Below are 49,802 nucleotides of genomic sequence, written 5' to 3' on the forward strand. Positions count from 1 at the left end.
CTCCGACTTCCGCGCCCGACGGCGCCGCCGCGCCGCACGGCGCCGCCGCGCACCACGACGGCGCCTCGCGCGGCGACGGTTCGCCGCCTCCAGACGCGCTGTCCGCGCGCGAGCGGGAGGTGCTCGCGCTCGTCGGCGACGGGCTCAGCGACGACGAGATCGCCGCGCGGCTCGTGCTCAGCCCGCACACCGTGCACCGGCACGTCGCGAACATCCGGGCCAAGCTGCGGCAGCCCTCGCGGGCCGCGGCCGCCGCCTACGCCGCGCGGCGCGGGCTGATCTGAGCGGCCCGCGCGTAACCGGCGGCGACGGCCAGCGGGGCGCTCGCGCCGCTCATCGGGTCCGGGCCCATCGCCGCGACGTCTGCGGGGCCGGCGTCGATCACGAGCCCTTCGCGGACCTCGGTCCGCAGCGCTTCGAGCCAGAGCGCCTCGACGGCGTTGGTCGCGCGCGGCGGGAGCGGCACGATCACGATCGCGTACTCGTCCACCAGGTCCGCGTTGGTCGCGGAGCCGAGCGCGCCGTCGACGAAGCGGCGGTCGCCGATCGTCACCGGTGGCAGCAGCCCCGGGATCGCGCGCGAGGCGGCGACGGCACGGGCGAGCGGGACGCCTGAGCGCCGGTCGAAGGCCACGCGCTCGCCGGACTCGGCGTCGATCGCGACGATCCGCAGCGCGCGCGGCCAGCGGCCCGCGGGCAGCAGCGCCGCGGTCCGGGCGACGAACTCGTCCTCGCCGCCCGGCGAGTGCTTGACGGCGAACGCGCCGAGCGCCTGCCGCCGCTCGGTCACCGAGCCGCCGAACGTCTCCCATGCCTCGCCGAGCTTCGCGAAGAACGAGGACGGATGCTGCGCGGCGCCCGGTCGGCGGGCGGCGTGCGTCGCGGCGTCCGTCCGTGGGTCGATGCCCGTCGCGAGCCGGGCCGCGACGAGCGCGCCCGCCGACGTGCCGAGGATCGTCTTGGCCTTGCGCAGGTCCAGGCACTCGTCCGCCAGCCCGGCGAGCACGCCGACCTCCCACGCGACCACGCGCTCGCCGCCCGCGCCCAGGACGACGCTGGTCATGCGCGCGCCTCGCCGACGACGAGCGGCCGGACCAGCGCCGGCATCCCGCGCCACGCCGCGTCCCGCGCGGTCACGGTCAGGCCCGCGGCCCGCAGCAGCTCGAGCGTCGGCTGGTTGCAGCGACAGCCGGCCGCGACCCGGCTCCACGGCCGCACGAGCCGGTCCTGCCAGCGCGCGAGCCGGCCCGCCGAAGCGCGGACGTGCTCGATGAACACGAGCCGCCCGCCCGGCCGCAGCACGCGCCGCAGCTCCGCGACGGCGGCCTCCGGATCACCGACCGTGCACAGCACCATCGTCGACACGACGGCGTCGAAGGACCCGTCCGCGAACGGCAGGGCCTCGGCGGGCGCCGGGATCACGGCGCGCTGGTGCCGGCGCCGCAGCCGGGCGGCCATCGCCGGGTCCGGCTCGGTCAACTCGAGGTCGACGCCGGCGGGGTAGTGCCGGAGGTTCAGCCCGGTGCCGGCGCCCACCTCGAGCACGCGGCCGTGGAGCTGGGCCAGCAGCGCGCGCCGGTGCGCCGCCATCCCGCGGCGCTCACCGAGCGCCAGGGCAGTGTCGTAGAGCAGAGCGGAGAGCATGCGCCACCTTCACGCACACCTCCGGCCCGCGTCATCACCGGAATCGGCCATCTCGCATCAAGATGGCCCGCAACCTAAAGCCCCTGGGGCTTTATCTACGCGCCCACCCGGACCAGAGGCCGGGCGGCGGGTCGTCCTCGTCGTCGTGGCCGCGGTAGCGGTCGTCGTCGTCCCAGCGGGCGCGCGGGGCGTCCGACGAGGGCGGCGTCCACAACGGACGGGGCGGGAGCGGCTCGGTGCGCTCCTCCGACAGCGGCGTCCATGCGGGGCGCTCGGCGGTCGGGGGCGTCCACACCGGGCGCGGCGGCTCGGGCGCGGGCTGGCCGTACGGCGTCCAGATCGGCGTGGTCGTCTGCGGCTCGGCGGCCGGCGCGGTCACGGTCGCGGCCTGTGTGGCGTGCTTGCGCTGCCACAGGTCCAGCAGCATGAAGGCGACGCCGCCGACGACGGCGGCCAGGACGATTGCCTGCCAGATCTCCAACTCCACGTCCCCTAGCGTAGTTACCCTGCGCCGATGGACGACGCCGACCTGCTCGCCCGCCTGCGCGCCGGCGACGAGGCCGCGTTCGCCGAGCTGGTGGATCGCTACGGTCCGCTGATGCTCCGGATCGCGCGCAGCCACGTCCAGAGCCAGGCCGTCGCCGAGGACGTCGTGCAGGAGGCATGGCTCGGCGTCCTTCAAGGGCTGGAGCGCTTCGAGGGTCGTTCCAGCCTGAAGACCTGGATCGCCACGATCGTCGCCAACCGCGCGCGGACCCGCGGGGAGCGTGAGCGGCGCAGCGTCCCGCTGTCGGCGTTCGAGACCGACGAGGGCGGGCCGACCGTCGACCCGTCCCGCTTCACGAGCGACGGCGCGTGGGGCGTCCCGCCCGCCAGCTGGCCGGAGGAGCGCCTGCTCGCCGCCGAGACGCTCGAGCGCGTCGAGGCCGCGATCGCCACGCTCCCCCCGCGCCAGCAGGAGGTGATCGTGCTCCGCGACGTGCAGGGCTGGGCGCCTGAGGACGTCAACACCGCGCTCGGCCTCACCGACGGCAACCAGCGCGTGCTGCTGCATCGCGCGCGGGCCAAGGTGCGCGACCAGCTGGAGCGCTACCTGAGCGAGGAGGCCGCATGATCCGCTGCCGGGAGCTGGTGGAGCTCGTGACTGTGTACCTCGACGGCGTCCTTCCCGCGCACGAGCGCGAGCACGTGGACGCGCATCTGAAGCAGTGCGAGGGCTGCACGGCGTACCTCGCGCAGGTCGACGCGACGCTCGTCGTGCTCCGCCGGGTGGCTGAACGCTGACAAAAGCGCGGCTCAAGTCGGCGGACGGACGTCCGATGAACGGGTCAACATGCCCGGACCGAACAAGAAGCCGACCCTCGCCCAGATCGCCGCGCTCGCTGGCGCCGGCGCCACGGCCGCAGCGGCGGCCTCAGTCGCCCGTGCACATCGTCGCGTCATCTCCGCGCCGGTTCCCGCCGCGCCCGCCGCTCCGGCGTCGACGGGTCAGTTCGCCACCGACAGCGCGTTCGTCGCGCTGATCGAGGCCGTCGCCGCCGCGACGGCCAAGGTCGACAACGTCGACGACACCCTCCTCGCCTGCATCGAGCACGTCTGCCGCTGGACCGGCTGGCCCGTCGGCCACGTGTACATCGCCGGCAAGGACGACCACGACCCGCTGAAGCCGTCGCACCTCTGGCACCTCGGCCACCCGACCCGGTTCGAGGCCTTCCGCGCGCTCACCGAGACGATGACCCTGCCGAGCGGCATCGGCCTCCCGGGCCGCGTCGCCGCCACCGGCCGTCCCGCCTGGGTCGTCGACGTCCAGTGCGATCCGAACTTCCCGCGCGCGGAGGTCGCCACCGAGGTGGGCCTCAAGGGCGCGTTCTGCTTCCCGATCCCGATCGGCGACCGCACCTTCGCCGTCATCGAGTGCTTCTCGGTCAACGCCGTCACGCCGGACGACCGCCTGCTCGAGGTCACCGCGCACATCGGCCGCCAGCTCGGCCGCGTGATCGCCGCCGCGCAGCTCGCCGAGGCGCTCAAGGAGTCCGAGCAGCGCTTCCGCTCGGTCGCCGAGTCCGCCACCGACGCGATCGTCGCCGCCGACCAGAACGGCGACATCATCTCCTGGAACCGCGGCGCCGAGCTGATGTTCGGCTACAGCGAGGAAGAGGTCCACGGCGAGCCGCTGTCGGTCCTCATGCCCGAGCGCTTCCGCCCGATGCACGACGCCGGCATCAAGCGCGTCGCCGAGGGTGGCCGCGCGGCCGCGCGCCTGATCGGCCAGACCGTCGAGGTCGTCGGCCTGCGCAAGGACGGCCGCGAGTTCCCGCTCGAGCTCTCGCTCGCGATGTGGGAGAACGGCGAGGCCCGCTTCTTCAGCGGCATCATCCGCGACATCTCCGAGCGCAAGAAGGCCGAGGAGAAGCTCAAGGCCGTGCTCGAGACCGCGCCGGACCCGATCGTCGAGGTCGGCCCCGACGGCACGATCCAGATGGCCAACGCGCGGACCGACAAGCTCTTCGGCTACGACCGCGAGCAGATCGAGGGCCGCCCCGTCGAGGAGCTCTTCGCCGAGCGCACCCGCACGGTGGTCGGCGAGCGCTTCCGCGCCGTGCTGTGCAGCAAGGCCAAGGACGCGCAGGTCGCCCTGGGCATGGGCCTCGAGCTGTGGGGCCAGCGCAAGGACGGCACCGAGTTCCCGGTCGACGTCACGGTCTCCCCGCTGCAGACCGACGAGGGCACCGTCCTCACCGCGATCATCCGCGACATCACCGAGCGCAAGCGCTTCGAGAACCAGCTCCAGCACCTCGCCGACCACGATGCGCTGACCGAGCTCTTCAACCGCCGCCGCTTCGACCAGGAGCTCGCCGAGTTCGTCTCCTACGCCGCCCGCTACGGCGGCCAGGGCGCGCTCTACCTGCTCGACCTGGATCGCTTCAAGTACGTCAACGACACCCGCGGCCACAAGGCCGGCGACGAGGTCATCCGCGCGGTCGGCCGCGCGCTGCACGACTCGGTCCGCAAGACGGACGTCGTGGCCCGCCTCGGCGGCGACGAGTTCGCCGTGCTGCTGCGCGACGCCGACCAGGACACCGCGGAGCGCATCGCCGAGGGCATGCTCGAGACGATCCGCGAGCGGCGCCTGCCGCTCGAGGGCAAGGCGATCTCGATGACGACCTCGATCGGCATCGTCTGCTTCGGCGACGAGGAGCCGCGCGGCGAGGACCTGATGGTCAGCGCCGACCTCGCGATGTACGCGGCCAAGGAGGCCGGCGGCAACCGCTACCACGTCGCCCAGAGCGACGGCGGCGAGTACGTCTCCGGCATGCAGCTGCGCCTGAACTGGGCCGACCAGATCCGCCGCGCGCTCGACGAGGACCGCTTCGTCCTGTACTGCCAGCCGATCCTGGAGCTCGCGAGCGACACGGTCACCCAGTACGAGCTGCTGCTGCGCATGATCGGCGACGACGGCGAGATCGTCATGCCCGCCGCCTTCATCGACACGGCCGAGCGCTTCGGGCTCATCCAGGAGATCGACCAGTGGGTCGCCACCAAGGCCATCCACCTGCTCGCCGAGCACGACGTCCGCCTCGAGGTCAACGTCTCGGGCAAGTCGATGGGCGACCTGGCCATCCCGGAGCTGGTGGAGCGCGAGATCGCCGCCACCGGCATCGACCCCAGCCGCCTCGTGTTCGAGATCACCGAGACCGCCGCGATCGCCAACATGGAGCAGGCGCGCGCGTTCGCCGAGCGCCTTACCCGCCTCGGCTGCCGCTTCGCGCTCGACGACTTCGGCGCCGGCTTCTCCAGCTTCTACTACCTGAAGTACCTCCCGCTCGACTACCTGAAGATCGACGGCGACTTCATCCGCTCGCTGACCTCGTCGGTGACCGACCAGCTCGTCGTGAAGTCGATGGTCGACATCGCGCGCGGGATGGGCATGAAGACGATCGCCGAGTTCGTGGAGGCGCCGGAGACGGTCGCGATGCTCCGCGAGAAGGGCGTCGACTACTCCCAGGGCTACTACCACGGTGCGCCGCGTCCGGTCGTCACCGAGTTCGCTGCCCTGGAGGAGGTCAACCGATGAGTGGCAGCAACCGGCCCGGGTCGGCCGGCGAGCACGTCCTCCAGGACCAGCTCGGGACGACCAAGCGGGCGAACGCCTTCTACGACAACCAGGTGCTCGATCACCTGACGCCGTTGATGCGCGAGTTCATCGAGCGGATGACGATGGCGTTCATCGCCACGTCGGACGCGCACGGCGAGTGCGACTCCTCGTTCCGCGCCGGCCCTCCGGGCTTCGTGCGCGTGATCGACGAGAAGACCGTCATGTGGCCCGAGTACAAGGGCAACGGCGTGATGGCCTCGATGGGGAACATCTCCGAGAACGGCTACGTCGGCCTGCTCTTCGTCGACTTCTTCGAGACGCAGGTCGGCCTGCACGTCAACGGCACGGCGACCGTGGTCGAGAACGCGGCGGTCGAGGCCTTCTCGGGCCTGTTCGACCGGCTGCCGTTCGCGACGGCGCTCGTGTCCAGCGAGGACGTCAAGAAGACGCCGGAGCGCTGGGTCGTGGTCGCGATCGACGAGGCCTACATCCACTGCTCCAAGCACATCCCGGCCCTGCAGGAGAAGCCCGAGGGCGAGGACAACGGTCGTCGCGCGGGTGATGTCTTCAAGGCCAAGCACCACGAGCGAGCGTGGCTGCAGCCGACGTGCGAGATCGAGCCGCCGGTCGAGGAGCCCGTCATCGGCGAGGTCATCCTCACCGAGGCCGGCAGCGAGCCGGCGCCGACGCATTCCGCGTCGGGCCGACCCTTGCCGCTGCCGATCAGGAAGTAGCTAGGCCCGCAGGAGGGGCGCGGTGAGGCAGGTCGGCCCGCCGTCGCCCTTGAGGGAGAGGTCCGTGCCGTCGTAGGCGTGGACCTCGACGCCCTTGGCCTCGAGCGCGCTGCGGACCTTCGGCGCGCCGTCCACGACGATCACCACGCCCGGCCGCACCGGGAGGATGTTGCAGCCCATCGCGTGGTAGCTCTCGTCGTCGATCGCGATCCAGTCGATGCCGCGCTCCTTGAGGTCCTGCAGCAGGCGGACCGGGGCGAGCGGCTCGTAGACGACGAACAGGTTCTCGGTCGCGCCGCTCAGGAACGACTGCAGGTGCAGGACGTAGTCCGGGCCCTGGTCGTGCGGCATGTCGTAGGCCTCGACGTGGATGCCCTCGGGGTCGAGGAGGCGCTGAAGGGCCTGCGCGCCCTTCTGGTTGGTCCGGTAGCCGAGGCCGACCGCGACCGTGCTGTCGTCGAGGTAGAAGTGATCGCCGCCGTCGAGGTAGGCGTCGCCCTCGAGCGTCCCGAGGATCGGGATGCCGAGCCGCTCGAACTCCTGCTGCGCGTGGGCGGGCTCGCCCTTGCGCACGGCCTTGGCCATGTTGAGCGGGATCGCGCCCTGGCCGCTCACGATCGACGAGTCGTGCATGTAGACCGCGTCGACCTGCTGGTCGAGCGCCTCGGCGACCACGACCTCGACGCCGAGGGAGTCGAGCAGCTCGACGAGCTGCTCGTGCTGGCGCTCGAGCGCGGTCGCGTCCGGCGTGCGCCAGCCGGCACCGTCCCAGTCGCCGCTCGTCGCGGGCTTGCGGACGAGGACGCGCTGGAGCGGCGCGACCATGGACGTGACGCCGAAGGGAGCGGAGGACATCCCGCTATTTCAGCGGATCACGCCCAGGTTCAGCGTGTAGGTCGCGCCCGGCAGCTCCGGGCCCTTGTTCGGGGCGCCCTGGGAGATGCCGACGCCGAGCTCGCGGAACGCGCCGTTGAGCATGTTCTTCTTGTGCGCGGCGCTGTTGAGCCACTCGTCCACGAGCGCGTTGGGCGTGGCGCGCTGGCCCGTGCCCCAGCCGAGGTTCTCGCCGACCTTCCAGCCGTCGCCCGGCTTGCCGTAGCCGGCGTCCCGGACGCGGTCGCCGACGGTCTCGCCGCCCGGGCTGGTGTGGTCGAAGTAGTTGCGCTTGGTCATGTCGCGCGAGTGCCCGCGCGCGGCCTGGGCCAGGTCGCCGTCGCGCTTGAGGGTCTTCAGGCCGCGGCTCGTGCGCTCGGCGTTGACGAGGCAGGTCACCGCCTCGGTGGCGACGTCGACCTTGGCGGCCGAGTCCGGGATGTCCAGCGCCCCGGGGCACTGGTCAGCGCCGGCCGCAGCGTGCGCGGAGGACGCGAAGAGCGAGAAGAACGCGGTGATCAAAGCGGCAGCGGTCAGCAGCGGCCGTGTGCAAGCGGTCGTGAGCATTGGGACGCCCTCCCGGCGTCAAAGAGGCACCCGAAGTTGTCGGCGGGTGCGGACAGCGGCCCGGTCTCGGGCCTTGTGGTCTGACTTCGCCCTAGCCGGATTCCCCAGTCGGCCGCGGCGTGATGTTCAAATACCCAACAGACTGGACGCAATCACCTAAAGCTCAACAGCGTCCAGTGCTCAAGTTTCTGGGTCCAGCCGTAAGGTTTGTGGGACCGGCACGTTGTTGGCGTAGGGGAGGTCGTGCGCCTTGCGTGGCTCCGGACATCGCTGGGGGGAACACCGTTCAGCGACGGTCCCGCGTGCCCGGAGCCACGCAAGACGCACGGCCCGTGTCGACTACATCAACATTGTTGCGATCCCGCGGCGGTTGCGCCGAGTGCCACCACGGTCCACTCGGAGCCCTCGGCCTCCAGCTGCCACGTCACCCTGAACTGACGCGCGCTGTCACATCCCTTATCGCGCGCCACGAGAATGTGCGTCACCGAGGTGCCCCGCGCGTCGCCCGTGATGGAGAACTCGCGCGGTCGCGACGAGATCGTCGACGCGTAGCCCGCCTTCCACCGCGTGTACGGCCCGAGCGCACCCTGCACGGCGGGTGACAACGAGTCCCACGCCTCGGCGAACCGCTGCGCGTCGAGGTCGCGGTAGTACCCCCGCACGAAGCTCGTCGCGGAGGGCTGCCGCGAGGGGGCGGGCGCGGGCGCGTCGGCTGCGGGCGGCGCGGGCGCGTCGCCGGGAATGGCCACCGCGGGCGAGTCGTCGGGCGCGGGCGCGGCGTTGTCGCCGCGCGCGGCCTCGTCGCTCGCCGTGCGTGCTTCGGCGGCGGCCAGGGGTGGGGTCGGGGCGAGCCGGGCCGGGGAGGTGATCGCGCCGGCGAGCGTCGCGACGAGTGCCATCGCGGTCAGGGCCAGCGCACCGGCGGTGCTCGTGAGGCGGACGCCTCCGGGGGTGCGGTGGTCGCGCTGCACGAGGAGGCCGACGAGCACGATCGCGGCCGGGGCGGCGAGCAAAGGGTGACCCGAGAGTGGCCAGGCGATCGCGGCGACCAGCGTCAGTACGAGCGTGGTCGGGCGCAGCTGCGCCCAGCTGCGGGTCACCAGGAGCAGGGCCGCGGTGTTGGCGAGCGCGAAGCCGGCGGTGAGCGCGACCAGCGACGGGCCGCCGAGCTCGAGGTGCTCGGCGCGGCTCGCGAGCATCCGGACCACGAGCACGAGGAGCACCGCGACGCCGGCGAAGGCCGTGGCGAGCAGCGCGAGAAAGACACCGGCCGCCGCCGTGCGGGCGGCGGCGGCCGGTAGTGGGTGGGGCTCTGCCGGTTCGTCGTGCAGCGACGCCGCGTGGTCAGTCGCGGCGGACTCCTCGGCAGCCGTTGGGCCCTGTGCCGCCTCGCCGATCCGGGGGGGAGGGGCGACGGTGGGCGGCACTGGCCGACTGTTCCAGCCTCGCGCGTGCGCCGCCAGGTGCGGACGCGCAGCCTTGCGCGCGCATCCGCGTGCCCGAAAGGGCAAAAGTGCTGCTCAGGAGCCTCTATACGTGCTGTAGGCCCAGGGCGAGACGAGCAACGGCACGTGGTACTTCGCGTTGGCCTCGGCGATGCGGAAGCGGACCGGGACGCGGTCCAGGAACTCGCGCTCGCCGAAGTAGTCGCCGACGGCGAACACGAGCTCGAACTCGCCCGCGCCGACGTCACCGAAGGCGTGGCGGCCGTCCGCGTCGGTCGTGGCCACGTCGACCACGTCACCGTCGCGGCGCAGCTCCAGCTTCACGCCCGCCGCCGGACGGCCGGCGACCGTGTCCAGCACGTGCGTCGAGAGGCTCACAGCAGATCCTCCAGACGCAGCCGCGCGATCTTCCCGATCTCGCCCAGCGCCATGGCGATCTCGGTCTCCCGCGGGTTCCCGAGCCGCGCCTCGGCGTTCGCGAGGATCGACTCGGGCGAGCCGTGCTCGCGCACGCAGACCACGAACGGGATCTCGAACCGCTTGCGGTAGGCGGCGTTGGTCGCCATGAAGCGCTCGTACAGCTCCGGCTCGAGCCGATCCAGCCCGAGGCCCGCCTGCTCGGCCCTGGAGTGCTCGGTCAACACGCCCACTCGCTCGCCCAGGTCCGGATGCGCGCGGATGAGCGCGAGCTGCTCGTCCGTGGAGGACGCGTACATCGACTCGCGCAGCGCGTCCGCGACCTCCTCGTCGGCGATGCCGGGCCGGTACGCGCGCTCGGCCACCCACGGCGAGTGCTCGTAGAGCGCGCCGAACCGCGCGACGAACGCCTCCCGCTCGGTCAGCTCGAGCGGCACGAGCGCGAACGCGTCCACGTCGACGAGCCCCTGGTCGGTCAGCTTCAGAGACGGGATCACCGACAGCGCCAGGAACGACAGCGTCATGAACGGCGCGTCGATCTCGACGCCCATCCCGCGCAGCACGTCCTGCAGCGCCTCGAGCCCTTCCGCGACCTCCTCGAGCGGCGCGTCCGCAAGCAGCCCAGCGATCGGCAGCGCCAGCTCGCCAACGACCTCCCCGTCCCGCGCGACGACCAGCCCGCCGCCGAGCGCCTGCGCCCGGGCCGCGCACAGCGCCATGTCCTCGTCGGAGACACCCACGACCACGAGGTTGTGCGCGTCGTGCGCAACCGTGGAGGCGAACGCGCCCGCGTGCAGGTCGAACCCGCGCACGAAGCCGAGCCCGACGCGCCCCGTCGCGTGATGGCGCTCGATCACGGCGATCTTCGCCAGGTCCGCGTCGCCGACGCGCCCCACGCCCGAGCCGGTGATCAGCTGCCCCGACTGCACCTCGATCACGCGCACCCAGTCGGCGTCGACGTCGAACGAGACCGGCACGGAGCGCATCGTGTCGCGCAGCGCGCCCGGCACGCCCTCCGGGTACGCCGGCTCGCGCCCGTCCTTCAGGACCAGCGAGGCCTTGAAGTCGACCAGATCGTCGAGCAGGACGAGATCGGCCGCGTAGCCGGGCACGACCGCGCCGCGGTCCGTCAGCCCGTGCGCTCGCGCCCCGTGCAGCGACGCCATCACGAGCACGTCCTCCGCCGCGACTCCCTCGCTCACGGCGATCCGGCACATCTGGTCGATGTGCCCCTCGCGGTAGAGGAAGTCCGGCTCGCGGTCGTCCGTGCAGAACGCGCAGTACTCCGGCCCGTGCTCGCGCACCATCGCCAGCAGCGCCCGCAGGTTGCGCGCGTTGGAGGCCTCGCGGATCAGCACCCACATCCCGGCGCGTCGCTTCTCCAGCGCCTCGTCCGCGGTGAACGCCTCGTGGTCGGTGGTGATCCCCGCCGCCACGTACGCGTTCAAAGCGCGCCCCCGCACGCCGGGTGCGTGCCCGTCACGGTGCGGCGCGACCATCGTCGCCAGCACGCCTTCGTCGCCCGCGATCACCCCCGGGAAGTTCATGAGCTCCGCCACCCCGAGCGCCCGCGGATGCTCGAGCACGCGCCGCATCTCGTCCGGCCCGAACGGCCCGGCCGGCGACTCGAAGTGCGAGGCGGGCACGCACGACGGCGCCATCACGAACACGTCCAGCGGCAGGCCCTCGGTCGCGCTCAGCAGCCAGTCGACGCCTTCGACGCCGGCCACGTTGGCGATCTCGTGCGGGTCACAGACGACCGCGGTCGTCCCGCGGGGCACGACGGCGCGCGCGAACTCCGTGGGCACGAGCTTCGCCGACTCGAGATGGACATGCGCGTCGATGAAGCCGGGCACCAGGTACCGACCGGCGGCGTCGATCCGCTCGCCGCCGTCGTAGGACCCGACGCCCGCGATCTTGCCGCCGTAGAGCGCCACGTCACCGCTCAGCCACTCGCGCGTGAACGCCGAGAACACCCGCGCGCCGGTGATCACCACCTCTGGCTCGGCGTCTCCCCGAGCAACCGCGATCAGCTCCCGCACAGGCCGATCATGTCATCCGGCTTGAGCGGCACGCGCCGGAGCTCCCGGCCGGTCGCCGCGCGGACCGCCGCGACCACCGCGGGCGTCGAGGAGATCGTCGGCGGCTCGCCGATCCCGCGCAGCCCGTACGGCGAGTCTGGGTCGCCGAGCTCGAGCACGTCCAGCTCGACCGGCGGCATGTCGAGGATCGTCGGGATCAGGTAGTCGGTGAAGGACGCGTTGCGCACCAGTCCGTCGACGACCTGGATCTCCTCCATCAGCGCGAGCCCGAGCCCCTGCGCGATGCCGCCCTCGATCTGCCCCTCGACCGCCAGTGGGTTGAGCGCCTTGCCGACGTCCTGCGCGGTCGCGATCTCCACGACCCGCACGAGCCCCAGCTCGACGTCGACGTCCACCACGGCGCGATGGGCCGCGAACGCGAACGTCACGTGCGCGTCGCCCTGCCCGCGCGCGTCGAGCGCGGCGGTCGGCCGGTGGTGGTACTCGCGGGTGGCCTCGATCCCGGCGCCGATCGCGCCCAGGCGCTCCCACTCCTCGCGCACCGCGACGCACGCCGCCTGCACCGCGCCGCCGGTCATGTGTGTCTGGCGCGAGGCACTTGAAGAGCCGGCCGAACCCACCTGCGTGTCGGCCGGGAGCACGAGCACGTTCTCGACATTCAGCTCTGTGCGGGCGATCTGGGCCATCACGGTGACGAGCCCTTGCCCGACCTCGCAGGCCGCAGTATGAACCTCGACCAGAGGTTCACCCCTGACCTCAGAAATCCGCACCCGGGCGGTCGAGTAGTCGTCGAAGCCCTCGGAGAAGCCGACGTTCTTGAACCCGATCGCGTAGCCCACGCCGCGCACCACGCCCTCGCCGCGCGTGACGTTCGCGATCCCGCCGGGCACCCCGCTGTCGCCCTCAGGCAGCGGCCGTTCCGCAACGCTCCGCAGCAGCTCCTCGACGGGCGCCGGGCAGTTGATCGGCGCGCCGGTCGGCATCGACGTCCCGGTGGTCATGGCGTTGCGCCGCCGCAGCTCGACCGGGTCCAGCTCCAGCGCGGCGGCCAGCTTGTCCATCTGCGCCTCGTGCGCGAAGCACGTCTGCACGGCGCCGAACCCGCGCATCGCGCCGCACGGCGGGTTGTCGGTGTAGACGACGTAGGAGTCGATCCGCGCGCTCGGCACCTCGTACGGGCCGAGCGCGAACGACGCCGCGTTCGAGACGACCGCACCCGAGGAGGACGCGTACGCGCCGCCGTCCAGGAGGATGCGCGCGCGAATCCACGCGAGCTTCCCGTCGCGTGTCGCCGCGTGCTCGTACCGCATCCGCGCCGGATGGCGGTGCACGTGCCCGAAGAACGACTCCTCGCGACCGTAGACCATCTTCACCGGCCGCCCGGTGTGCAGCGCGAGCAGGCACGCGTGCGCCTGCATCGAGACGTCCTCGCGCCCGCCGAACGCGCCGCCGACGCCGGCCAGCGTGAACCGGACCTTGTCGATCGGCAGGTCCAGGCACGCGGCCACCTGGTCGCGGTCCACGTGCAGCCACTGCGTGGCGATGAACAGGTCCACGCCGCCGTCCTCGGCGGGGATCGCCAGCCCGGACTCCGGCCCGAGGAACGCCTGGTCCTGCATCCCGACCTCGTACTCGCCGCTGACCACGACGTCGGCCTCACCCGGCTCGGGCCCGTGCTCGATGTACACGTGCCGTAGCAGGTTCCCGCCGGGATGCAGCCGCGGCGACTCGTCCGAGAGCGCGTACTCCGGGTCCACCAACGGCTCGAGCTCCTCGTAGGCGACCTCGATCTTCGACGCCGCATACCGCGCCGTCTCGGGATGGTCGGCGGCGACGACCGCCACCGGCTCGCCCTGGTAGCGCACCTCGTCGAACGCGAGCACGGGCTGGTCGTGGTGCTCGAGCCCGTACGTCTTGCGGCCCGGGACGTCCGCGTGGGTGAGCACGGCGTGCACGCCCGGCACGGCCAGCGCCGCCGCGATCTCGATCCCGAGCACCCGCGCGCGAGGATGCGGCGAGCGCAGCGTCGCGCCCCACAGCATCCCGTCGGCCCACATGTCCGACGAGTACGCGAACTCGCCCTTGACCTTCGGGATGCCGTCCGGCCGCCGGACGGACACGCCGATCCCGTTGGCGACCTCGGTCAACGTGCTCATCGCAGCACCACCTCCGCCAGCTCGCGGGCGATCGCCTCGTCGTCGGCGCTGCGCAACACGCCGTTGATCATCACGCCTTCGGGCAGCGGGCGCGCGCCGAAGACGAGCGCCGCGACCGGGTCCTCGATGCCCGCGTGGTCGAGGTCGTCGAGCCGCCACCAGACGAGGTCGGCGAGCTTGCCCACCTCCAGCGTCCCGAGCTCGTCCTCGCGCCCGAGACAGCGCGCGCCGTGGACGGTCGCCAGCTCGAGCGCCTCGTGCGCGGTCATCGCCGCCGGCCCGCCACGCAGCCGCGCGCTCAGCAGCGCCTGCCGCAGCTCGCCGCCCAACTCGCCCGCCTCGTTGGAGGCCGCGCCGTCCACGCCGAGTCCGACGGGCGCGCCCGCGCGTACGAGCGGCATGACCGGCGCGATCCCGGCGCCGAGCCGCGCGTTGGACGAGGGGCAGTGCGCGACGCCCGTGCGCGTCTCGCCAAAGCGCGCGATCTCACGGTCGGACAGGTGCACGCAGTGCGCAAGCCACACGTCGTCGCCGAGCCAGCCCAGGTCTTCCAGGTACTCGACGGGCCGCATGCCGAACCGCTCGAGGCAGAACGCCTCCTCCTCGACGGTCTCGGCCATGTGCGTGTGCAGCCGAACGCCGCGCTCGCGGGCGAAGACGGCCGTCTCACGCATCAGCTCGCGCGTGACGGAGAACGGGGAGCACGGCGCGAGCGCGATCCGGCACATCGCGCCCGGCGAGGGATCGTGGAACTCGTCCAGCGCCGCGGCGTAGGCGGCGAAGATCGTGTCGCGGTCCTCGACCACGGAGTCCGGCGGCAGCCCGCCCGCCGAAGCGCCCAGGTCCATCGACCCCCGGCACGGGTGGAAGCGGATCCCCAGCTCACGCGCGACCTCGATCTCCACGCGCAGCAGGTCCTGGCCGGCGGGGAACACGTAGTGATGGTCGGACGCCGTCGTGCAGCCGGAGCGCAGCAGTGCGGCCAGACCCGCCCGCGCGGCGACCCGCAGCACGCGCTCGTCGATCCGCGCCCACACCGGGTACAGCTCGACCAGCCACTCGAACAGCGTCGCCTGCTGCGCGAGCCCGCGCGTGGCCCACTGGTAGAGGTGGTGATGGCAGTTGATGAGGCCGGGCGTGACCAGGCAGCCGCGCACGTCGACGCGCTCGCCGTCGCCCTCGTACCGCCCGGCCCCGACGGCGACGATCCGGTTGCCGTCCACCACGACGTGCCCGTCGGTGAAGACCTCGCCCGAGACCGTCGCCACGGCGCAGCGCTCGAGGACGATCACGACGCCGCCGCCAGCCGCACCGCGTCGAGGATCTTCTCGTAGCCCGTGCAGCGGCACAGGTTGCCCGCCAGCGCCTCGCGGATCTCGGCGTCGGTCGGGTTCGGCACCCGGGCGAGCAGGTCGTGCGTCGCCACGATCAGGCCGGGCGTGCAGAACCCGCACTGCACCGCGCCCGCCTCGACGAACGCCGTTTGCACCGGGTGCAGCTCGTCTTCAGACGGCGCCAGCCCTTCCACGGTCACGACCTCGCGCCCCTCGGCCTGGCCCGCCGCGACCAGGCACGAGCAGACGAGCACGCCGTCCAGGTACACCGAGCACGAGCCGCACTCGCCCTGCTCGCACGCGTTCTTGGAGCCGGGCAGCGCCAGCCGCTCGCGCAGCACGTACAGCAGCGACTCACCTTCCCAGAGCCCGTCGACCTCACGCGGCTCGCCGTTGATCGTGCAGGTCAGCCGCATAGCGCCCACTTCAGGGTGCGGCGCGCGAGCACGCTCAACGCATGGCGACGATAGGCCGCGGTGCCGCGCACGTCGTCGATCGGCGAGGCGGCCATCGCGACAAGGTCACCGAACTCGCGCCCCGCGTCTTCCGACCAGGAGTCCAATCCTTCGGCGAAGGCTTCGGCCTCGCGCGCCCGGATCGGCGTCGGACCCGCCGAGCCGATGCACGTGCCCACGCGACCATCGCTCACATCCAACGCGAACGAGCAGACCGCGATCACCATGGCGTTGCGCGTACCCACCTTCGCGAACTGCTGCGCACTTCCCGCCCGCAATGGCAGCCAGACGCCCGCGATCAGCTCGTCGTCCGCGAGCGCATTGCGCTTGGGCCCGACCACGAACTCCTCGACCGGCACGCGCCGCTCCCCACGCGCCGAGGCGACGTCGACGAACGCGCCCGTCGCAAACAGCGGCGGCAGCGCATCCCCCGCCGGCGACGACGAGCCGAGGTTCCCTCCGATCGTCCCCCGGTTGCGGATCTGCGGCGAGCCGACCGTACGCGACGCCATCGCCAGCCCCGGCAGCCGGTCGCCGAGCTCGTCGATCACCCGCGTGTAGGAGACGCCCGCGCCGATCCGGACGCCGCCGTCCTCCACGTCCCAGCGCGAAAGCTCGCTCACCCGTGTGAGGTCCAGAAGCGCCGGTGGTCGCTTGCGCGCGAAGTTCAGCTCGACCATCACGTCCGTGCCGCCCCAGATCGGCAGCGCGTCCGGGTGAGCGGCGCGAGCTTCCAGCGCCTCCCTCCACGTGGGGGGTTGCAGGAACTCCATTCACCACAGATACACCCCCAGCGCCTAACGTGCCACCCGTGCCCTCTGTGACCCAGCGCACGTTTCGCCGACTCGCCATCGTCAATCGCGGCGAGCCCGCGATGCGCCTCATCCATGCCGTCCGCGAGCTGAACGCCGAGCGGGAGGACGACCCGATCAAGGTCATCGCCCTCTACACCGAGCCCGAGCGCAGCGCGATGTTCGTTCGCCACGCCGACGAGGCGTACAGCCTCGGACCCACCGCCACGGTGGACGAATCCGGCAAGCGCACGGGCGCGTACCTGAACTACGAGGGCATCAAGCGGACGCTGCTCGAGGCCAAGGCCGACGCGGTCTGGCCGGGCTGGGGCTTCGTCTCCGAGCACCCCGCGTTCGTGGACATGATCGAGGAGATGGGGCTCGTGTTCGTCGGCCCCTCCGCCGACGTCATGCGCCAGCTGGGCGACAAGATCCAGTCCAAGTTGATGGCCGAGAAGGCCGGCGTCCCGGTCGCCCCGTGGTCGAACGGCGCGGTCGAGACGATCGAGGAAGCGCGCGAGCACGCGGAGCGCATCGGCTTCCCGCTGATGATCAAGGCCGCGGCGGGCGGCGGCGGGCGCGGCATCCGCCGCGTGCTGAGCTGGGAGGACCTCGAGCCGGCGCTGAACACCTCGCGCCGCGAGGCCGCCGACGCGTTCGGCGACGGCACCGTCTTCATGGAGGCGATGGTCGGCAACGCGCACCACATCGAGGTGCAGCTGATCGCCGACGGCCAGGGCGAGGCGTGGGCCGCGGGCGTGCGCGACTGCTCGTGCCAGCGCCGCCACCAGAAGGTCATCGAGGAGTCCTCCAGCACGGTGCTCACGCCCGAGCAGGAGGAGGAGGTCAAGGAGGCGTCGCGGCGCCTCGCGCTCCAGTCCGGCTACCGCAACGCCGGCACGGTCGAGTTCCTCTACGAGCCCGAGGGCAAGCGCTTCTCCTTCATGGAGGTCAACGCGCGCCTGCAGGTCGAGCACCCGGTGACCGAGGCCGTGACCGGACTGGATCTCGTCAAGCTGCAGCTGCACGTCGCGTCCGGCGGCAGGCTCGAAGGCACGCCGCCCGAGCCCGTCGGCCACGCGATCGAGGCGCGCCTGAACGCCGAGGATCCGGCGATGGGCTTCGCGCCGACGCCGGGCCGCGTGCAGGTGCTGGACCTCGCGTCCGGCCCGGGTGTGCGCGTGGATCGCGGCATCGCCACCGGCGACGTCATCCCGCCCGACTTCGACTCGATGGTCGCCAAGGTCATCGCCTACGGTCGAACGCGCCCCGAAGCCATCGCGCGTTTGAAGCGCGCGCTGCGCGAGAGCACCGCGATGATCGAGGACGGCACGACCAACCGCGCCTTCCTGCTCTCGATCCTGGACCGGCCCGAGTTCGAGGCCGGCAAGGTCGACATCGCGTGGCTGGACCGCATGGGCGTCACTGGCGAGATGGAGACCGAGGGCCGCGCCGACGCCGCGCTGCTGATGGCCGCGATCGAGCTCGCCGACAAGGAGACCGCGACCGAGCGCGCCTCCTTCTACGCCTACGCCCGCCGCGGCCGGCCCGAGGCCACCGCGCAGGTGAGCCGCGCCGTCGAGGTGCGCCACCGCGGTCAGGCCTACCGGATCATCGTCTCCCAGCTCGCGCCGGGCCGTTACCGCACCGAGATCGACGGCGTCGCCGTCGAGGCCGCGGTCGAGCGCCTCTCGAGCCACGAGCGCCGGATCACGCTCGCGGGCGTCACGCACCGTGTGCAGGTCTCCAAGCAGGGCGCCGACCTGCTCGTCGAGGTCCACGGCGTGCCGCACCGCATCACCCGCGACGACGGCGGCTTCGTGCGCTCGCACGGCCCGTCCGTGGTCGTCGCGATCCCGGTCTCCGAGGGCGACGAGGTGGCCGAGGGCGACGTCGTCGCGGTCGTCGAGTCGATGAAGATGGAGACGTCGCTGACGGCCCCGTTCGCGGGTCGCGTCCGACGCGTGTTGTCCGGCACCAACGTGCAGGTCCCGGCGCACACGCCGCTGCTGCAGCTCGAGGCGATCGAGGTCGAAGCGGCCGAGACGTCCACCGAGCGCGTGTCGTTCGACGAGCTCGGCTCGGACGCCGATTCCGCCCCCGAGGCCGCGCTCGAGCGCCTGAAGTACGCGCTGCTCGGCTACGACGTCAGCGGCGACGAAGTCCGCCGCGCGCTCGCGGTCGTGCGCACGTGCGACACCGACATCCTCGCGGGTGAGCACGAGCTGCTCGACGTGTACACCGACGTCCGCGCGCTCTCCCGCGCCCGCCACGACGATCCCGAGCGCGAGCTCCTCCACAGCCCGCAGGAGTACCTGCACGCCTTCCTGCGCTCCCTGGACGCGAAGGCCGAGCGGCTCCCGGAGCGGTTCGTGTCCCTGCTCGGTCGCGCGCTCGCGCACTACGACGTCGAGGGCCTGGACCGCACGCCCGCGCTCGAGGACGCGTGCTACCGCCTGTTCGTCTCCCAGGAGCGCGCCGACCTCGCGCGCGCCGCCGTGATGGCGATCCTCGAGAAGCGCCTGGAGCGCGCCGAGGAGCTCGTCCCGCGCACGAACGGCGAGTTCCGTGGCGTGCTGGACCGGCTGGAGATCGCGACCGAGCGTCGTGACCCGGCGATCGCCGACCACGCGCGCCAGCTGCGCAACCGCTACTACGACCAGCCCGTGATCCTCGAGCGCCAGGCGCGCGCGTACGAGGAGCTCGAGTGCCACCTCAGCGCGCTGCTCGAGGACCCGGACCGCGAGGATCGCGACGAGCACATCAAGGCGGTCGTCGAGGCGCCGCAGCTGCTCGCGCCGAAGCTGATCGGACGCATGCAGGACACCGGCGCGCGCGAGCATCCGGTGCTGCTGGAGATCATGACCCGGCGCTGGTACCGGATGTACGACCTCGCGCCGTTCTGGAACGGCGTGACGCGCGACGGCACCGCGTACATCACGACCTCCTACGTCAAGGACGGGACCAAGCGCCACCTCGCGGCCGCGTTCGTGGACACGCAGGACCTCGACGACGTCGCCGGCGCGATCGCGCGCCGCGCCGCCGAGTACCCGACCGACGAGACCGTCTACCTGGACCTGTACGCCGCCGCGACCGCGGGCGAGGAGCTCGCGGGCCGCCTGCGCGCGGCCCTGGAGCGGGCGGACATCGCGCCGCTCGTGCAGCGCGTCGTGCTGGACGTGCCGGCGCCCGAGCGCGGCAACTCGGCCGCGAACTCGATCACGCTGCGGCGGTCGGTCGGCGGCGGCTGGGAGGTCGATCGCGACCTGCAGTTCGTGCACCCCGAGATGGCGGTGCGCCTGAACCTGTGGCGGATGTCCGAGTTCGAGCTCGAGCGCATCCCGTCGCCCGCGGACGTCTACCTGTTCCGCGGCGTCGGGCGCACGAACCCGAAGGACGAGCGGCTGTTCGCGCTGGCCGAGGTGCGTGAGCTCTCGATCGTGCGTGACCAGCAGGGCCGCGTGGTCTCGCTGCCCGAGCTCGAGCACATGCTCGCCGAGGCACTCGGCGCGTTGCGGCGCGTGCAGTCGCGTCTGGCGCCGCGTGAGCGCCTGCTGTGGAACCGCGTGCGGCTGAACGTGTGGCCGGAGGTGGACCTGGCGCCGGAGGAAGCGGGCGCGCTGGTGGACCGCTACGCGCGGGAGACCGAAGGCCTCGGGATCGAGACCGTGATCATCCGCGGGCGCATGCGTGACATGCGCGGGGGCGAGCTCAAGGAGCGCGAGCTGCGCCTCTTCGCGCCCGCCGGCCGCGGCGTCATCGTCGAGGTCGACGAGCCCGCCAAGGCGCCGCTGCAACCGCTCGATGAGGGCGCGCGCCGGATCGTGCAGGCGCGCCGTCGCGGCACGGTGCATCCCGCCGAGCTGACCAAGGTGCTCGCGCCCGAGCGCACGGACCACGCGCGCGGCATCCCGCGCGGCGAGTTCGTCGAGCTGGACTTCGACGCCGACGGGGCGTTGGTGCCCGCCGACCGTCCCGCCGCCATGAACGAGGCGGGGATCGTGGTCGGGCTCGCGAAGTCCTTCACCGGCCGCCATCCCGAGGGCATGCAGCGCGTCGTGCTGCTGGGCGACCCGACGAAGTCCTTGGGCTCGGTCGCCGAGCCCGAGTGCCGCCGGATCATCGCCGCGCTGGACCTGGCCGACGAGCTGGGCGTGCCGGTCGAGTGGTTCGCGCTGAGCTCCGGCGCCCGGATCTCGATGGACTCCGGCACGGAGAACATGGACTGGGTCGCGGCCGCGCTGCGCCGGATCATCGAGTTCACGCAGAACGGCGGCGAGGTCAACGTCATCGTCACCGGCATCAACGTCGGCGCGCAGCCGTACTGGAACGCCGAGGCGACGATGCTCATGCACACGCGCGGCATCCTGATCATGACGCCGGAGTCGGCCATGGTGCTGACCGGCAAGCAGGCGCTGGACTTCGCCGGCGGCGTGTCGGCCGAGGACAACTTCGGCATCGGCGGCTACGACCGGATCATGGGCCCGAACGGCCAGGCGCAGTACTGGGCGCCGGACCTCGCGGGCGCGTGCGGCGTGCTGCTGCGCTACTACGAGCACGCCTACATCGCGCCGGGCGAGCGCTTCCCGCGCCGTGCGGAGACGCGCGACGCGATCGAGCGCGACGTGCGCGCCTCGTCGCACAACGCGCCGGGCTCCGAGCTCGCGACCGTCGGCCAGATCTTCTCCGACGAGACCAACCCGGGCCGCAAGCAGGCGTTCGACATCCGGTCCGTGATGCGCGCGGTGACCGACTCCGACCACAAGCCGCTGGAGCGCTGGGAGCGCATGCGCGACGCCGAGGCCGCGGTCGTCTGGGACGCCCATCTGGGCGGCTGGCCGACGACGGTGATCGGCATCGAGTCGCACCCGATCGACCGCTTCGGTCCGGTGCCCGCGGACGGGCCCGCGCAGTGGACGTCGGGCACGCTGTTCCCGAAGTCCTCCAAGAAGGTCGCGCGTGCGATCAACGCCAACGGCGGGCGGCGGCCTTTGGTCGTGCTCGCCAACCTGGCGGGCTTCGACGGCTCACCCGAGTCGATGCGCCAGTGGCAGCTCGAGTACGGCGCCGAGATCGGCCGCGCGATCGTCAACTTCCGCGGCCCGATCGTCTTCTGCGTCATCTCCCGCTACCACGGCGGCGCGTTCGTGGTCTTCTCGCAGCGCCTGAACGACGGCTTCGAGACGATCGCCGTCGAGGGCGCGCACGCGTCGGTCATCGGCGGGTCAGCGGCCGCGGGTGTCGTGTTCACGCGTGACGTGAACGCGGCGACGCGCAGCGATGCGCGGGTCGTGGCGCTGGAAGAGCGGATCGAGGATTGCTCGGATCCGGTCGAGACGCGCCGGCTGCGGGCCGAGCTCGCGTCGACCCTGGAGACGGTCCGCTCGGAGAAGATGGGCGAGCTGGCCGCGAAGTTCGACTCGATCCACTCGATCCAGCGGGCGGTCGAGGTCGGCAGCGTGAACTCGATCGTGGCCGCCGCCGACCTGCGTCCCTATCTGATCGACGCGATCGAGCGCGGGATGGCCCGCGTCAGCGAGCCGCTCGTGGCGGGCGTTCCTCAGTAAGCGGCGACTTGAGCTCGAAGTCGTCGCGCGTCGGCGTCAGCAGCGCACCCGGGGTGACCTCGCCGTGGGTGCGTCGCTCGGCCGCCGTCAGGACCTCGAGCGCCATCTTCGACAGGTCGGCGAGCGACTGGTGGCGGTTCTGGCGCGTGCCGAGGTCCACCTGCGCCATCCGCTCCAGCCCGATCGCGCGGTAGGCGTCGATCAGCATCGCGATCTCGATCCCGTAGCCCATCGGGAACGGGATCTGGTCGAGCAGGGCGCGCGTCGCGCCGATCTCGCCCGCGAGTGGCTGCCGGAAGCCGGCGAGCGGCGGGAAGTGCAGGTTCAGGTACGGGCGGGCGAGCAGCTCCGTCACGCGGCCGCCCTCGTCGGGCGTCGTGACGTCGCCGTGCTTGAACGGGCGCCGGAAGTGGCCCTTGACGAAGTCGACGGGCTCGGTGAGCAGCGGGCCGAGCAGGCCGAGCACGAAGCGCTCGTCGAAGTCCTCGGTGTCCGTGTCCAGGTAGACGACGAGCTCGCCCGTGGTCTGGCCGAGGCCGTGCCACATCGCGTCGCCCTTGCCGAGCTGCGGCTGGGTGACGGTGCGCACGCCGCGCTCGATCGCGACGTCGATCGTGCTGTCGGTTGAGTGCCCGTCGACCACGAGCAGCTCGTCGACCAGCGCGCGCGGGATCGCGTCCAGGACGTGGCCGAGCGTGCGCTCCACGTTGCGCGTGGGGAGGACGACGCTGACCGTCTGCTGCTTGGCGGCGAGGAGCGCGTCCAGCGTGAAGTCGCTGGATTCGTAACTGCGGTCGGCGAGCCAGGCGTTGCGGCGCAGGTCGACGGCGAGGCCGCGGGGTGCGCGGCCGTCGCGCCGGCCGGAGGTCGTCACCTTCACCGACGCGAGCCGCTCGATCGGGACGCCGTGACGGTGAAGCGCGCGTTCGAAGCCTTCATCCTCCAAAGCGTGGCGCGGGTCGAGTCGGCCTACACGCGTATAGGTCGCTGAAGTGACCGCGAGCGAGGCGCCGGAGAACTGGTGGTGCTCGCGCGCGCCGGTGCCGGTGAGCGCGGCGCGGCGGCGGGGGATGTCGGCCTCGCGCGCGGCCAGCGCGGCGGCCGGGGCGCTGTCGATCTCCACGCGCCCGCCGATCGCGTGGGCGCCACCGGCCACCGCTTCGAGCTGGCGCGCCAGCCAGTCGGGCGCGGGGGTGGAGTCGGCGTCGGTGGTGGCGATCAGGCCGTCGGGCTCCAGGCGCTCGGCGGCGAGGTCCATGCCGGTGCGGCGCGCGTGGCCGACGCCGGCGCCGGTGCTGGGGACGACGTGCAGCGTCATGTCGTCGCCGGCCGCCGCGCGGGCGCGCTCCGCGGTGGCGTCCGTGCAGCGGTCCAGCACGAGGATCACCTCGTAGGCGTCGCGGGGGACGCCGGTCTGGTGCGCGAGCGCCGCGATGCAGGCGCCGATCAGGTCTTCCTCGTCACGCGCGGGGACGACGACGCACGCGCGCAGCGCCGTCAAGGCAGCGGGTCTCCCGCCTCGATCAGCTTGCGGCCGGCCTCGTAGTCCTCGTCGCGATCGTGGGTGAGCACGCCGACGGTACGGCCCTCGGTGCCGTACCAGATCGTCCACGCGCCGCCCCCGTGGTCGATCACGCGAGCTTCGTCGAAGCCGTCGCCCCAGGCGACGTACTTGAGCGTGTGCTCGCCGATCGTCGACCAGAAGCCCGGCGCGACGTCCCACTGCGCGCTGGTGTCGCCCGCGATCGCGCGGCCCGCGACCTCGCCCATGTTGAGCGCCTCGCCCCAGTGCTCGACCGCGAGGTGACGCTGCGCCTTCGCGTTGTAGGGGAGCGCGACGTCGCCCGCCGCGTAGACGTCGTTCGCGGACGTGCGCATGTGCTGGTCGACGACGATCCGGCCGTCCTGGAGGGTGAGCCCCGCCTGCTCGGCGAGGCCCGCGCGGGGCGTGACGCCGGCGGCCATCAGGATCAGGTCGGCGGCGTCCTCGGTCAGCTCCTCGACCTCCTTGCCGAGCTGGAGCGTGACGCCGAGGTCCTCGAGCCAGCCCTGGATGCGCCGGCCCGCCTCGGGCCCGAGGCGCTCGGCCTGGGGGACCTCCTCGTCGCTCGCGAGGGTGACGTCGACGCCGCGCATGGCCAGTGAAGCCGCCACCTCGCAGCCGATGAAGCCGGACCCGACGACGAGGGCGGTCTTGGCGCTCTCCGCGCGGAGCTGCAGGACCCGCGCGGTCGCGAGGCTCCTGAGCAGCAGCACCCAGTCCTCGGTCGCGCCGGGGACGGGGAGGACGTTGGGCTCGGCGCCGGTGGCGAGCACGCAGGCGTCGTAGCGCAGCGTCTCGCCCGAGCCGAGGGTGAGCGTACGCGTCGTGGGGTCGAGCGTCGCGACCTCGCCGCCCAACCGCACGTCGACGCCGTGGTTCTCGTACCAGGCGGCGTCCTCGATCGGCAGCTCGCTGTCGGGGAGCTCGCCGCGCAGGAACGCCTTCGACAGCGGCGGGCGCTGGTACGGGAGCACGAGCTCGGGCGTGAGGAGCGTGACGTCGCCCTCGCCCTTGGCGTCGCGGTACCCGCGGGCGGCGGCGAGCGCGGCGGGACCGCCGCCGACGATCACGAGCCGCATGCGTCCCACCGGTCGAGGGCGTACTTGTCCGTCCACGCGCTGTAGGCGGGCGCGCCGAAGCGAGCCTTCAGCTGCTCGTGGACCTCGTCACCCGTGAACGGGTAGCGCTCGGTGGGGCCGCGCCAGTGCACTGCCAAGAGTGTGCCCGTAAAGCGGTCGATGGTGTCGCGCAATGCGGGCGGGTCGAGGTAATAGAGCACTTCGGAGGCGACGACGAGGTCGAAGTCGCCGTCGGGATAGTCCTCCGGGATCTCGCGTCGTTGGAGGTTGACGTCCGGGTTCCGGGCGCGTGCCCGCTCGAGTGCGGCTTCGGACACGTCGATGGCGACCAGGCCGTCGGTGTGGTCCTCGAGGAGCTGCGTCAGCACCCCGATGGAACAGCCGATTTCCAGCGTGTTCTTGAAGTGGCGGCCTTCGAGCGCGGCGATCGTCGCGGCGTACTTCGTGGCCTCGTATTCGCTCGTCTCGAAGCCCCACGGGTCGGGATCGGTTGCGTAAAGCGCGTCGAAGAAGTCGGGCCTCAGGCGTTCTCGCACTACTCTCATCTCCAGCGTCGTGGGCAGGGGTGTTCGCGGCGCGGGTTCCACACACCCTCAAACGGGAGATTGAGGACATGTCTCATCGGAGAGCGCTCGTCCTGGGCGCGCTCACGGCTTCGCTTTGCCTGCCTTCGACGGCGTTCGGCATCGACGAGGTCAACTCGAAGAAGCTGCGTGACGGCGTCACCGTCAACGGCATCCTTCAGCACGAACGCGCCTTCCAGGCCGTGGCGAACGCCAACGGCGGCACGCGCGCCTCGGGCACGCCGGGCTACGAGGCCTCGCTGCAGTACGTCAAGCAGCGCCTGGTGAAGGCGGGCTACAAGGTGACCGAGCAGGAGTTCACCTTCCCGTTCTTCCGCGAGCTGGCGCCCGCCGCCCTCTCGCAGGTCTCGCCGACCGCGAAGGACTACGAGACCGAGACCTTCGAGTACTCGGGCAGCGGCGACGTCACCGCGGCGCTGCAGGAGGTGCGCGACAACCTGGTGCCGCCGCCCGCTGAGCCCGGCTCCACCGCCGGCTGCGAGGCCGCCGACTTCACCGGGTTCGTCGCGGGCCGGATCGCGCTGATCCAGCGCGGCGGCTGCGACTTCGGCGTCAAGGTCGACAACGCGAAGGCCGCCGGTGCCGCGGCCGTGATCATCTTCAACGAAGGGCAGGAGGGCCGCACCGGCCTGATGGGCGGCACGCTCGGTGCGCCCAAGACCCTGCCGACCGTCGGGCTGACGTACGCGGACGGCTCGGCGCTGGCCGGCCAGCTGCGCGGCGGCGCGACGGTGACCATGCACGTCACGACCTCCACCGAGGCCGACCTGAACGCCAAGACCAAGAACCTGATCGCGGACACGAAGGGTGGGAACGCGGACCAGACCGTGGTCGTCGGCGCCCATCTGGACTCCGTGGTCGAAGGTCCGGGCATCAACGACAACGGGTCGGGCTCCGCAGCCATTTTGGAGATCGCGGAGGCGATGAGCGAGCAGAAGGTCAAGCCTCGCCGCACCGTTCGCTTCGCGTTCTGGGGCGCGGAGGAGTCCGGCCTGCTGGGCTCCGAGCACTACGTGACCACGTTGCCCGCGGAGAAGCTGACGCAGATCTACGCGAACCTGAACTTCGACATGGTCGGGTCGCCGAACTACGTGCGCTTCGTCTACGACGGCGACGGGTCCGACACGCCGGTCGCGGGTCCTCCGGGCTCGGGTGAGATCGAGTCGGTGTTCACGCGCTACTTCGCGGGGCAGGGTTTGGCGTCCGAGCCGACGGAGTTCTCCGGTCGGTCGGACTACGGCCCGTTCATCGCGGTCGGCATCCCCGCCGGCGGCCTGTTCACCGGCGCCGAGGGCGTCAAGACCGCCGAGCAAGCGGCGATCTTCGGCGGCACCGCCGGGCTCGCCTACGACCCGTGTTACCACCAGGCGTGCGACACGATGACGAACCTGAACGTCAACGCCCTGAACGAGATGAGCGACGCGGCGGCGCACGCCACGCTGACGCTCGCGGTCAGCAAGACCGGCCTGTTCCCGGACGGCTCCCGCAAGGCCGCCCGTGACAAGTCCAAGGCCAAGAAGTTCGACGGCAACCACGCCTCGCGCTAGCTGATCCGCTCGCGGCCCAGCCTCGCCAGGAACGGGTCGAGGCGGTGCTGCAGCACGAACAGCTCGAAGTCGCGGCGGGCACGGTCGAGGGCCGTGCCCGTCGCGAACGGGCGTGAACCGGTGGCGCGGGCCGCTTCTCCGAAGACGGTCGCGCCGGCGTCGGCGACGGCGGCTCGCAGCGGGATCGAGACCTTCGTGAGGTCTTCGGCGCGCGCCGCGTACTCGAACCAGCGGTCGATCGTCTGCTGCGCGACGATGAGCTTGCCCGCGGCGTGGGCTCGCAGGTCGTCGTCCTTGAGTTGTTGCAGGGCGGAGTCGACCCCGCAGTCGACCATCCCGGCCCACGCCGCCGCGGTGCGGATGGCGTCGCCGGACAGGTAGGGCTCGGTCGTCAGCGGCGTCAGCGTGGCGAGGATGGGGGCGCCGTGGAAGTGGACGCGGTGCGACTCGGACGCACGCATCCCGCCGGCCCGGTACCAGCCCTTGTCGACCTCGACGTTGCCGTCGGTCAGGTCGACGTACACGAGCGTGCCCTTCGCGATCACGAGCGCGCGCGTGAGGCCGCCCGCGCCGGAGCAGAAGACCTTCGTGCCGTTGAGGGTGTCGTTGTGGACGCTGGCGGGCTCGCCCTCGTTCGGCGCGGGATCAGCGCCCCACACGCCGAGCCAGTGGTCTCCGGGGTCGATCCCGTCGAGTTTGAGACGCTCCTGGGCGTTCAGATGGCCTTCGAAGATGCGCCCGACGGAGCCGTCTGCGCGCGCGACTCGTCGGACCAGCGCCCATTCCTCACCACGCGTGGCCGGCACCTCGAGCTGCGTCAGCGCGGCTATCGCGACGGTCGGGAACGCGGGGTTCGCGTCCAGCTCCGCCGCGTTGGCGGCGATCTCGTCCAGCGCCCTCACAGGTTCGGGTTGCCCAGCGGGATCGGCACGGGCCACGGCATGGTCAGCGGCCCGGGCTCCAGGCCTTCGCTGCGTGCGCGCTCCACGAGCGGCTTCACGAGCAGGGCCGTCTCGATCGCCGTCTCCCGCCGCGCCCCGGCCCCGACGCCGTCGTGAGCGAGCACGATCGACCCGGGTTCGAACCGCAGCTGCGCGAGCATGTCGTGCGCGCTGTCACCCCGCCAGTCGTGGGTGTCCGCGTCCCACCCGACGATGGTCAGCCCGCGCTCCGCGGCCACCTCGCGCGTGTAGTCGGCGAGATGCCCCCACGGGATCCGCCACCGCGTCGCCGGGATCACCCGCAACGCCCGATCGATGTCGTCTTCCACGTCCTCACGCGGCGTATACGGGTGCCGCAGGTGCGCGTATCCATGGATCTGCACGTCATGTCCGGCAGCCACTACCCGTTCCAGCAGCTCGGGGTGCTGCTCGACCCGCTCGGCCAGCACGAAGAACGTCGCCTTCACGCCGGCGGCGTCCAACGCCTCCAGCACCGCCGGCGTCCCGCGCGGGTCCGGCCCGTCATCGAACGTGAGCGCAAGCACCTTGCTCGCGACCCTACCCAGCACGTCGCTAGACTGCTTCGCGCTTGGTGGGCGTAGCTCAGTTGGTAGAGCTCTCGGTTGTGGTCCGAGCGGTCGCGGGTTCGAGTCCCGTCGCTCACCCCTCAAGGAAACCGCGCACTTGCGCGGTTTCTTGCGTTAACGAGGCCTGAAGGCTACTCGGCGACGGAACAATCTCGGAACAAATTCTGTTCCGAAGCTGTCCGGGGTGGGCGCGAAGGTGGCTTCATGGACGGATCTGGGAAGCGAGTCGGCGTCGTGATCAGCCTGGACGGCTGGGCGGTCCAGAGCGCGACGAGGATTGCCTCGGTGGGCGCGCACGTGGTCGTGGTGACCACGGCGATCGCCAGCCCGCGAGCGCCGATCACGTTGACGTCGACATACGTGGGCGCGCGAGACATCGACACGCAGGTCACTCGCCTGCTGCAGCAGCCGGCGGGAGTCTCGTTCGAGCAGCGCGAGGTTCGCTTGGTGTCGGTCATCGGCGACGACCGCAACGACTGCCTGGCCGATCACCTGGACGCGCTGCTGAGCACGTTGATCGACCTCGGTTTTGAGCCGTCGACCAGGATCGAAGGCCCGCGCCCATTGCCCGAACCGATGCCGCAGTCGATCTTCATCAGCGAGAAGCGGGGAACGCCGCCGGCTGAGTTCCCGCGTGAGCGACGGCGCCCTCGGTGGCTGCGACGTTAGGAAAGCTGGCGTTCCATCAAAAGGAAGGCCGCGCGGCGGGCCGCCCGTACGACGCCAGCTCCCCCCGCCGCGCGATCGCCGTGGTCAACCGAGCTGACCTGCGAGCCAGCTCTCAAGCATCGGTCGCGTGAACCGGATGTGCCGGCCGACCTTCAAGCACGGCATCTTCTTCTCTCGCACGGCTTCGTAGACCCAGCTCTTCCTCACCGAGAGGAGGCTGGCGGCCTGGTCGGCGTCGAGAAGGGGCTCGCTGAGCGCGACTGGGGGAGTGCTGTGAGAACGGTGCATATCCACTAGGAGGCGGACCGCTCGACTTGTCCCAGGTTTCTTTCGGTTTCGCTGCTCTGGCACAGCGCGCAGTGGCGGGCATAGTGCCCATCGCGCTTGATCTGACGCTCGAGGTCGAGCCCGCCGACCCACGTCCGCGGCAGTCGCATCTGGACGCCGGCGGCGTGCGCGCGCTTGGTCAGGCGTGAGCCGCGCCCGTTGCGGTGTTGCCACAGCCGCTGCTTGAGGTTGGTCGTGTACCGACGTAGTGCTGGCAGCCAGCCACTGGATCATCGAAATGGAGTAGGTACACGGTCCCGGTCTTCATGCCCGGTCCCTCCTTCTTTGGACGAGCCCGCCCATTGCGAGCCTTCGCCCTCCTCACCGCACGCGTGCGTGCGAACCTAAGAGGGCAAGGCCGCATGGGCGACCGTCTTGCCGCCGTCGCCACTAGGCGAACACGCGTTTGGCACCGGTTGCGGTGCTAGCACCGGTGTTGGTGTGGCGCCGGACCACGTTGAAGCCACGGCACACGCCGCCCACAGAACCACGACGACGATCGCAATCGCGACGAGAAAGCACCGGACAGCTGCGGGCCGTCTTCGATGAAACGAGCGTCCCGCTGGCTCTCCCTCGCAGTCACCAGCGATGACCGTGGACGCAGCACGGCTGAGTTTCCCTAACCGGCGCTTGGCCTTGGCCTGGGCTGATCCGATCCGTCGTCGGTGGTGACCTCCAGGAACAGCCGTTTGGCACCGGATCCGGTGCCAGCACCGGTGCTGGTGCGGGTGCCTAGCCGAGCAGCGTTCTGAAGCGACTGCTCTGCCGCGCCCGTCGGGGTTAGCGGCTTCCGTCACGTCGCGCCGGCCGGCCCATGGGGCTGGCCGTGAACGGCGTGGGACCTGTGCTGCGAGGGGCCGGCTTACCCATCGGGCTCGCCGTGAACGGAGTGGGCACCCCGCTGTGTGCTTGCGGCATGGCAGCTGGAATCCGCCTCGGTGGAGCTGGCTTGCCATTCCTGATGCGCATATTCCGAATCCTAAGCCCGCTAGCGGCGTCGACGACGGGGTGGCGCGCACCGGTCATCGACTTCCGGTGCGCGCACGTGGTGTCCGTCAGCCGCCGCTGAGCGCTCGCTTGAAGCGTTTGATCGGACGCGCAGCCTCGGCGGCGGCTCGCTCGCGCTCCGCCCTCTGCCGGCGGAGTATCTCTTCGCGCTGGGCTGCTCGCTGCGCCTGGACCGCCGCTTCGTGCTCGCGAGCGACTTGTACGGCCTCCTGCTGAAGCTCGATCTGGCGCGCCCGCTCCGCGTCGGCCGCGACCGACGCGCAATGCTGCTTGATCAGCCAGGACGCCATCCCGCGATAGCCGCGGACGGCGCTAAAGCGAACTGCGGCTGCTCCGATTCCGAACATGAGATCCGTCTGGCTCGCAGACCGCTGTGCGCGGAAGCCGACCTTGGCCGCGAGATCGTTCATCCGCACCTGGTCGCGTGGCGTCGGGACGACGTACACGACGCGCCCGAGGTTCGAGACGCCGGCAGCGTTGTAGTAGCCCTGGAGGATCGCCCGTGTCCGTTCCGCACGCTTCGCCGTTCGCTCGACCTCGATCGCGACCCAGCAATCGTCGGCCAAGTCCACGACGATGTCAGGAAGGTGATTGCCGGACCGCGTGCGTCCCGGCTCGTGGACCCGCGGCGCGAATCTCCGTCCGTCGGGCCTCGCGTGCTCCGCACGCATTTCGCGCTCGGTCCAGACCTTCAGGAGCTTGCCGTCACGCTCGAGCTCAGCGACGACATCCGTCATCGCCAGATCGTGCTTCAGCGTCGCCAGGCTCACTGTCGCCGACGCCAGACTCAGCTCCGCCCACTGCAGCCCCGCCCTCGTCGCCAGATAGACCCCCGGCCCCGGCACGTTGCTCTCGTGACCTACCAGCCCCGCTTCCCACAGCACCTGAAGCCGCCTGTACGCCTTGCTCCTCGCCATCCCGAACCGCCACTGGACCTGCTCGACCCTCGCCAATCGCACCCGTCCTAGCCATCCCAGGATCTCGATGTCCCGCTCCGTAATCCGGAACCCGATCTGCTCCCTCGTACCGCCTAGTTGATTGCTCATATCCACTAGGAGGCTCAACCGCCCGTCTGTCCCACATTTCTTTTCCGATGACCCGCGCTGACCCCAGACACCCACCCCTTGTTTGTTCTCCGGTGGGCGTGTGGGGTCAGCGCGGGGAAGAGGCATCAGGTCTGTCCATACCGCAGGCGGGCGGCGGAACATGCGAGCGAGGGGTGCGGACGTCCAGTCCACGGTTTGGTCCACGGCGTGCGGCCTCGGAGCTGAACTGTGTGCGCTGGGCCGCCGGGCAGCTAGCTGCTGACTCCTTGTAGTCCTCAGGTCACGGCTCTGGCGCCAGGTTGCCCACGGCGCGCATGAACTCGCGATCTAGGCTGGAGACCTGGGCTTTGTCAACGCCGGGAAGCAGCGGGCCTCGTCTCATGACGATGTGTTCGTTGCTATTGCGTCGTGGGAAGTGCCCGCCGGCGATGACGATCGTGACGTAGACGTCGCCGAAACCTCCGAGGTCGCTGACGAGTTGGTCCGCGATCACCCATCGCGAAGCTATGCGCGTTTCTGCGAAATTGTCGGGGTACACGTCGTCCATCGCCAGACGCTCGCCCACTGCAGCTGATGCGTCCCACGCCGCTCGGGCCACCGTGATTGAGCGCACATTCCCGCCCATCTGGTGACGCCAAGTCAATGCCTCCTGAGACCACGTGACGGGATCCGGCGAATCCGCGTAGAAGCCGGCAGGGAGTCCGCTCGGGCGGTCCAGAAGCTGGTTCCAGATCCGCTCAGCGAAGTCAGTCTTGAATAGGCGTGCGGAGATGTCGGGCGGGTTCCCCGTTGCCGCAACGCCGACAGCGAACCGGACCGGGGCCGATGCTGTCGGTTCCGTGAAGTCTGATGGGTCTTCGTCCACGGCTCGCGCTGGCGCCCACGCTCCCGAAAGACGCCCGGCTCGGCTTCGAGCCAGTCCCGGAGAACTGCGAGAGCAGCACGGTCTGCGCGCTCCTGTGTGGTGCGCCGCGCGAGGTCGCCTTTCGCGAAGAGCTCCGCCAGCCGTGTCGGATCTCGCACGGTCTGCGATTTCCCGGGTAGCCGCTCGTACAGCGTGCCGTTGGCCATACACGGTGGAGTTGGCGTAGGAGACACTCTGACAATCGCCACGTGCCCGTTCTGAGCGCGCCATGCAAGGACGTCGAAGTCAGGCCGTGGGCGAACCCCACGCTCGGGGTCGGCGACCACGTTCGTTATCCACGTGATTGGCTCATCCGGAAACTGCATCCCGTCCAACGTCCATCCCGCGCCTCCGGACGCGCGGGCCGCGCCTAGGATCAGGAACCCACCCTCATGACTATTCGCGAAGGCGCACACCTGAAGACGCACCTCGCTCTTATCGAGCTTCGTGCCCTTGGCCTCCCAGAGCAAGGGTTCGTCATCAGCCTGCGCCAGAAACGCTGAGACGGTCGCGAGATCCAACGCCGACCACGGCGCGCCGAAGATCGTCATTGCCTAGCTCGCTTCCGTTGAGTGTCGACTGCGGACCGGGCCGGCCCGCCGCTCTAGAGATCCTTCGATACGCGGACCGCATCCCCGGCCCATTCAGTGCTGACGCCCTCAGGCCCTGGGCTAAATCGCACGCCGAGATGAGATGCAAACCGCGATGCTTGATGCGGGGTCGATTGCCCGTTGATGAATCTTCGGTTCGCGTAGCTGAGGAGGCATGCGAGACGTGCTCGCGTGATCGACACGTAGAGCATTCTTGCGGCTTCCAAGACTTGGCCCGGATACCTGGCGCGCGTCTCCCCGGGGAGGATTTGCTCTTCCAAACCGGGGATCAGGACGACGGTCGCAGAGAGCCCTTTGGCGCCGTGCATCGTCATGACGCGGACTCGATTAGGAAGCGACTCCTCGGGGCTAAGGTCATTGCCCAAACGCGCGTGTATCGCGGAAAGGATGGACGCGCGCTCGTCGTCCTTCTCGGAACTGAGAAATCGCGCTAATTCAGCGATCGTCGTGCCTGCCGGAACGATCTCTACCTCATCACGCCAACTCGAGGTCGCGTCCGCGCCAAGGATCATCGCGATGACGTGGTCCAGGGCTTCGGCTCGATCCTCGACGGCGTCGTCGCTGCTCCATTCGAGCAATACTTCGCAGACTTCTCGCGCTTGATCGAGGGCTGTTTCAGCACGTGGGCTGAACACGTCTTCTGGCAAGGCCTCGTAGAAGATGTCGTGGTAGTTGAGGTCGTGCTCGATCGTCGCATCGGCGATTGCCGTTGCGGTAACGATTCCGACGCCGCTGCGCAACTCAAGCAAAGTTCGGAGGGCCACGTAATCGTCGCGGTCGCTAACGATGCGCGCGACCGTCATTACGGCACGACCGACATCGGTATCGCGAAACGCCGTCTCTCTTGGGGGCTCGAATGGGACGTCGAGCTTGTCGAACGCCGCACTGAGCTGCCACTGCAGCGCGCGTGCATTGCTGACTAGGACCATGATCTCCCGCGGATCCATGCCAGCATCGATAAGTCGGCGGCACGAAAGCGCGACGAACGTAGCCTCTTCAGCGGCGCTCCCGTAGCGCCAGCACTGAATCGTTCCGTTGACTCGCGGTTCCGAGTCCGCGTACAGCGAAACCAGATCCTTCGGAATTCGCTTTGGCGCGGCGTTCTGAGTGATGAGGGCGTCGGCCGAAGCCAGCACGGCCGGCGTGCACCGGAAGCAGTGCTGGAGCACGTGGCTTCCCGCAACTTCGAACTGGTCTGGGAATTCCTGAATGCCTGACGGATCGGCGTACCGGAAGGAATAGAGGCTCTGATCGTCATCCCCGGCTACGAAGAGCGTCGCACCCAGCTCTGCGAGACCGTAAACGAATCTCAGGTCCATCGGATTCAGATCTTGGAACTCGTCGACGATGAGATGCTCGATGCCAAGCAGCTCGATCGGGTCCAACGTTCCGGCGTCGAGCATCTGGACGCACTTTTGCACGATCTCTCCGGGGAGCACGCATGCATACAGCTGTGTTCGTGGCCCGTGAAAGGCGCGAAACGCGACGCGCTCCGCGTCCGAGATCGGTGGGTCGGGCGGTCTCTGCGCAGGACGTTGAGTGTGCTGTCCCGTGCTCCAGAACGCCTCGTGATCCTCTCGAATCTCGCGGCGCCGACGCACGGTTCCGATATTTGCCCGGCGCGCAAACTCCGGGTCGAAGAGCTTCGTTAGCTCCCATTCGTCAAGAACGAGCGGATCGACTGGGTATGCGGCAAGCGCACCAGCCGCCCGAAGCGTCCGGAGAGCGAGTGAGTGCAAGGTCGTCACAGCTATGTGCGCCTCGCCGTGGTTTGAGCGCTCGCATGCAGCCTGAACCCGTTTCTCGAGGTCCTGTGAGGATGCGCGCGTGAAAGACACCGCGGCGACCGACTTGGGGTCAGCGTTCTCGTTGAGAAGTCGAACTACGCGCTCCTCGATCGTGTACGACTTTCCCGTCCCCGGGCCTGCGACCAGCCGCACTCGATCGCGATCGTCGGCGGCTGCCGCCACCTGAACGGCTCCCGCTTGCCTTTTCTGCTTGACGGTGATGCCCACAGCGACCTCCGTCCCTGTCGAACGCCCGGAGCCAATCTACGCGGCAGACGCACCATAGTGGTGATTCCTTGCGTGATGCAAGCTACTCCAACGAACAGTCCTGGCTAAGAAGTTGGCGGGGGCCGGTCGCGTCGGCGGGGCGGGGTGCCTGCGGCCGATGTAGTGGGCCGGTGCCCACCAGCAACCGACTCGGCTCGAACCCCATCCTCCGGCTACGAACGCCGACGCGGGGGTCAAGATGTACGAGTGAGTTCAGATCAAGGGGATCAATGGTCGCCGGCACGCGACCCATACGCCATTGCGGTGTCCCAATCGTGGTCCGCGATGCATGCGGTGTTGCGATTCGCCGCCGACGCAAAAGCCGCCGACGGGCTGGAGCAGCAGATCTATGCGCGCCAGATCGTCGGCCAGTTGCGGTTGATCCATCTATGCGCCGGGATGTTGGCGAAGGAACTGACACGACTAGGTATCGATCAAGGGCACCGAGATCGACTCCAGGATGGAATCACCGCGTTCGCGCAGGCACTTCCCGGCGCTAAAGACGCACGCGACATTCGGGAGCATCTCGACGAGTACGCTCGCGGTGAGGGCCAGCTCCAGCGGAGAGCGATGCGCGAGTCGGCTATCGATCGTCTCGCTGCCGCCGCGAGGTTCTGGGGTGGCGGTTACGACCCTCTGACTGAAGAGTTCCGAGAAGGGCCGTTTGTCGTGTCGATCCCAGTAGCTGTGGAAGCGGCAAGGCTACTTCAGACCGCGATCTACCACGCCGCACGTGCCGTAGACGCCAGCCGTGATCCTGCGCGCCGCAGCAACCCGCCGAGCGAAGGGAACTGCAGCTAGCGCTCCAGCTGGCGTCGAGGATCGAGCGGCGGAGCAGGCCGCCGCTGGCCAAACACACAGAGCGCGTAGTCGGCGAAACTATGGTTCAGATGCCTGGCAGTGCGAACTCCGACGAGAGTTACGTCCTTGACCTGACCGACGATCTGCTTGGCGAACGTGCCAGTCGACAACATCGCTTCGACTGGTTGCTGGGAGACCCGAGCTCTAGCGGGAACCGCCGTAAGCTCCCGGTCGACGGCTATTACAAGCGGCACGCGCTCGTCGTCGAGTACCACGAGCGCCAGCACGAACATCCGGTGCCGCATTTTGACAAGCCGGATCGGATGACTGTGAGCGGCGTCGATCGAGGAAAACAGCGTCGGTTGTACGACGAGCGGCGGCGAGAACTCATCCCCTGCCACGGCCTCAGGCTCTTAGTGATCCGTGCCGGCGATCTGGCAACAGACTCGCGAGGACGACTGCATCGAGATCAGCAGGCCGACCTTGTGGTCCTTTCAAAAATGCTCAAAAGCTTCGTCCTCCTCGGTTGAGAAGAGACGTTTAGAAGCGCCAGCGTGCGTGACGCTGGCGGGCATCCCGTCCGTAAGTCAAGGGCGGACAGGACGTATGACCACCGGTCTCGCCTTCTCGCTGGCACTTCACTGCGGGCGCCCAGACGGCCCAGCAGGGCACCACGGTCAGCCCTCGTTGGACACGTTGAGGATCGTCTGTCCGGCATGCCACCGCAGACGACGCGCCGGATCATCGAATCCGGGCTTCCCCGGCCGCGGCAAAGGCTGTGTCGCTACCTCGGCAAACTGCGCGCCGTCCCAGCGGTAGAGCACCTCGTCGCGGATGCCACTTGCATAAGGTTCGTCGGCGTGTGGTTGAACGGTGGCGATCTCAACGCGTCCATCAGCGTCAAGGTCGCCCACTGTGAATCCCATCGGTGTTCCACTCCCGATCTCGGCCAGCTTGCTGAAGCTGTCTGGCCACTCGTCGCGCTGTCCGAAGACGTGAAGCATCGAGCTGTGAGGGCCCCATGGAGATGCCACAAGCAACTCGTCCCTTCCGTCGTTATTGACGTCGGCGACGGCTATCGCCCAGCGGCGCGCCTCATTGCCGTCGATTGCTGCGTCGGCTCCAGCAGTCGTTGAGATCCCGAGTGCCCGAGCGATGTCTGCGACTTTCACACCAAGCTCTTCTGCTTTCCGAATTGCTCGGCTGTCCCGCTCCGCAGCGTTCTGGTCCGAAGTCCGAGAGTGCTTCAGCGCCCACACAGAGAGCAGCACGCCGAACGCGGTGAGCCCAAGCCCTAGAACACCGACTGCAAGTCCAATCAGGGTAGAGGCGTCCATTCAGCGTTAACCTTAGCCCTCGGACGCTTCGCCAGTGGTTCGCGGAGGTCCCGAGCCCCGTCTGCTGAGATACAGCTCGAATAGAGCGATCGTTCTCGTCGACCCGGACGTGCTGGTCTACCGCTGGACTACGTGTCGTCTTCAACGCCTACTGCCAGGATGGACGGTGCGAATGTGGCGTTAAGGAGTGATACCTCGCGCAGCCGGCTGGTAGTGCGGAGAGATCGCGGTCGTATCCGGGTCCTCGTGGCCCATCCACGCCTAGATCGTTCGCATCGGGACGCGGGCCGCGTCACAGCGCGTGCCGAACGTGGCGTAGCTCGTGGAACGTGATCTCGCGGACCTCTGCGCGCTTCAGGGACACCTTGAACCGCTTGGGCAGCTCGGACCGATCGAGCGGCTTGCCGAGCCCGGGGTGGCCGAAGACTAGGTCGTCATCTGCCTGTAACCGCGACCGCTGGAAGAGTCGCTCGAGCTCCTGAGCCATACGCGTGGCCATCGGGACTGACCGAGCGGACTCTTCGCTCTTCGGTTCGTTGAACTCGCCGAGCACGTAGCCGTCGACGACGGGGACGCGCTCGTTGGTCCAGTCGATGTGTCGCCAGCGCAGCGCGAGTAGCTCGTTCTGGCGGAGGCCGGTCATGGCGGCGACCAGGTAGAGGGATGACTCGATCGTTCCCAGCGCGTCCTCGGGAAAGTCCACGCGCACGAGCGCCTCGAGCACCTCCTGCGTGAGAAAGCGGATGCGGATCTTGTTGCACCGGAGCTTCGGCCCTTCGGTGAGCTTGACCGAGTTGGCCACACACCACTGGGCGCGTCGCAATGCGCGACGAGTGGCGTCGAAGAGGCGTTCGATCGGGACCCCCTGGGGTGCAAGTGATGCCTTCCGTCCCACTTGGCATCCTTTGAACGTGTCCTACGAGGGCTTTCGCGAGATGCTTCGGCAGGAAGCCGCGATGCTGGCGGCATCCGCAGCACGACACTCGGCGCTTTCACAGCACAAGCCCTCGCGCGGAACAGCGCGTGAGGCCGCCGTCGCGGACGCGCTTAGGGCACGGTTCCCGATGATCGAGATGCTGCGGGGGGAGGTGATGGCACCGGGATCAGGCCCTAGCAGCGAATGGGACGTGATCCTGCACGATCCCTCGCGCGGGGCGCCACTGGCCGGTGAGGGAGACGCCCACGTCGTCCCGATCGAAACGGTCGTGGCGGTCGTCTCGGTGAAAAGCCAACTAGGCACTTCCGCCGTCGTGGAATGCGCCGGTGCGGCAGTTCGCCTTCGGGGCTTGGTCACGCAGGAGTTTCCAGAGATGCCGTTGCCCGCTGTCTTCGCATTTGGTTTTGAAGGCGTGAAGGGAGACACGCTCTCGGACGCTCTAGCCGACGCGTCGACGACGCATGGAGCCATGTCACGGGTTGACGGCTTGCTTGTCCTTGGCCAGAGGCTCGCGCTGCCGTCTCCGGAGGGATACGCGGTTTCCGATGCTGGCCCGGACGCCTATGGCCATTGGATCGCGGCGATTGATTTTGCCGTGGAACGAGCTCCCAGGAGCCGGATGCGTTACTCGCACTATCTCGGGCCCGAGCCGTCCAGCGGCGCTGTTTCATCGCCGTTCTCGTACTTTGCCGAGGGCAGTGCGGTCGCGGCTGTCGTCACGGAGACCTCTATAGCCCCGGAGTCTTCGTCGTCGGTTCCCGAGACGGCCACCGATGATGTACGCGACGTACCTCTCGGATTGGCGACTCGACCAGCCGCTCAGGATCTCGGGGCTTCGCGGATGATGCGTCGGGTCGTAGACGAGCTTCGAGCGCATGACTCGAATGCCGCGATCAAACTGAGTAAGGCGCTGGAAAGTCGCGACGCGCTAGTCAATCTCGCCCATGCTGAACACGGTCGCCTCCTGGCCTACGTGGCGGCGGCCGTGAGCGTTCTTGGGGAGATGCGGCTAGCGGCGGCCGCGTTCGAGCGTGCGTCCAGCGAGACCGATGGAGACGAGAGCGCCTCCCTCTTGGCGCGGGCAGCGATCACGTACCGAGCCGCGGACGAAGCCGCGTCCGCCGACGCGATCATGGACCGTGCGAGCGACGACCTGCGTCCCGGGTTCCGGCTAGCACGCGCTTCCCTGCTGGACGATGCGACCGACCGAGTAACGGAGCTGCGGGCTATTCAGCCTGCCCTCCCATGGGAGGGTCGCTTCCGGGACGTTCTCCTCGCGAAGTCTCTTTACGAGCTTGACCGCGAGCCGGAAGCCGAGGAGGCCGCGCGAAAGGCACTCCAGGATGCGTGGTCGCTCTCCGCGGCCGAGCTGCTGGTGCGCTGCCTAATGGCGGCTGACCGTCGGAGTGCACGCGACCCGTCGACAGCTCGACAGGATTCGTCGTACGACGAAGCGATCCAGGTGCTCGACGATGTAGCGCACGAAGCACTGACCCTCGGACATCTTGACCAAGCGATGATCCACGACGGGGACCTCGTGCGGGCCCTCGCGCGACGCCATCGTCATCCAGATGTTGACGGAGTAGTGGGATGGTGGACGAGCCGAGGCTCGGCCGAGGCGCGAAGCGCGACAGCGCGCGCGGCCTTAGCGTCCGCGCTGCTTGGGGCGCATCGCCAGGATCTCGCGGTGAGGATCGCCCCAGGTAGAGATGCGACCGATGAGACGAGCCGTCTGTTGTGGTTGCAGCTTGATCTCGGGTCATCCGATCCCAATGTGGCCGCGGCGGCAACCCAAGCGCTAGACCGGCAGATCGAAGCGGCAACGGACGACCAAGACGCTCTAGCGCTGGCGAACATTCGTGCAACAGCCTCGTTGGACCATGGCGCTCCATGGAGCGATCGTGCTGCGGAGATTCTCGGGCGCGAGGCGCCTTTCTACCGTGACCAATTGCTGTCCTCGTACCTCGCCAGACGGGGCGACTCTAAGCAAGCGGAAACGATCTTGCTGGCCTACGCTGACACGTTGGTCGGAAGGCGCGCGCTGATAGACGTTGCTGTCGACGCAGAGGATTGGGAGCGGGTCGTCACGCTCGTTGAAGACACCTTGGGTGACGAGCCGCCTCCGATCGAGAGGTTGCGTCGCGCCGACGCCCTCGAGCAACTCGAACGCCATTCCGAGGCAGAGACGGCCTGGCGTGCGCTTGCGGAGGCCGGCGACACCCCCACTGCGATGCGCGAACATGCCTGGTACAGATTCGCCTCATCACTAGCTACTCGGCAGCAGTGGGATGCGCTCGCCAAGGCGGCAGTTGCCTGGTCAGAGGCATGCCCTGAAAGCTCGCAGGCTGCTTGGGCTGCTGCCGAATCACTCGCCCGAATTGGGGACGCGTCAGCTGGATTGGAGCTGCTCGAACGCGCTGGCGAACGACCGGAAAGTGATTCGCAACGGCGGCTGGTTGCCCGGCTGATTGCAAACGCGCGACCGATCACCGAGGCGCTTGAACGTATCGCTCGTCTTTCCGACGAAATTGCTCGACGTGACGAGACGTTGGAAGCGATGCTCATCACGCTCTCAATCCGAGTCGACTTCGAACTCGACGCGGAACTCGAGCGGCGGCTGCGCTCGACGTTCGCGGAGTTCCCCGAGCGTTTCCCAGAGTCCGCGCACGTGCAGTCCTTCAGTGCGCCGTCTACCGCCGAAGGGTGGAGCGAGTTCGCCGAGCGACACCTGGGGCGGCGAGAACGCTGGGCCTCCGAGATCCTTGAGCAGATCTCCGGTGGTAGTGGCGCGCTATCGCTGCTGGCGGTCCTTGGACGGACTTCGCTCGAGGTTTGGATCGAGAGCCGTCTGCTCCCGCTCGTGACTCCGTTGCGGGACTTGCAAGAACTTGAGGTGTCCGACGCTGATGCCGCGATTGCGCGTGCTGCGTCCTGGGACGGATCTGTTCTTGCGGTGCTCTCCCTGCTTCCTGAGGCCTCATCGGGGGCCGTCCGCCGCGCACTACCGGGCTCGGTCGTGCCGCGAGCAATTGCTGAAGAGGTCGAAGTGCTCGGACGTGAGCCAGACAGCAACAGCGCGGGGACCCTTGGGTGGGATCCTGACTCCGGTCGTCCGACGCTTTGGACAGATTCAGAAGAATCGGTCGCCGCCAGAACGAAGCGCATCGAGAAGCTCAGAGAAATCGCTCGCACGCTCGCCGTTCTGGACCCGGATGTCGGCGGCACCAGCGATGCCGCTGGAGCCTTACGTAGCGGAGACCTGCATCATTCGGCAGCGACTTGGTTGGGAGCGCTCGTGCTCGCGATCGACCGCGGCATTCCGTTCTTCTGCGACGACCGCTATCTCCGACGTTGGGCGCGACAGCAAGCCGTTCCAGCCTTTGGAACCGCAGCTCTGCTCGAGGCCATGAGGCGCCGAGGTGTGCTTACAGAGCCCGATGCGCGTACGGCGGTGTGGACGCTCCGCGGTGCCGGCGGTCGGTATCTGCGACTCGAAGCGAACGAGCTTGCCGCTCGAGTCTCGGCCGATGATTTCGAAGTAAGCCCTGCCGTAGACACCACGCTTCTAGACCCAGACGGGTGGCTAGTAGATGCGGAGACCTCGATCGAGGCGTGGGATCTGGCGTTGAGGGCCATTTGGAAGGCCAGGCCAAGCAGACTGGCGGAGTGGATTGCGCATCTCGTGACTCGGTTGAGGACCGTTCATGGCCGTCGCCCTGGGGCTATCTGCGCCGTTCTTCTCAGCAGAGCGGCGCTTGGGGACAGTGCGGATTCCGACTACTGTCGCGCATTGCTTGCCGCATTCAGTCGTTGCGAGCGCGTCTTCTGCACGGTCGAGAACCCCGTGGATGAGCTTGTTGCGAACGCTGTTCAGACGGCCACTGCAACTGGTTCGGTTCCTCCTATCGTTCCCTTGGTTGCGGTGCTGTCTCGGCTACCGATGAAGTACCAGCTCCGCGTTCTCGGCCTTCCTGCGGGCCCCGACTGGCGATTGGGTCTCATCGAGGACGGAACTGCGAAGCAGCCGCCTGTCTGAGACACCGCCTGAGTCTCGACTGCTGTCGATCCCAGAACCTAGCCCGCTCGACCAGTTGTTGAGTTGCCCACCCGGGTGTACGCCGGTGTGCCGTGCGCGAAAGCGGTGTCGAGCAGGGAGACTTCTCGCGCAGCTGGCTGGTAGTGGGCGTAGATGGCGGTCGTGTCGGGATCCTCGTGGCCCATCCACGCCTGGATCGTTCGCATCGGCACGCCGGCTGCAGCGCAGCGAGTGCCGAACGTGTGCCGCAGCTCGTGGAACGTGATCTCCCGCACCTCCGCGCGCTTCAAGGCGGCCTTGAAGCGCTTGAGCAGCTTGGACCTGTCGAGCGGCTTGCCAAGTTCGGGGTGGCCAAAGACGAGGCCGTCGTCGGCCTGATAGCGAGACCGCTGGAACAGGCGCTCCAACTCGACCGCCACGCGCGTTGCCATCGGAACTGAGCGGGCGGACTCTTCGCTCTTCGGATCGTTGAACTCGCCGAGCACGTAGCCCTCGACGACACGGATGCGCTCGTTGGTCCAGTCGATGTGTCGCCAGCGCAGCGCGAGTAGCTCGTTCTGTCGCAGGCCGGTCATGGCGGCGACCAGGTAGAGGGAGGGCTCGATCGATCCCAACGCGTCCTCGGGGTAGTCCACACGTACGAGGGCTTCTAGCTCCTCCTGCGTGAGGAACCGAATGCGCATCTTGTTGCGCCGGACCTTCGGTCCTTCCGCGAGCTTGACTGGGTTCGCCACGCACCACTTGCGGCGCTGTCCGAGCACGAAGATCGAGTGCAGTACGCCGAGGAGATTCCGGATCGTCTTGGGCGCGAGCCCGGCGGAGAGCTTCGCGTCGATGAACCGCTCGACGTGGTCCTCGGTGAGCTGCGCGAGATCCTTGCCCTTGAACTGCGGAGCCACCGCGATGTGCACGCGGATGCAGCCCTCGACGTTCACCAGGTAGGACTTCTTGGCCCCGCGCGCCTTCAGCCGTCGGAGGAGCGCGGCGCCGGCCTCCGCCACGGTCACGCGCTCGACGACCGACGAGGCAAGGAGCGACTCGTCCTCGATCATCGACCGCAGCTTCGCCTCGGCCTGCGTCTTGGTCAGACCGTCGCGCTCGCCGGGTGTGCGCAGCGCGCCGACCTTGCGGTTGCGCTGACGTCCACTCGGGTCACGCCAGCGGCCGTACCAACTGCCGTTGGTCTCGTAGAGGTGTCCGGTGCCGTACGAGCGCTTGCCCATGTCCTTCTCCTGAAAGAGTCGGCATCGGCACGGCTTCCTGAAGGGCGACGGAACAATCTTCGGAACAAATTGAGCCGAACAAACCTGACCTAAGACCACAATATTTGGCTCTAGAGAGCCAAATCGCACCCAGTCAAATCGGTATCAGTCCGGTTGTGGTCCGAGCGGTCGCGGGTTCGAGTCCCGTCGCTCACCCCTCAAGGAAACCGCGCACTTGCGCGGTTTCCTCTCGCATCGTTGCAGTCCGATCGGTGCTCAGCAGTCCCGGACCGCCGGGTCGACGTACGGGGTTCCCGCGAGCGGTCCCGAGGTCTGGCCGTTGTTGTAGAACGCGTCGGCGGAGACGTAGTACTGGTCACTCCACGGTGCCTGGGCAATTCGGTACCACCAGGTGTTGCCGTTCTGGACCTTGAATCCGGGCAACTTGCAGGAAATGGCGACGGTAGTGAACGCGGGGATGGTGGGACCCTGAGTGCCGCCGGCGTTGAGGTGGTTCGACCAGGTGTTCGCGTTGCCGCCGGTGGTTTCGTTCCAGGTCCGCGGTGGGGGTGGCGGTTCCGGAGGCGTTTCGGACTCAGTTGGTGGAGTGCCTGACCCGGCGCCGTAGCCGGATGGCCCACAGGTGACCCACTGTCCGGTGAGGTCGGGGTACTCGTCCAGGCGGGCGGCGGGGAGGACGTCGGGGCCGGGAACGCCGTGGCCCTTCAAGCAGTAGTACAACGCGCTGGTCGGAATCCAGCGGCGCTTGCCGTCTTGGCCGACGAGCCATGCGGTCTTCTGGCCCTTGGTGTCTCCGTCCCACTGGACGATGTGCCCGACGTATGCGCCAGGCTGCGTTCCGGGCTGGTAGATGAACAGCATGTTCTCGGTCGTGTGCTGATGCTCGTGGTACTCGCCGAACTCGTTGGTGATGCCCTGTGCGCGGTTGATGAGGCGGTCTCCGCCGTTCATCTCGTTCGCCATGAACGACGTCGGGCTGAGGACCCGTGTGACCACGCCCACGTGGCCGAATGTGCCGACGGTCTTGACGAACACGGCCCCTGGGCGCGGTTCCGTGCCGACCGGAAGCCCGTTGCGCTTCGCGTTGGCCGCCCAGTACTTGGCGTCGTTCTGGCCGGGTGGTCCATACACCGCCGAGCCGAGCCACTTCGCGAGGTTCCACGCACCCCAGGTGCAGTACTTGGCTTCGCCCGGGTTGCCGTCGCCGGCGGCACCCTTGGAGCCGCTCGTGTCGAACACGATGGTCTGCGACTTGGGCTTGTGCAGGTAACGCCCCTGGACCACGTCGAGCGAGCCCGGGAACATGTAGCCGGCTCGTACGCCGTCGCGGGCGACGCGCACCCTTCCCGATGTCGTCGCGCGACTGACTCGCCCGCGGAACGTGCAACGTGCCGAGAACCGCCACGTACCTTTCGGCGCGCCTGCCGGGGCCACCCAACGCCACGCGGCACGTCCGCGCTTGGTCACGAGCACCGGGAGGGACATCGCCCGAGTCTTGGGCGCGCGGACGGACGCGCTGCAGCGCGAGTTCGTGTGCGCCGACACCACCAGCCGCACCGTGGCCTCCGCGCTCCCCGTGCGCGACGAGTGGACGCGCAGATCCGCCGCGTTCGCTGAGGCGGTCGCGACCCCGGAGCCCAGCACGGCGAGTGCCACCGCGCTCGCCCGGATACGACCGCCAAGCCGCTGCCGTGTCTCCTGGGACATCGCCACGCTCCTCGTTCGACTGGTCGCGTGTGTATCCCCGATTTGTGGAGTTTTGATCCTCGTTCAGCGCGAAGATCGGGCGAGCGCCAGGGCGCGCGAGCGGGAGCGGCCCGCCAGGCCGCCGCCGGCCATCACGAGCACGAGCGCGGCGACGCCGCCCGCGATCTCCCAGGGCCATGGTGAGGGCGGGTGCGCGTAGGCCACCGCCGCGCTGTCGGCTTCGAAGGCGTATTCCTCGCGGCGCTGCTCGGCGTGCTGCACGGCCTGCATCGGTTGCACCTGCGGCGCTTCGACCGCCTGGACCTGGAGGCCCTGCGGCGGCGTCGGTGGGGCGGGCGGGACGGGCGGCTTGGGTGCGGGGGCGACCGGCGGGCGGGCCGGGTCGGGCGCGGGCGGCGGGACCGGCACGGCCGGGGTCGTCGGGCCGGGGCCCGCAGAGGCGGGGGCGGGCGCGGGGGACTCGGGCACCGGGTTCGGCTGTCCGGGCTGGGGCTGCGGTTGGGCCGGTGGGTTCGACGTCGCCGGGGCGGGGTCGGAGACCGTCGGCGGGTTCGCGGCGGGCGGTTCGGGGGTGGGGGTGGGCTTCGGCTGGTCGTCGGGCGGGCGGATGTTCGGGAACGCGCAGGTGCCGGGCGGGATCGGGATCGTCCGGAGGCCGTCGAGCCTGGGGGTCGGGGTCACGCGGACCGGGTTGGTGACGCGCCGGCCGAAGGCGGTGACGCTGATGTCGACCGTGCCGAGCGCGAGCGGGCAGATGAAGCCGCGGGGGTCGTCGACGACGTTGCCGGCCGGGTCGAGGATGACCTGGGGGAGACCGCCGTTCTCGCGCCCGCCCGGGCGGACCGCCACGAAGCGGGCGATGCGGGTGTCGGCGGAGGTGAAGGCCAGGGCGGTCGGGACGAACGTCTCGCACGACTGCAGGAAGAAGCGGCACTGGTCGACCAGCGGGTCCGAGGTGGTGCTGGGGCTGGCGGGTTGGAGCGGCTCGCTGGGAGCGGGGGACATCAGGAACCGGCGCGGGCTGGGGTCGGTGGCGACGACGAACAGCGGGATCGCCCAGCCGAGCGGGATCGCGCGCGAGCCCTGGTCGAGCTCCAGGCCGTCCAGGAGCGGCTCGGACACCACGCCGACGGGCGCGATGCCGGTCGCCGGGTCCCAGCTCCCCACGGCGACGTCGACCATCATCAGCGCGGCGTTGGTCTGGCGGGTGGTCTCGTCCTCCTCGTCCTCGGGCCCCACCGTGAACTTCCGGGAAGGCGCGTAGCCGAGTGTCGAGGACTGCAGCAGCGTGAGCCGAGCGGCGGCGCCGGGCGCCTGAGCCACGCTCTGGGAGAGCACGCCTCCGAAGTACTCGTCGGCGGGATCGTCCACGCCGGCGGTCGCGACATAGGCCGAGGCGCGGCCGGCGAGCAGCGCGATCTGGTCGGCGGCGTCCTCGGCGGGCTTCGCGCGCTGGCTGTTGTCGAGGGGCACGCTGCCGACCACGACAGAGGGGAACCCGGCCACGCGCGCCTGCTCGATCGTCGCGCGGATCCACTGCGCCTGCGGACCTTCGGGCCCGCCCTCGAGCCGGCCCGCGGCGTTGTCGATGGCGACGATCCGGACCGTGCCTGCGGGCGCCTTGACGTCGAACGCGAACGTGGTGCGCGCCGCACCCGCGACCGCCGGGCCGGGCTGCAGCACGCTGGCCACGTCGACGCCCGCCGGCGCCTCGCCCGTGCCCTGCGGCGCGGCCGCGGTGGCGAAGGCCGACGCGAACGCCTCCGCGCCGCCGCCGGGAACATCGCCGGGACCGGGCAGCACGTACGTCGGCACGCCGGCGCCCTCGGCGAGCTGGCGGTAGCGGCGCGCCCCGCCCGGGTCGAGCGGCTCGCCGCCGAGCGAGGCACGCCCGCCGCCGATGAGCAGCGCCGCGGGCCCGGCGCCGCCGGCCGTCAGGGCACGCACGCGGGTGATCGCGGCCGAGAGGTGCGCGTCGGGGCCGTACCCCTGTCCGGCGGCGCCGCCGCACCGGTCCAGGCACGCCGGGTGGCCGCCGACCGCGAGCCGCACCGAGGCGGCCGGCGCGGGCAGCTCGGCGGGCTCCGACGGCGCGGCGGGAGTGGGAGCGACGAGTGTGCCACGGTCCAGTCGGCGCACCGAGGCGAGCCCGCCGAGGGTCGGGGCGTCCGGACCGCTCCGGTTGTAGGGCCTCGTCGAGGTGTCGGACACGCCGCCGAGGAGGAAGCCGCTGCCGTCGCCGTCGACCAGGATCGCGCGCACGTTGGGCGTCATCTCCGGCAGGTCACGGCCGCCCGAGCGCTGGAAACGCGACCGGTCCAGGTCGACCCAGCCGTCCGTCGTCTCGCGCAACGCGACCGCGTCGATCGGCGGCGGGGCGAGCAGCGCCGGGCCCTGCTCGTCGATCTGCTCGTCGTCAAGGTCGACCGGCTCCGGCAGCGGGACCGGCTCGGAGGTCGCGGACACGATCGACCGGACGGTGCCGTCGGCGCCGCGGAACGCGGCGAGCGCGAACGGGTGCAGGTCCAGCGGCTCGGCGGTCGGGCGCCACGGCGCCGCTTCGTTGTCGCGCGCGAAGCGGCCGTCCACCGCGACGCCGCCGCCGGCGACGGTCGCGACCGTGCGGACCGCGGCGGGCAGCCCCGCGGCGGCCATGCGGGCGCGCAGGTCATCGTCACGCGTGTAAGCGTCACCGCCGCCGGACGGCTCGCCGACGTAGAGCCCGTCGGTCGTCGCCAGCAGCGGCGTGCGGCCGTTGAACGCGACCCCGGTGATGTGGGTCGGATCCGGCGCCGTGGCCGGGAGCGACAGGACGCGCCAGTTGTAGCCGTCGCCGCGCACGATCAGCCCGTTGAGGCCGACCGCGATGCAGTCGAGCGGGTCGGAGGGCGTGCACGCGAGCGCGAGGACGGTGTCCTCGATCTTCAGCGCGTCGAAGTTGACGACCCGCATCGGCGGCAGCTGCCGGTCCTCGAGCACGGCATCGAAGCTGAGCGGGTCGGCGTTGGTCGTCATCAGCGAGCCGGCGCTCCCGCCCGCGATCAGCAGGTTCGGGCGCGGCCAGACGAGGACGAGCGGCGGCGCGCGGCTCTCCAGCAACGGCGTGTACGACTGCGACCACCCGCGGCCCGGCGCGTAAAGCAACGCGCCCGAGGTGCGGGCCACGGCGAACACGCGGCCGTCGCCGTTCGGGGCGCCGGCCGCCGTCACGATCGCCTCCACCGCGGGGACCGGCTCCGAGGCCGACGACGCGCCGGTCGCGGCGCGGCTCACCGCGCCGAACGCGACCGTACCGCCGGTGAAGCCCGTGCCGTCGGCGGCGAACGCGATCGCCTGCGTGGTCGAGCTGCCGTCCTCGCCGATGCCGTCGCGCAGCGCGAACGCCTCACCCTCCAGCGCCGCGTAGCCGCCCTGGCGCTGGGCGTCACGGGCGCGCGCGGACGCGGCGACTCCGCGATCGACGGGTGCGCTGATCTGGCGCGCGCCGAACTTCGCGTCCGCCGTCGCGGCCGTCGCCACCGAGCGGTAGCCGCGGGCGCCGGCGGCGAGCTCGAAGCCGAGGGGGTGATCGCACAGCGGCTGCGCGTCGCACCAGCGGCCGTCGAGGGTGAGCACCGGGGCAGCGGGCGTTGCGGTTGCGGTCGCGGTCGCGGTGGGTGTGGCCGTGCCCGTGGCGGTCGCGGTCGGCGTGGCCGTGGCGGTCGCCGTCGACGTCGCGGTGGCGGTCCCCGTGGCCGTTGCGGTGGGCGTCGGCACCGCGGGCTCGGTCACCTTCAGCCGCTCAGTCAGGTCGATCGGTGCCGTCGCCCCGGTCGGCGTGACGCGCAGATCGATCCAGACGCCGTCGGCCGTGGCGGTGAGCGGGTCGGCGGGCGCCGCGGCGACCTCGACCTTCGCGACCGCGGTGCTCAACTCGTCGTCGAAGCTCACGGGCACCCAGCGCGGCCCGGCCGGATCGCGGCGCAGCAGGACGACGCGGTCGCCGACCGTCGTCGCCAGCATCCACGCGCGCGCGGGCCCGGCGGCCGCCAGCGCGACGGGACGGACGGGGTCCGGCGCGTCGATCGGCTCGCGCTGCCAGCCGCCGGCGTCCAGGCGCAGGACCGCGCGGCCGGTGCCGTCGGCGATCGTCGGCGCGACGAACGTGGCCGGCGTGCCCCCACCGATCACCGCCAGCAGCGTGCGGGCGGTCGCGGCGGCCGGGTCGCCGCCGACCAGCTGCTCGTCGGCCGCGAGCTCGGCACCCGGATCGGGCGCGGCGGTGAACGCGGCGCCGGGCGCCCGCGTGAACAGCCGCGTCGGCGCGGCGAGCAGGACCGCGCCGTGCCCGTCGGCGGTCATCTCACCCGCGTGCTGCGGCGCCGCGCCACCGACCGGCGCGCCGGTCGCCAGGGGCGCCGTGGACCAGGCGCCGCTCGCCGCGCGCGTGAGGACGACCGTCTCGTTGCCCGCGCGGCCGAGCGCCCACGCGTGCGCGCCCGCGCCCGTGGTCTCGATCCCGAACGGCACGAGCGTGCGCGCCCCGCCCGGAACCTCCGGGCGGGTGGACCATGGCGCGGGCGCGGCGGGAGCGCCGCCGTCCTGCGCGAGCGCGAGGGCAGCGCCGGCGACCGCGAGCACCACCGCGACAAGGGCCGGCCAGCGCCTCACGGTGTCGCCCTCCGGCGAGTGCGCGGCGCGGCGAGGGGCGTGCCGCCGCGCCGGGGCACGGTCGCCGCCGCCGCGAGAAGTCGGAGGCCA

General features: G+C 70.2%; 38 protein-coding genes and 1 tRNA gene. 12 read left to right on the top strand and 27 right to left on the bottom strand.

Annotated features, from left to right (window positions below):
- Positions 1-284: helix-turn-helix domain-containing protein (locus OJ997_RS25085; protein ID WP_270028010.1), on the top strand; the 284-nt coding region annotated here is incomplete at its 5' end.
- Here the strand turns inward: OJ997_RS25085 and OJ997_RS25090 are convergent.
- The 3 genes from OJ997_RS25090 to OJ997_RS25100 form a co-directional block, all read right to left on the bottom strand.
- Entirely contained in the window at positions 257-1,063 is an 807-nt protein-coding gene (locus OJ997_RS25090) for a patatin-like phospholipase family protein (protein WP_270028011.1), read from the bottom strand. The genes OJ997_RS25085 and OJ997_RS25090 overlap by 28 nt on opposite strands.
- Positions 1,060-1,644: a class I SAM-dependent methyltransferase gene (locus OJ997_RS25095; RefSeq protein ID WP_270028013.1), complete on the bottom strand. Its 585-nt coding sequence runs from the start codon at positions 1,642-1,644 to the stop codon at positions 1,060-1,062. The genes OJ997_RS25090 and OJ997_RS25095 overlap by 4 nt, the downstream gene beginning before the upstream one ends.
- A gap of 91 nt (positions 1,645-1,735) precedes the next feature.
- Positions 1,736-2,131, bottom strand: a complete 396-nt coding sequence (locus OJ997_RS25100; RefSeq protein ID WP_270028015.1) for a hypothetical protein — start codon at positions 2,129-2,131, stop codon at positions 1,736-1,738.
- Positions 2,132-2,158: 27 nt separating this feature from the next.
- Between OJ997_RS25100 and OJ997_RS25105 the strand changes: the two genes are divergently transcribed.
- The 4 genes from OJ997_RS25105 to OJ997_RS25120 are packed head-to-tail and all read left to right on the top strand — an operon-like array spanning position 2,159 to position 6,474.
- Positions 2,159-2,758, top strand: a complete 600-nt coding sequence (locus tag OJ997_RS25105; protein ID WP_270028016.1) for an RNA polymerase sigma factor — start codon at positions 2,159-2,161, stop codon at positions 2,756-2,758.
- Positions 2,755-2,928 (top strand): anti-sigma factor family protein, encoded by a 174-nt coding sequence (locus OJ997_RS25110; RefSeq protein WP_270028017.1) that lies wholly within the window; start codon positions 2,755-2,757, stop codon positions 2,926-2,928. Before OJ997_RS25105 ends, OJ997_RS25110 begins: the two co-directional genes overlap by 4 nt.
- A 49-nt stretch (positions 2,929-2,977) precedes the next feature.
- A complete protein-coding gene (locus OJ997_RS25115; protein ID WP_270028018.1) occupies positions 2,978-5,719 on the top strand; it encodes an EAL domain-containing protein in 2,742 nt (913 codons plus the stop codon).
- Positions 5,716-6,474 carry a pyridoxamine 5'-phosphate oxidase family protein gene (locus OJ997_RS25120; protein ID WP_270028019.1) on the top strand — a complete coding sequence of 253 codons (759 nt, stop codon included), beginning with the start codon at positions 5,716-5,718 and terminating at the stop codon, positions 6,472-6,474. Before OJ997_RS25115 ends, OJ997_RS25120 begins: the two co-directional genes overlap by 4 nt.
- On the opposite strand, the gene OJ997_RS25125 is transcribed toward OJ997_RS25120, so the two are convergent.
- The 9 genes from OJ997_RS25125 to OJ997_RS25165 all read right to left on the bottom strand — a co-directional run bounded on the left by OJ997_RS25125 (position 6,475) and on the right by OJ997_RS25165 (position 16,536).
- Positions 6,475-7,329, bottom strand: a complete 855-nt coding sequence (locus OJ997_RS25125; RefSeq protein WP_270028021.1) for a dimethylarginine dimethylaminohydrolase family protein — start codon at positions 7,327-7,329, stop codon at positions 6,475-6,477.
- Positions 7,330-7,338: 9 nt separating this feature from the next.
- Positions 7,339-7,914: a CAP domain-containing protein gene (locus OJ997_RS25130; RefSeq protein WP_270028022.1), complete on the bottom strand. Its 576-nt coding sequence runs from the start codon at positions 7,912-7,914 to the stop codon at positions 7,339-7,341.
- Between the two features lie 344 nt (positions 7,915-8,258).
- Positions 8,259-9,341 carry a hypothetical protein gene (locus tag OJ997_RS25135; RefSeq protein ID WP_270028023.1) on the bottom strand — a complete coding sequence of 361 codons (1,083 nt, stop codon included), beginning with the start codon at positions 9,339-9,341 and terminating at the stop codon, positions 8,259-8,261.
- A gap of 93 nt (positions 9,342-9,434) precedes the next feature.
- Positions 9,435-9,737: a hydroxyisourate hydrolase gene (uraH, locus tag OJ997_RS25140; RefSeq protein WP_270028024.1), complete on the bottom strand. Its 303-nt coding sequence runs from the start codon at positions 9,735-9,737 to the stop codon at positions 9,435-9,437.
- Complete coding sequence (gene ade / locus OJ997_RS25145) at positions 9,734-11,818, bottom strand: adenine deaminase (protein WP_270028025.1); 2,085 nt, start codon at positions 11,816-11,818, stop codon at positions 9,734-9,736. The genes uraH and ade overlap by 4 nt, the downstream gene beginning before the upstream one ends.
- The gene (locus OJ997_RS25150; protein WP_270028027.1) at positions 11,806-13,974 is read right to left on the bottom strand and encodes a molybdopterin cofactor-binding domain-containing protein; all 2,169 of its coding nucleotides are present in this window, start codon (positions 13,972-13,974) and stop codon (positions 11,806-11,808) included. The genes ade and OJ997_RS25150 overlap by 13 nt, the downstream gene beginning before the upstream one ends.
- The gene (locus OJ997_RS25155; protein WP_270028029.1) at positions 13,971-15,266 is read right to left on the bottom strand and encodes an 8-oxoguanine deaminase; all 1,296 of its coding nucleotides are present in this window, start codon (positions 15,264-15,266) and stop codon (positions 13,971-13,973) included. The genes OJ997_RS25150 and OJ997_RS25155 overlap by 4 nt, the downstream gene beginning before the upstream one ends.
- A complete protein-coding gene (locus tag OJ997_RS25160; RefSeq protein WP_270028030.1) occupies positions 15,263-15,724 on the bottom strand; it encodes a (2Fe-2S)-binding protein in 462 nt (153 codons plus the stop codon). Before OJ997_RS25160 ends, OJ997_RS25155 begins: the two co-directional genes overlap by 4 nt.
- A complete protein-coding gene (locus OJ997_RS25165; RefSeq protein ID WP_270028031.1) occupies positions 15,715-16,536 on the bottom strand; it encodes an FAD binding domain-containing protein in 822 nt (273 codons plus the stop codon). Before OJ997_RS25165 ends, OJ997_RS25160 begins: the two co-directional genes overlap by 10 nt.
- A 38-nt stretch (positions 16,537-16,574) precedes the next feature.
- Between OJ997_RS25165 and OJ997_RS37820 the strand changes: the two genes are divergently transcribed.
- The gene (locus tag OJ997_RS37820; protein WP_270028032.1) at positions 16,575-22,121 is read left to right on the top strand and encodes an ATP-binding protein; all 5,547 of its coding nucleotides are present in this window, start codon (positions 16,575-16,577) and stop codon (positions 22,119-22,121) included.
- Here the strand turns inward: OJ997_RS37820 and OJ997_RS25175 are convergent.
- From OJ997_RS25175 to OJ997_RS25185, 3 genes are read right to left on the bottom strand one after another with little or no spacing between them, the layout of a single operon-like run.
- A complete protein-coding gene (locus OJ997_RS25175; protein ID WP_270028033.1) occupies positions 22,087-23,622 on the bottom strand; it encodes a glucosyl-3-phosphoglycerate synthase in 1,536 nt (511 codons plus the stop codon). The two genes, OJ997_RS37820 and OJ997_RS25175, sit on opposite strands and share 35 nt — an antisense overlap.
- Complete coding sequence (locus OJ997_RS25180) at positions 23,619-24,743, bottom strand: NAD(P)/FAD-dependent oxidoreductase (protein WP_270028034.1); 1,125 nt, start codon at positions 24,741-24,743, stop codon at positions 23,619-23,621. Before OJ997_RS25180 ends, OJ997_RS25175 begins: the two co-directional genes overlap by 4 nt.
- Positions 24,731-25,330, bottom strand: coding sequence for a class I SAM-dependent DNA methyltransferase (locus tag OJ997_RS25185; RefSeq protein ID WP_270028035.1), 600 nt, complete (start codon positions 25,328-25,330; stop codon positions 24,731-24,733). Before OJ997_RS25185 ends, OJ997_RS25180 begins: the two co-directional genes overlap by 13 nt.
- 26 nt (positions 25,331-25,356) lie before the next feature.
- Here OJ997_RS25185 and OJ997_RS25190 point away from each other — a divergent pair, with 26 nt between their 5' ends.
- Entirely contained in the window at positions 25,357-26,874 is a 1,518-nt protein-coding gene (locus tag OJ997_RS25190; RefSeq protein ID WP_270028036.1) for a M28 family metallopeptidase, read from the top strand.
- Here the strand turns inward: OJ997_RS25190 and OJ997_RS25195 are convergent.
- Complete coding sequence (locus OJ997_RS25195) at positions 26,871-27,776, bottom strand: acyl-CoA dehydrogenase family protein (RefSeq protein ID WP_270028037.1); 906 nt, start codon at positions 27,774-27,776, stop codon at positions 26,871-26,873. The two genes, OJ997_RS25190 and OJ997_RS25195, sit on opposite strands and share 4 nt — an antisense overlap.
- Positions 27,773-28,360, bottom strand: a complete 588-nt coding sequence (locus OJ997_RS25200; RefSeq protein WP_270028038.1) for a polysaccharide deacetylase family protein — start codon at positions 28,358-28,360, stop codon at positions 27,773-27,775. The genes OJ997_RS25195 and OJ997_RS25200 overlap by 4 nt, the downstream gene beginning before the upstream one ends.
- A 47-nt stretch (positions 28,361-28,407) precedes the next feature.
- Between OJ997_RS25200 and OJ997_RS25205 the strand changes: the two genes are divergently transcribed.
- Together OJ997_RS25205 and OJ997_RS25210 are read left to right on the top strand one after the other, a co-directional pair.
- Positions 28,408-28,480: transfer RNA gene (locus tag OJ997_RS25205), tRNA-His, on the top strand.
- Positions 28,481-28,606: 126 nt separating this feature from the next.
- Positions 28,607-29,071 carry a hypothetical protein gene (locus OJ997_RS25210; protein ID WP_270028039.1) on the top strand — a complete coding sequence of 155 codons (465 nt, stop codon included), beginning with the start codon at positions 28,607-28,609 and terminating at the stop codon, positions 29,069-29,071.
- Between the two features lie 84 nt (positions 29,072-29,155).
- On the opposite strand, the gene OJ997_RS38155 is transcribed toward OJ997_RS25210, so the two are convergent.
- From OJ997_RS38155 to OJ997_RS25225, 5 genes are all read right to left on the bottom strand, one after another.
- The gene (locus tag OJ997_RS38155) at positions 29,156-29,632 is read right to left on the bottom strand and encodes a helix-turn-helix domain-containing protein (RefSeq protein WP_372517933.1); all 477 of its coding nucleotides are present in this window, start codon (positions 29,630-29,632) and stop codon (positions 29,156-29,158) included.
- Positions 29,633-30,453: 821 nt separating this feature from the next.
- Positions 30,454-31,452 carry a hypothetical protein gene (locus OJ997_RS25215; RefSeq protein WP_270028040.1) on the bottom strand — a complete coding sequence of 333 codons (999 nt, stop codon included), beginning with the start codon at positions 31,450-31,452 and terminating at the stop codon, positions 30,454-30,456.
- A 280-nt stretch (positions 31,453-31,732) separates the two neighbouring features.
- Entirely contained in the window at positions 31,733-31,999 is a 267-nt protein-coding gene (locus OJ997_RS25220; protein WP_270028041.1) for a hypothetical protein, read from the bottom strand.
- Positions 32,000-32,091: 92 nt separating this feature from the next.
- Positions 32,092-32,907: an AlbA family DNA-binding domain-containing protein gene (locus OJ997_RS38160; protein ID WP_372517934.1), complete on the bottom strand. Its 816-nt coding sequence runs from the start codon at positions 32,905-32,907 to the stop codon at positions 32,092-32,094.
- Positions 32,908-32,960: 53 nt separating this feature from the next.
- Entirely contained in the window at positions 32,961-34,982 is a 2,022-nt protein-coding gene (locus tag OJ997_RS25225; RefSeq protein ID WP_270028042.1) for an ATP-dependent helicase, read from the bottom strand.
- A gap of 324 nt (positions 34,983-35,306) precedes the next feature.
- On the opposite strand from OJ997_RS25225, the gene OJ997_RS25230 reads away from it, so the two are divergent.
- Both OJ997_RS25230 and OJ997_RS25235 read left to right on the top strand, forming a co-directional pair.
- Positions 35,307-35,822 (top strand): hypothetical protein, encoded by a 516-nt coding sequence (locus OJ997_RS25230; RefSeq protein ID WP_270028043.1) that lies wholly within the window; start codon positions 35,307-35,309, stop codon positions 35,820-35,822.
- An 89-nt stretch (positions 35,823-35,911) separates the two neighbouring features.
- A complete protein-coding gene (locus OJ997_RS25235) occupies positions 35,912-36,352 on the top strand; it encodes a hypothetical protein (RefSeq protein ID WP_270028044.1) in 441 nt (146 codons plus the stop codon).
- 147 nt (positions 36,353-36,499) lie between these two features.
- Here OJ997_RS25235 and OJ997_RS25240 read toward each other — a convergent pair whose 3' ends face one another.
- Complete coding sequence (locus OJ997_RS25240) at positions 36,500-37,159, bottom strand: FG-GAP repeat domain-containing protein (RefSeq protein ID WP_270028046.1); 660 nt, start codon at positions 37,157-37,159, stop codon at positions 36,500-36,502.
- A 292-nt stretch (positions 37,160-37,451) separates the two neighbouring features.
- A complete protein-coding gene (locus OJ997_RS25245) occupies positions 37,452-38,054 on the bottom strand; it encodes a tyrosine-type recombinase/integrase (protein ID WP_308213588.1) in 603 nt (200 codons plus the stop codon).
- A gap of 16 nt (positions 38,055-38,070) precedes the next feature.
- On the opposite strand from OJ997_RS25245, the gene OJ997_RS25250 reads away from it, so the two are divergent.
- Positions 38,071-42,132, top strand: a complete 4,062-nt coding sequence (locus tag OJ997_RS25250; RefSeq protein WP_270028048.1) for a PIN domain-containing protein — start codon at positions 38,071-38,073, stop codon at positions 42,130-42,132.
- A 38-nt stretch (positions 42,133-42,170) separates the two neighbouring features.
- Here OJ997_RS25250 and OJ997_RS37825 read toward each other — a convergent pair whose 3' ends face one another.
- The 3 genes from OJ997_RS37825 to OJ997_RS25265 all read right to left on the bottom strand — a co-directional run bounded on the left by OJ997_RS37825 (position 42,171) and on the right by OJ997_RS25265 (position 49,712).
- Positions 42,171-43,454 (bottom strand): tyrosine-type recombinase/integrase, encoded by a 1,284-nt coding sequence (locus tag OJ997_RS37825; protein WP_270028049.1) that lies wholly within the window; start codon positions 43,452-43,454, stop codon positions 42,171-42,173.
- Between the two features lie 156 nt (positions 43,455-43,610).
- Positions 43,611-44,696 carry a CHAP domain-containing protein gene (locus OJ997_RS25260; protein ID WP_270028050.1) on the bottom strand — a complete coding sequence of 362 codons (1,086 nt, stop codon included), beginning with the start codon at positions 44,694-44,696 and terminating at the stop codon, positions 43,611-43,613.
- A gap of 429 nt (positions 44,697-45,125) precedes the next feature.
- Positions 45,126-49,712: a hypothetical protein gene (locus tag OJ997_RS25265; protein ID WP_270028051.1), complete on the bottom strand. Its 4,587-nt coding sequence runs from the start codon at positions 49,710-49,712 to the stop codon at positions 45,126-45,128.
- Between the last annotated feature and the right edge of the window lie 90 nt (positions 49,713-49,802).

This window comes from Solirubrobacter phytolaccae, from assembly GCF_027587195.1.
In the GTDB taxonomy this organism is placed as follows: Bacteria; Actinomycetota; Thermoleophilia; order Solirubrobacterales; family Solirubrobacteraceae; genus Solirubrobacter; species Solirubrobacter phytolaccae.

What these genes read in the sequence shown, in the direction of transcription:
- OJ997_RS25090 (WP_270028011.1), bottom strand. Translation starts at nt 1,063, where the DNA reads ATGACCAGCGTCGTCCTGGGCGCGGGCGGCGAGCGCGTGGTCGCGTGG.
- OJ997_RS25095 (WP_270028013.1), bottom strand. Translation starts at nt 1,644, where the DNA reads ATGCTCTCCGCTCTGCTCTACGACACTGCCCTGGCGCTCGGTGAGCGC.
- OJ997_RS25105 (WP_270028016.1), top strand. Translation starts at nt 2,159, where the DNA reads ATGGACGACGCCGACCTGCTCGCCCGCCTGCGCGCCGGCGACGAGGCC.
- OJ997_RS25110 (WP_270028017.1), top strand. Translation starts at nt 2,755, where the DNA reads ATGATCCGCTGCCGGGAGCTGGTGGAGCTCGTGACTGTGTACCTCGAC.
- OJ997_RS25115 (WP_270028018.1), top strand. Translation starts at nt 2,978, where the DNA reads ATGCCCGGACCGAACAAGAAGCCGACCCTCGCCCAGATCGCCGCGCTC.
- OJ997_RS25120 (WP_270028019.1), top strand. Translation starts at nt 5,716, where the DNA reads ATGAGTGGCAGCAACCGGCCCGGGTCGGCCGGCGAGCACGTCCTCCAG.
- OJ997_RS25125 (WP_270028021.1), bottom strand. Translation starts at nt 7,329, where the DNA reads ATGTCCTCCGCTCCCTTCGGCGTCACGTCCATGGTCGCGCCGCTCCAG.
- OJ997_RS25130 (WP_270028022.1), bottom strand. Translation starts at nt 7,914, where the DNA reads ATGCTCACGACCGCTTGCACACGGCCGCTGCTGACCGCTGCCGCTTTG.
- OJ997_RS25150 (WP_270028027.1), bottom strand. Translation starts at nt 13,974, where the DNA reads ATGAGCACGTTGACCGAGGTCGCCAACGGGATCGGCGTGTCCGTCCGG.
- OJ997_RS25160 (WP_270028030.1), bottom strand. Translation starts at nt 15,724, where the DNA reads ATGCGGCTGACCTGCACGATCAACGGCGAGCCGCGTGAGGTCGACGGG.
- OJ997_RS25165 (WP_270028031.1), bottom strand. Translation starts at nt 16,536, where the DNA reads ATGGAGTTCCTGCAACCCCCCACGTGGAGGGAGGCGCTGGAAGCTCGC.
- OJ997_RS25180 (WP_270028034.1), bottom strand. Translation starts at nt 24,743, where the DNA reads ATGCGGCTCGTGATCGTCGGCGGCGGTCCCGCCGCGCTCGCCGCCGCC.
- OJ997_RS25190 (WP_270028036.1), top strand. Translation starts at nt 25,357, where the DNA reads ATGTCTCATCGGAGAGCGCTCGTCCTGGGCGCGCTCACGGCTTCGCTT.
- OJ997_RS25210 (WP_270028039.1), top strand. Translation starts at nt 28,607, where the DNA reads ATGGACGGATCTGGGAAGCGAGTCGGCGTCGTGATCAGCCTGGACGGC.
- OJ997_RS38155 (WP_372517933.1), bottom strand. Translation starts at nt 29,632, where the DNA reads ATGATCCAGTGGCTGGCTGCCAGCACTACGTCGGTACACGACCAACCT.
- OJ997_RS25215 (WP_270028040.1), bottom strand. Translation starts at nt 31,452, where the DNA reads ATGAGCAATCAACTAGGCGGTACGAGGGAGCAGATCGGGTTCCGGATT.
- OJ997_RS25220 (WP_270028041.1), bottom strand. Translation starts at nt 31,999, where the DNA reads ATGGACGACGTGTACCCCGACAATTTCGCAGAAACGCGCATAGCTTCG.
- OJ997_RS38160 (WP_372517934.1), bottom strand. Translation starts at nt 32,907, where the DNA reads ATGACGATCTTCGGCGCGCCGTGGTCGGCGTTGGATCTCGCGACCGTC.
- OJ997_RS25230 (WP_270028043.1), top strand. Translation starts at nt 35,307, where the DNA reads ATGCATGCGGTGTTGCGATTCGCCGCCGACGCAAAAGCCGCCGACGGG.
- OJ997_RS25235 (WP_270028044.1), top strand. Translation starts at nt 35,912, where the DNA reads ATGCCTGGCAGTGCGAACTCCGACGAGAGTTACGTCCTTGACCTGACC.
- OJ997_RS25240 (WP_270028046.1), bottom strand. Translation starts at nt 37,159, where the DNA reads ATGGACGCCTCTACCCTGATTGGACTTGCAGTCGGTGTTCTAGGGCTT.